This window comes from Streptomyces sp. P17, from assembly GCF_032436805.1.
Taxonomy (GTDB): Bacteria; Actinomycetota; Actinomycetes; order Streptomycetales; family Streptomycetaceae; genus Streptomyces.
In genome coordinates, this window is record NZ_JAVRBF010000042.1 from 1 (window position 1) to 57168 (window position 57168).

General features: G+C 71.5%; 43 protein-coding genes and 10 pseudogenes (1 of these 53 only partly in view). 24 read left to right on the forward strand and 29 right to left on the reverse strand.

What is annotated here, in order from left to right:
- On the forward strand, positions 1-438 hold a 438-nt coding region (locus tag RMT89_RS25675), incomplete at its 5' end, for an ABC transporter permease subunit (RefSeq protein ID WP_315886151.1).
- A gap of 61 nt (positions 439-499) precedes the next feature.
- Here the strand turns inward: RMT89_RS25675 and RMT89_RS25680 are convergent.
- Together RMT89_RS25680 and RMT89_RS25685 are read right to left on the reverse strand one after the other, a co-directional pair.
- Positions 500-799: a hypothetical protein gene (locus tag RMT89_RS25680; RefSeq protein ID WP_315886152.1), complete on the reverse strand. Its 300-nt coding sequence runs from the start codon at positions 797-799 to the stop codon at positions 500-502.
- A gap of 281 nt (positions 800-1080) precedes the next feature.
- Positions 1081-1571 (reverse strand): annotated as a pseudogene (locus RMT89_RS25685) (aldehyde dehydrogenase family protein); the annotation flags it as partial.
- Positions 1572-1685: 114 nt separating this feature from the next.
- Between RMT89_RS25685 and RMT89_RS25690 the strand changes: the two are divergent.
- A complete protein-coding gene (locus RMT89_RS25690) occupies positions 1686-2126 on the forward strand; it encodes an SPW repeat protein (protein ID WP_315886153.1) in 441 nt (146 codons plus the stop codon).
- A 477-nt stretch (positions 2127-2603) separates the two neighbouring features.
- On the opposite strand, the gene RMT89_RS25695 is transcribed toward RMT89_RS25690, so the two are convergent.
- Complete coding sequence (locus tag RMT89_RS25695; protein WP_315886154.1) at positions 2604-3320, reverse strand: phosphotransferase; 717 nt, start codon at positions 3318-3320, stop codon at positions 2604-2606.
- Positions 3321-3414: 94 nt separating this feature from the next.
- On the opposite strand from RMT89_RS25695, the gene RMT89_RS25700 reads away from it, so the two are divergent.
- Positions 3415-3678, forward strand: coding sequence for a GlsB/YeaQ/YmgE family stress response membrane protein (locus RMT89_RS25700; RefSeq protein ID WP_315886210.1), 264 nt, complete (start codon positions 3415-3417; stop codon positions 3676-3678).
- Here the strand turns inward: RMT89_RS25700 and RMT89_RS25705 are convergent.
- Positions 3679-4498, reverse strand: a pseudogene (locus RMT89_RS25705) (epimerase); the annotation flags it as partial. It abuts the gene before it with no gap.
- A 2-nt stretch (positions 4499-4500) separates the two neighbouring features.
- Between RMT89_RS25705 and RMT89_RS25710 the strand changes: the two are divergent.
- From RMT89_RS25710 to RMT89_RS25720, 3 genes and pseudogenes are all read left to right on the forward strand, one after another.
- Positions 4501-4830: pseudogene (locus RMT89_RS25710) on the forward strand (nucleoside deaminase); the annotation flags it as partial.
- A gap of 102 nt (positions 4831-4932) precedes the next feature.
- Entirely contained in the window at positions 4933-9255 is a 4323-nt protein-coding gene (locus tag RMT89_RS25715) for an aminotransferase class I/II-fold pyridoxal phosphate-dependent enzyme (protein ID WP_315886155.1), read from the forward strand.
- The gene (locus RMT89_RS25720) at positions 9252-9980 is read left to right on the forward strand and encodes a class I SAM-dependent methyltransferase (protein WP_315886156.1); all 729 of its coding nucleotides are present in this window, start codon (positions 9252-9254) and stop codon (positions 9978-9980) included. The genes RMT89_RS25715 and RMT89_RS25720 overlap by 4 nt, the downstream gene beginning before the upstream one ends.
- Before the next feature lie 39 nt (positions 9981-10019).
- On the opposite strand, the gene RMT89_RS25725 is transcribed toward RMT89_RS25720, so the two are convergent.
- On the reverse strand, positions 10020-10676 hold the full coding sequence (locus tag RMT89_RS25725; protein ID WP_315886157.1) for a chaplin: 657 nt from the start codon (positions 10674-10676) through the stop codon (positions 10020-10022).
- Between the two features lie 306 nt (positions 10677-10982).
- Here RMT89_RS25725 and RMT89_RS25730 point away from each other — a divergent pair, with 306 nt between their 5' ends.
- Entirely contained in the window at positions 10983-12557 is a 1575-nt protein-coding gene (locus tag RMT89_RS25730; protein ID WP_315886158.1) for an alpha/beta hydrolase, read from the forward strand.
- A gap of 44 nt (positions 12558-12601) precedes the next feature.
- Here RMT89_RS25730 and RMT89_RS25735 read toward each other — a convergent pair whose 3' ends face one another.
- Positions 12602-12802, reverse strand: coding sequence for a hypothetical protein (locus tag RMT89_RS25735; protein ID WP_315886159.1), 201 nt, complete (start codon positions 12800-12802; stop codon positions 12602-12604).
- Between the two features lie 53 nt (positions 12803-12855).
- Entirely contained in the window at positions 12856-13308 is a 453-nt protein-coding gene (locus tag RMT89_RS25740) for a MarR family winged helix-turn-helix transcriptional regulator (RefSeq protein WP_315886160.1), read from the reverse strand.
- A 64-nt stretch (positions 13309-13372) separates the two neighbouring features.
- On the opposite strand from RMT89_RS25740, the gene RMT89_RS25745 reads away from it, so the two are divergent.
- Complete coding sequence (locus RMT89_RS25745) at positions 13373-13786, forward strand: PaaI family thioesterase (protein WP_315886161.1); 414 nt, start codon at positions 13373-13375, stop codon at positions 13784-13786.
- A gap of 10 nt (positions 13787-13796) precedes the next feature.
- Here RMT89_RS25745 and RMT89_RS25750 read toward each other — a convergent pair.
- Both RMT89_RS25750 and RMT89_RS25755 read right to left on the reverse strand, forming a co-directional pair.
- A pseudogene (locus tag RMT89_RS25750) lies at positions 13797-14027 on the reverse strand (arginine deiminase family protein); the annotation flags it as partial.
- Positions 14026-14308, reverse strand: a pseudogene (locus RMT89_RS25755) (amino acid permease); the annotation flags it as partial. The pseudogenes RMT89_RS25750 and RMT89_RS25755, both read right to left, overlap by 2 nt.
- A 137-nt stretch (positions 14309-14445) precedes the next feature.
- Here RMT89_RS25755 and RMT89_RS25760 point away from each other — a divergent pair.
- Positions 14446-15543 carry a chemotaxis protein gene (locus RMT89_RS25760; RefSeq protein WP_315886162.1) on the forward strand — a complete coding sequence of 366 codons (1098 nt, stop codon included), beginning with the start codon at positions 14446-14448 and terminating at the stop codon, positions 15541-15543.
- A gap of 5 nt (positions 15544-15548) precedes the next feature.
- Here RMT89_RS25760 and RMT89_RS25765 read toward each other — a convergent pair whose 3' ends face one another.
- A complete protein-coding gene (locus tag RMT89_RS25765; RefSeq protein ID WP_315886211.1) occupies positions 15549-15962 on the reverse strand; it encodes an SsgA family sporulation/cell division regulator in 414 nt (137 codons plus the stop codon).
- A 453-nt stretch (positions 15963-16415) separates the two neighbouring features.
- Here RMT89_RS25765 and RMT89_RS25770 point away from each other — a divergent pair, with 453 nt between their 5' ends.
- Positions 16416-17849, forward strand: coding sequence for a SpoIIE family protein phosphatase (locus tag RMT89_RS25770; protein ID WP_315886163.1), 1434 nt, complete (start codon positions 16416-16418; stop codon positions 17847-17849).
- A 45-nt stretch (positions 17850-17894) separates the two neighbouring features.
- Here the strand turns inward: RMT89_RS25770 and RMT89_RS25775 are convergent, their stop codons facing one another.
- Positions 17895-19385: a hypothetical protein gene (locus RMT89_RS25775; protein WP_315886164.1), complete on the reverse strand. Its 1491-nt coding sequence runs from the start codon at positions 19383-19385 to the stop codon at positions 17895-17897.
- Between the two features lie 253 nt (positions 19386-19638).
- On the opposite strand from RMT89_RS25775, the gene RMT89_RS25780 reads away from it, so the two are divergent.
- Positions 19639-20781: an aminoglycoside phosphotransferase family protein gene (locus RMT89_RS25780; RefSeq protein WP_315886165.1), complete on the forward strand. Its 1143-nt coding sequence runs from the start codon at positions 19639-19641 to the stop codon at positions 20779-20781.
- Between the two features lie 294 nt (positions 20782-21075).
- A pseudogene (locus tag RMT89_RS25785) lies at positions 21076-22165 on the forward strand (N-acetylmuramoyl-L-alanine amidase); the annotation flags it as partial.
- Here the strand turns inward: RMT89_RS25785 and RMT89_RS25790 are convergent.
- From RMT89_RS25790 to RMT89_RS25820, 7 genes are all read right to left on the reverse strand, one after another.
- Positions 22117-22614 carry a hypothetical protein gene (locus tag RMT89_RS25790; RefSeq protein ID WP_315886166.1) on the reverse strand — a complete coding sequence of 166 codons (498 nt, stop codon included), beginning with the start codon at positions 22612-22614 and terminating at the stop codon, positions 22117-22119. The pseudogene RMT89_RS25785 and the gene RMT89_RS25790 overlap by 49 nt on opposite strands.
- A gap of 93 nt (positions 22615-22707) precedes the next feature.
- Complete coding sequence (locus RMT89_RS25795) at positions 22708-23613, reverse strand: universal stress protein (RefSeq protein WP_315886167.1); 906 nt, start codon at positions 23611-23613, stop codon at positions 22708-22710.
- Positions 23614-23778: 165 nt separating this feature from the next.
- Positions 23779-24024 (reverse strand): DUF397 domain-containing protein, encoded by a 246-nt coding sequence (locus RMT89_RS25800; RefSeq protein WP_315886168.1) that lies wholly within the window; start codon positions 24022-24024, stop codon positions 23779-23781.
- Positions 24025-24118: 94 nt separating this feature from the next.
- A complete protein-coding gene (locus tag RMT89_RS25805; RefSeq protein WP_315886169.1) occupies positions 24119-25285 on the reverse strand; it encodes a thiolase domain-containing protein in 1167 nt (388 codons plus the stop codon).
- Complete coding sequence (locus tag RMT89_RS25810; RefSeq protein WP_315886170.1) at positions 25282-26325, reverse strand: thiolase domain-containing protein; 1044 nt, start codon at positions 26323-26325, stop codon at positions 25282-25284. The genes RMT89_RS25805 and RMT89_RS25810 overlap by 4 nt, the downstream gene beginning before the upstream one ends.
- Positions 26322-27263, reverse strand: coding sequence for an OB-fold domain-containing protein (locus RMT89_RS25815; protein ID WP_315886171.1), 942 nt, complete (start codon positions 27261-27263; stop codon positions 26322-26324). The genes RMT89_RS25810 and RMT89_RS25815 overlap by 4 nt, the downstream gene beginning before the upstream one ends.
- 9 nt (positions 27264-27272) lie before the next feature.
- Positions 27273-28073: a crotonase/enoyl-CoA hydratase family protein gene (locus RMT89_RS25820; RefSeq protein WP_315886172.1), complete on the reverse strand. Its 801-nt coding sequence runs from the start codon at positions 28071-28073 to the stop codon at positions 27273-27275.
- A gap of 165 nt (positions 28074-28238) precedes the next feature.
- On the opposite strand from RMT89_RS25820, the gene RMT89_RS25825 reads away from it, so the two are divergent.
- The 5 genes from RMT89_RS25825 to RMT89_RS25845 all read left to right on the forward strand — a co-directional run bounded on the left by RMT89_RS25825 (position 28239) and on the right by RMT89_RS25845 (position 35213).
- On the forward strand, positions 28239-29840 hold the full coding sequence (locus tag RMT89_RS25825) for an acyl-CoA synthetase (protein ID WP_315886173.1): 1602 nt from the start codon (positions 28239-28241) through the stop codon (positions 29838-29840).
- 160 nt (positions 29841-30000) lie between these two features.
- Positions 30001-32646, forward strand: a complete 2646-nt coding sequence (locus tag RMT89_RS25830; RefSeq protein ID WP_315886174.1) for a LuxR C-terminal-related transcriptional regulator — start codon at positions 30001-30003, stop codon at positions 32644-32646.
- A 128-nt stretch (positions 32647-32774) separates the two neighbouring features.
- On the forward strand, positions 32775-34397 hold the full coding sequence (locus tag RMT89_RS25835) for an MFS transporter (RefSeq protein WP_315886175.1): 1623 nt from the start codon (positions 32775-32777) through the stop codon (positions 34395-34397).
- The gene (locus tag RMT89_RS25840; protein WP_315886212.1) at positions 34397-34897 is read left to right on the forward strand and encodes a hypothetical protein; all 501 of its coding nucleotides are present in this window, start codon (positions 34397-34399) and stop codon (positions 34895-34897) included. The genes RMT89_RS25835 and RMT89_RS25840 overlap by 1 nt, the downstream gene beginning before the upstream one ends.
- A 118-nt stretch (positions 34898-35015) precedes the next feature.
- Positions 35016-35213 (forward strand): hypothetical protein, encoded by a 198-nt coding sequence (locus tag RMT89_RS25845; protein ID WP_315886176.1) that lies wholly within the window; start codon positions 35016-35018, stop codon positions 35211-35213.
- Positions 35214-35228: 15 nt separating this feature from the next.
- Here the strand turns inward: RMT89_RS25845 and RMT89_RS25850 are convergent, their stop codons facing one another.
- Positions 35229-36635, reverse strand: coding sequence for a DUF2252 domain-containing protein (locus tag RMT89_RS25850; protein WP_315886177.1), 1407 nt, complete (start codon positions 36633-36635; stop codon positions 35229-35231).
- Between the two features lie 157 nt (positions 36636-36792).
- On the opposite strand from RMT89_RS25850, the gene RMT89_RS25855 reads away from it, so the two are divergent.
- The 3 genes from RMT89_RS25855 (at position 36793) to RMT89_RS25865 (ending at position 39833) form a co-directional block, all read left to right on the forward strand.
- Positions 36793-37383 carry a DUF308 domain-containing protein gene (locus RMT89_RS25855; RefSeq protein WP_315886178.1) on the forward strand — a complete coding sequence of 197 codons (591 nt, stop codon included), beginning with the start codon at positions 36793-36795 and terminating at the stop codon, positions 37381-37383.
- A 78-nt stretch (positions 37384-37461) separates the two neighbouring features.
- Positions 37462-37935: an SHOCT domain-containing protein gene (locus tag RMT89_RS25860; protein WP_315886179.1), complete on the forward strand. Its 474-nt coding sequence runs from the start codon at positions 37462-37464 to the stop codon at positions 37933-37935.
- Between the two features lie 164 nt (positions 37936-38099).
- Positions 38100-39833, forward strand: coding sequence for a sulfatase (locus tag RMT89_RS25865; RefSeq protein WP_315886180.1), 1734 nt, complete (start codon positions 38100-38102; stop codon positions 39831-39833).
- On the opposite strand, the gene RMT89_RS25870 is transcribed toward RMT89_RS25865, so the two are convergent.
- Both RMT89_RS25870 and RMT89_RS25875 read right to left on the reverse strand, forming a co-directional pair.
- A complete protein-coding gene (locus tag RMT89_RS25870; RefSeq protein WP_399498485.1) occupies positions 39793-40410 on the reverse strand; it encodes an alpha/beta fold hydrolase in 618 nt (205 codons plus the stop codon). The genes RMT89_RS25865 and RMT89_RS25870 overlap by 41 nt on opposite strands.
- Positions 40411-40458: 48 nt before the next feature.
- Positions 40459-41957 (reverse strand): annotated as a pseudogene (locus RMT89_RS25875) (acyl-CoA synthetase).
- Between the two features lie 122 nt (positions 41958-42079).
- Between RMT89_RS25875 and RMT89_RS25880 the strand changes: the two are divergent.
- Positions 42080-44533, forward strand: a complete 2454-nt coding sequence (locus RMT89_RS25880; protein WP_315886181.1) for a penicillin acylase family protein — start codon at positions 42080-42082, stop codon at positions 44531-44533.
- Between the two features lie 369 nt (positions 44534-44902).
- Here RMT89_RS25880 and RMT89_RS46060 read toward each other — a convergent pair.
- From RMT89_RS46060 to RMT89_RS25895, 3 genes and pseudogenes are all read right to left on the reverse strand, one after another.
- Positions 44903-45103 (reverse strand): annotated as a pseudogene (locus RMT89_RS46060) (protein kinase family protein); the annotation flags it as partial.
- A 324-nt stretch (positions 45104-45427) separates the two neighbouring features.
- Complete coding sequence (locus RMT89_RS25890; RefSeq protein ID WP_315886182.1) at positions 45428-46981, reverse strand: acyl-CoA synthetase; 1554 nt, start codon at positions 46979-46981, stop codon at positions 45428-45430.
- Positions 46978-48087: a nitronate monooxygenase gene (locus RMT89_RS25895; RefSeq protein WP_315886183.1), complete on the reverse strand. Its 1110-nt coding sequence runs from the start codon at positions 48085-48087 to the stop codon at positions 46978-46980. The genes RMT89_RS25890 and RMT89_RS25895 overlap by 4 nt, the downstream gene beginning before the upstream one ends.
- Before the next feature lie 192 nt (positions 48088-48279).
- Between RMT89_RS25895 and RMT89_RS25900 the strand changes: the two genes are divergently transcribed.
- Positions 48280-50040 carry a serine hydrolase gene (locus RMT89_RS25900; protein WP_315886184.1) on the forward strand — a complete coding sequence of 587 codons (1761 nt, stop codon included), beginning with the start codon at positions 48280-48282 and terminating at the stop codon, positions 50038-50040.
- A gap of 48 nt (positions 50041-50088) precedes the next feature.
- A pseudogene (locus RMT89_RS25905) lies at positions 50089-50370 on the forward strand (SDR family oxidoreductase); the annotation flags it as partial.
- Positions 50371-50418: 48 nt separating this feature from the next.
- Here the strand turns inward: RMT89_RS25905 and RMT89_RS25910 are convergent.
- On the reverse strand, positions 50419-51996 hold the full coding sequence (locus tag RMT89_RS25910) for an NAD(P)/FAD-dependent oxidoreductase (RefSeq protein WP_315886186.1): 1578 nt from the start codon (positions 51994-51996) through the stop codon (positions 50419-50421).
- A 209-nt stretch (positions 51997-52205) separates the two neighbouring features.
- Here RMT89_RS25910 and RMT89_RS25915 point away from each other — a divergent pair, with 209 nt between their 5' ends.
- On the forward strand, positions 52206-52844 hold the full coding sequence (locus RMT89_RS25915) for a hypothetical protein (RefSeq protein WP_315886187.1): 639 nt from the start codon (positions 52206-52208) through the stop codon (positions 52842-52844).
- A gap of 345 nt (positions 52845-53189) precedes the next feature.
- Here the strand turns inward: RMT89_RS25915 and RMT89_RS25920 are convergent.
- The 4 genes and pseudogenes from RMT89_RS25920 to RMT89_RS25935 all read right to left on the reverse strand — a co-directional run.
- A pseudogene (locus tag RMT89_RS25920) lies at positions 53190-54668 on the reverse strand (protein kinase); the annotation flags it as partial.
- A gap of 63 nt (positions 54669-54731) precedes the next feature.
- Positions 54732-55574: an oxygenase MpaB family protein gene (locus RMT89_RS25925; protein WP_315886188.1), complete on the reverse strand. Its 843-nt coding sequence runs from the start codon at positions 55572-55574 to the stop codon at positions 54732-54734.
- Positions 55575-55583: 9 nt separating this feature from the next.
- The gene (locus RMT89_RS25930) at positions 55584-56762 is read right to left on the reverse strand and encodes an acyl-CoA dehydrogenase family protein (protein WP_315886189.1); all 1179 of its coding nucleotides are present in this window, start codon (positions 56760-56762) and stop codon (positions 55584-55586) included.
- 121 nt (positions 56763-56883) lie between these two features.
- On the reverse strand, positions 56884-57168 hold the 3' portion of the coding sequence (locus tag RMT89_RS25935) for a ferredoxin (protein ID WP_315886190.1). The gene runs 90 nt beyond the window's last position; only the last 285 of its 375 coding nucleotides appear in the window; the start codon falls outside the window, past its right edge; it ends in the stop codon at positions 56884-56886.

Below are 57168 nucleotides of genomic sequence, written 5' to 3' on the forward strand. Positions count from 1 at the left end.
CTGGGTCTGAACAACTCGATGATGTACGCCGTGATCCTGCTCGGCGCGGTCCCCTCCATCGCCAACGGCCTGGTCGCCGGCATCGACCAGATCCCCCCGCTGTTCCTGCGCGCGGGGCGGACGATGGGTGCGACGGGACTGCGCGGGGCGTGGCACATCATGATGCCCGCGTCGCTGCCCGGCTATCTGGCAGGCCTGAAGCAGGGCTGGGCGTTCTCCTGGCGCTCCCTGATGGCCGCCGAGATCATCGCCTCGTCCCCCGACCTCGGCGTGGGTCTCGGCCAGTTGCTGGAGAACGGCCGCAACAACGCCAGCATGTCCCAGGTGTTCCTGGCCATCTTCCTGATCCTGCTCGTCGGCATCGCCATCGACCTCCTGATCTTCAGCCCCCTGGAGCGGCGGGTGCTGCGCAGCCGCGGACTGCTCGCGAGGAGCTGAGCCCCACCTCGGTCGACACAGGACGCCGTTCCCGCTCAGCGGGGACGGCGTCCTTCGTGTGTCACCCTCGGACGCCAAGGAGCGACGGATGATGACCCTGCCCGACGGACAGCGCGCGGAGACCGCACGGCTGCTGCGCGAGGGCGAGCGCCGAGCGAATCCGGTCGAGCCGCTGTCGACCCTGCTGCCGGGCCTCGAGCCGGCCGACGCCCATGCCGTGCAGCGGGACAACATCGACCGGCGACTGGCCGACGGGGCCACCGTCGTCGGCCACAAGGTCGGCCTCACCGCGACCGCGATGCAGCGGCTCCTCGGGGTCGACGAGCCGGACCTCGGCCATCTGCTGGACGACATGGTCCACCGCGACGGCGCCCCGGTGCTCGCGGCCCGCTACTGCCGGCCGCGCGTCGAACCGGAGATCTGCTTCCGGCTGGCCCGGCCCCTGCGCGGCCCCGGAACGACCGCCGAGGACGTCCTGGCGGCCACCGACGCGGTCGCGCCCGCACTGGAGATCGTCGACAGCCGTATCCGCGACTGGCGGATCACCCTCGTCGACACGATCACCGACAACGCCGGCTCGGCCGGTCGGGTCTGCGGTCCCTGGACTCCCCTGGCGCGGGTGCCGGAACTCAAGCCGGTGCCCGGGTCGCTGCCGTACAGCGACTCCACCGCGCGGACGAGCTCGGCCTCCAGGGCCGCGGCGGTCTCCGGGTCGGTGAGGACAGAGTCGGGGGCCACGCAGGTCTGGCCCGCGTTGAGGAACTTGCCGGCGGCGACGACCTTCAGGGGGCAGATGCTCGGCCGCGGCGCGCATCACGAGGCGGCCGACGGTGCCGTTACCGGTGTAGAAGATGTGATCGAAGCGCTCGGCCAGCACCGCCGAGGTCGCGGGGCCGGCCCGCTGGAGCTGGTCCGGGTGGTTCCAGGACGCGATGACGAGGACGACGCCGAGGGGGTCGTACCGCGTCCAGGCGCGTGCGTCGGCGCCGAGGTGGTCCTCGCGGACGGTGAAGCCGATCCCGGTGCGCTGGGCCTCCGTGGCGCCGCAGCTGCGTGACGCGCCACTCGACGGGCTCGGTGCGGCCGGTACGGAAGGCGGCGCGCGTTCGCGCCACGGTGTCGGCGTCCCACACCCCGCCCCCGACCTCTACACATAAAGGCCAAATAAGCGCAGAATGTAGGTAAGCGGCGCTTATCCGCATACCGCACCAGACGCGGTCAGGCCTGCGAGTCAAAGGAGACGAGTCATGGCCAACGTCTCGCCCACCAGAGGTGACATAACCAGCCACCCTGATGCATCCGAAATGCGGGATCGCTATGCCCGCATGCTCGGCGGTCGTGATGTGGCGCTCGTGGACGGACCGGTGTTCCTGCTCGGTCTGTACTGCGCCGTATCCCCGTGGGTCGTCCACTACACGACCAGCCAGCCGGACCTGGTAGTGCACAACTTGGTCATCGGGATCGCGATCGGCCTGCTGGCCCTCGGATTCACCCGCGCTCCGGAGCGTATGTACGGTCTGAGCTGGGCCATGTGCGCGATGGGTGTCTGGATGATCGTCTCGCCGTGGATCGTCGGCGACAGCCCGGACGCGGGCGTTGTGTGGAACAACATCATCATCGGCGCATTGGCCGTGATCCTCGGGCTGATGTGCGCCGGTACGGCGGCGAAGAGCGCCCCCAGGCCGTAGAGCCATGAAGTGAGGAACGAGAGGTAGAAGGAGGACGCGCCGGCCGGTCCGGGCAGCACCGGACCGGCCGGCGCTCTGTGTCCGCGCTCAGTGCCCGGGCACCAGCCACGGTTCCTGCGGGAGCGGCCTGCCGGTCTCCAGCAGCGACTTGAGGTTGGACAGCACGGCCGGCCGGCCCAGGGACACGTCCGCCATGCCGCGCTCGGTGCGCAGGTCCTCGTGGGTTACACGAACTACGGCGGTCTTGATGAACGCTCCGTAACGGTGTCTCAGCCACCACCGCGCACGTTGCCGACCACTGCAAGCAGCGCCACCAGGCGGACATCTGGGCCTCGCCTCATGGTTCGACGAGACCCCGACGCCGACCCCACGCCTCAGCCGGACGACTCCGAGCAGCCGGACCCGGACATCCCCCAGGCCGGCTGACACCCCCGTACGACCGTGCCGGGGAGCCCCCTCCAGGGCTCCCCGGCCCGCTCAGCCGAGCTCACTCCGATGGTCCGCCACCCACTCACGAGCGGCCCGCACCTCCTCCACGACCCCCCGCTCCCGCAGCCCGACCATGGCCGCCTCCCCCCGCTCGGCGCCGGCCGCGATTCCCCTCCAGCACCGGTCCTGCCACCACAGGACGGTGTCGACCAGGCCGTCGAGGTGGCCTTCGCCGTACGCCTCGCGGATGAGCCCGATCCGCCGGGCCGCCTCGGGCACGTCGGTCACACTCGGCCCGAGGTCCAGGTACTGCCAGCACACATGGGCCACGTCGTGAACCCGTTCTCCCGGAGCGGCGAGATCCCAGTCGATGAAGGCCCTCGGCCGCCAACCACCGTCGTACACGGTGTTCTTCGGCGCGAGGTCGTTGTGGCACACCACGTCCCGGTCGCCGGCCAGGGGCGTGCCGTGGGTCAGGTCGTGGAACTCGCGTACCAGCCGGGCGATCCGTACCAGTGCCGCGTCCGTGCGGGCCGCGCTCTGTTCCTCGCGGCTCACGGCCGCGCGGCCCTCGATGTAGCCGAGCATCTCCCGCCCCTGTTCGTCGGTCCCGAGGAAGCGTGGGGCGCCCGGCCACCGGTGGCGTTCGAAGAGGGCGAGCAGGGTGCGTACGTATGCCGATCCCGGTGACGGCGTGCGCCGTACCGTCGCGCCCACCCGTACGGCCTCGCTGACGGCGCCGCCGTCCAGAGCGTGCTCCTTCATCCGCCTGAGTATCGCCGTTGGTCGAAAGGGAACGGTTGTCCGGTCCGTCGGGGGGAACCCGCAGGGCAGGGGAGCCTGAGGAGAAGAGGTGGAGATGGAGATCTCCGGCATCATCAGCGCCATTGTTATCGGCATTGTCATCGGTGTGCTCGGCCGGCTGGTCGTGCCCGGCCGTCAGCGCATCGGGATTCTGCTCACGATTCTCGTGGGCATCGTGGCCGCACTGATCGGTTCGGCCATCGCAGCAGGGCTCGATGTGGGCGACACCGACGGTGTCGACTGGATCGAGTGGCTGATCCAGATCGGTCTCGCGGCGCTCGGCGTCGCCGCGCTGGACCGGACCAAGGCGCGTCGCTGATCAGTGCCGGCCGAGCCATGCGTCGTACCACGCCACCGTGGCGTCGATGGTCTCGGCCAGCGGGGTCGGAGCCGTGTCGAAGGCCCGCTCGAAAGCCGAGGAGTCCATGATCTGAGGCTCGGTGTGCTGGTAGCACATTTCCGCGTACCCGGCCATGAACTCCTCGTCGAACGGGCCGAAGGGGCGGGCCTCGGGCACCGGCACGACGGTCAGCGGCGTGCCCGTCCGCTTCTCGATCATGGTGAGCATCTCGCGGGTGCTGACGGCGGGCGCCGTCGGCAGATGCCAGACGCGGCCGTCGCCCTCCGGATGCTCGCCGAGCGTCGCGAGGCCGGCGGCCACGTCCTCGATGTCGGTGTAGCTGTGCGGCAGGCCGATGTCGCCGAGGCCCGGCACCTCCCCGCCGGTGAGCGCGGCCGGGAAGACGGCGCCGCCGAGGGTGGAGTTGAGGACTCCGGGGCCGACGAAATCGGCCGAGCGGCCGAGGACGACACGGGCGCGGCCCTCGCGGTGGGCGGCGAGGTACTTCTCGTCGAGTTCGGCGCGCATACGTCCCTTGCGGGTGGTCGCCCGCCACGGGGAGTCCTCGGTCATCACCGCTCCCCCGGTCTCGCCGTACGGGTACAGCGTGTCGAGGACGACCAGGCGGGCGCCGACGGCCTCGACGGCGGCCAGGACGGCCTCCTGGATGCACGGCATCGCCTCGACCTGGAGGGGATAGCCGAGGTTGACGCAGTGGTAGGCCAGGGCGGTGGGCGGCTCCGGCCACGGCCCGCGCGCCCTCGGCGGTGGCGACGTCGGCGGCGAACCGATCGACGCCGCCGAGCTCGGCATCCGGAGTTCGAGCTGGCCCGCTGGTCGGCGGCTCACCTCACCCCCGAGGAGCGGGCCGCGGCCACCGTCTGCACCTCCGGCGAGCACTGCCCCATGTACGCGGCCGCCCATGCCTGGGTGGGCCTCGGCCGCATCGTGTACGTGGCCTCCAGCGAGCAGCTCGCCAGCTGGCTGACGGAGCTGGACGTGCCCGCCCCGCCGGTGCGGACCCTGCCGGTCAGCGACATCGCGCCAGGCGTGGCTGTCGACGGCCCGGTGGCCGAGCTGGTGGACGAGGTGCGCGCGCTGCACGTCCGTTTTCACCGCCGACAGGGCTGACCAGGGGCGCGTTCCCGCCGAGATGCAGGGGCCGAGCCGCGCTGCCTAGGATCAAGAAAGGCCTCGCCGGGCAGTCGGCGGGCCCCTCCCGTGTGGAGGCGCATGCCCTTGCAGCCGGCTCAGCGGCTGACGGCCGCACTGGTGACGCTCGTCGCGGTCGCCACCGTCGTCTACCTGGCGGTCCCCGTGGCACGCACCCCGCTATGGGCCGTGATCGGTCTGCTGGGCGTCGCCGCCATCCTGACAGGGGCCGAGCTGCACCGTCCTGCCCATCGCTGGCCCTGGTGGGCGCTCGCGGCCGGTCTGCTCACCTTCGTCACCGGGGACACGTACTACAACGTGATGGAGGACTACTTCGACGCCTCCAATCCCTTCCCCTCCCCCGCCGACGCCTGCTACCTGGCCACCTACCCGCTCTTCGCGATCGGTCTGTCCGGGCTGGTCCACTACCGCTGGGCCGGTCGCGACCTGCCGAGCCTGCTGGACGCGATGATCTTCACCGCGGGACTCGCGCTGCCGGTGTGGGTGTACCTGGTGCAGCCGCTCACCGAGGTGGAGGGGCTGACCTGGCAGCAGCGGGCGATCAGCATCGCCTATCCGCTCGGTGACGTGCTCGTCCTCGCCCTGCTCGTCCGGCTGCTGGCCCCGACCCCGCTCAAGGGGCCCAACCCGTCGGTGCAGCTCCTGGTCGTCGGCACCCTGACCCTGCTCTGCTTCGACATCGCCTACGGCATCCTCCAGCTCAACGACAGCTGGGAGACGGGCACGCTGCTCGACGCCGGGTGGATCGTCTTCTACGCGGCCTGGGGCCTGGCCGCGCTGCACCCGGCCATGGTGGAACTGACCGCCCACGTGCCCACCCGCGAGTCCCTCCTGCCGCCGGCCCGCCGGCTGCTGCTGCTCGCCCTGGCGACGCTGATCGCCCCCGCCATCCTGCTCCACCAGGCGATGCGCCGCGCCCCCCAGGACGACGCCGCGATCGCCGCCTTCTCGGCCGTACTGTTCCTGCTGGTCATCCTGCGCCTCGCGGTGATGGTCGTGGCCCATCGCCGGGCGGTGGCCCGGGAGCTGGCGCTGCGCGGCGCGGCCGCCTCGCTGGTCTCGGCGTCGCACCGGCCCGACGTGGCCCGCTCCTGCCAGGCGGCCGTGGACACCCTGCTCGGGCCCGACGTACGTCATCGGACCCTGGTGCTGTCGGCCGAGGAGGCGATGGACCCGAACCTGCGCGAGACCCATCTGACGACCCCCGCCGCCCTCGGTCCTTCCCTGGCCGCCGAGTTGGGCGGTCAGCCGTCCGTGCTGGTCTGCCCCATGAACCCGCCCGACCGTCCCCCCGGCGGCGCGGCGGGCGTGCTGCTGGTGGCCGGGCCCGCCCGCCGGCTCGCCGAGACCCGGGGCTCCCTGGAGATCCTCGCCTCGCACGCCGGGCTGGCCGTGGCGCGGGTGATGCTGCGCCAGGAGGTCGTGCGCCGGGAGAGCGAGGCGTACTTCCGCACGCTGGTGCGCAACACCTCCGACGTCATCCTGATCGTGGAGGACGACGACACCATCCGGTACGCGAGTCCGTCCGCGACCTCCGTGTTCGGCACCTCCGACCTGGCCGGCAGCTCACTGCCGGACCTGGTGGAACCCCGGGACCGGTCCCGGGCGGCCCGGGCGCTGGCATCCGTACGGGAGGAGGAGTCCCGCGCCGGGCACGACCACTGGTGGGTGCGCCGCCCCGACGGACAAGCCGAGGTGGAGGTGCGGTGCACCAACTTCCGCGAGGAGCCCACCGTGGGCGGCCTGGTCGTCACGCTGCGGGACGTGACCGAGCAGCGGCGGCTCCAGCACGAGCTCACCCAGCGGGCCTTCCACGACCCGCTGACCGGGCTGCCGAACCGGACGCTGCTGCTGGAGCGGATCGAGCGCGCCCTGCTGCGCGGCCGCCGCGAGTCGGCGCTGACCTGTCTGCTCTTCATCGACCTGGACGACTTCAAGCAGGTCAACGACACCCTCGGGCACTCCACGGGCGACCATCTGCTGGTCGCCGTCGGGACCCGGCTCTCCCGCACCCTGCGCCGCAGCGACACCGCGGCCCGGCTCGGCGGCGACGAGTTCGCCGTACTCATGGAGGACGCGCGGGAGCCGCTGGACGCGGAACTGCTCGCGGCGCAGGTGATCCAGGCGCTGTCGCGGCCGTTCACGGTGGCCGGGGAGACGGTGACGGTCTCCGCCAGCGTCGGTGTGGCCACCGCGCGGGACAGCACCGACGCGGAGGATCTGCTGCGCCACGCCGACCTCGCGCTGTACGCGGCGAAGGCGGCCGGCAAGCGGCAGTGGCGGCGGTTCCAGCAGCTGCTGCACACGCGCATGGTCGAGCGGCACGATCTGCAGAGCCGGCTCGCCCGGGCGGTGGCCGCCGAGGAGTTCTCGCTGCGCTATCAGCCGGTCGTGGACATCAGCGTCGGCCAGGTCGTCGGCTTCGAGGCGCTGGTGCGCTGGCCGGGGGCGCCGCGCCCGCCGATCCTGCCGGAGCAGTTCATCACCCTGGCCGAGGAGACCGGGCACATCGCCGCGCTCGGGGCGTGGGTGCTGGAGAACGCCGTCCGCGATGCCGCGGGCCTGCAGAATGTGTCGCCGGTGCGCGAGGGGCCGCCGTTCATCAGCGTCAATGTCTCGGCCCGCCAGTTCCGCGACCGGGGGTTCCTCGACCAGGTCGGCCGGGCCCTGCGCACGCCCGGGCTCGCGCCGGGCTCGCTCCAGCTGGAGCTCACCGAGACGGTGCTGCTGCGGCGGGACACCGAGATCCAGGCGGTCCTGCACGCGCTCAAGGAGCTCGGGGTGCGCATCGCGGTCGACGACTTCGGCACCGGGTTCTCCTCGCTGCGCTATCTGCGGGACTTCCCCATCGACGTACTGAAGATCGACAAGTCCTTCATCGACGACATCACCCGCGACGCCCAGCAGGTCGCGCTGGTCGAGGGCATCGTCCGGCTGGCCGACACCCTGGGCCTCCAGGTGATCGCCGAGGGCATCGAGGACACGGCGCAGCGGGATCTGCTGGCGGGCATGGGGTGCCGGCTCGGGCAGGGATATCTGTTCGCCCGGCCGATGTCGGTCGAACAGACCGAGCGGGTCCTGCGGCGGCGCGGCAGCGGCGATGGCACCGCCAAGGCCCGCCCCGCCCCGGCCGCGCGGCCCAGCCGCTGGGCCGACCTCGACCGGCTGCGCCGTACCAGCCCGATGAGCGACGCGGTCCTGGACGAGGTGCGCGGCCGCCATATCCGCTGCCGAGACCACTGGCTGATCGACTTCGCGTCCTGCAACTACCTCGGCTTCGACTGGGACCCGGAGATCGTCGCCGGCGTCGAACCGGCCGTACGCCGCTGGGGCACCCATCCGAGCTGGTCCCGGCTGCTGGGCAGCCCCCGGCTGTACCCCGAGATCGAGGAGCGGCTCACCGGGCTGCTCGGCGCACCGGACACGCTGCTGCTGCCGACGCTCACCCTCATCCACGCCTCGGTCATCCCCGTCCTCGCCGAGCGCGGCCATGTCTTCGTCGAGGCCACCGCCCACCGCACGGTCTACGACGGCTGTCTGGTGGCCCGCGGGCAGGGCGCCACGCTGCGCCGCTTCCACGCCGAACGGCCCGACGAACTCGACAGCTTGCTGTCCTCGGCGCCGGCGGGCGCACCCCGGCTCGTCTGCCTGGACGGCGTCAACAGCATGACCGGAAACATCTGCGACCTGCCCACGCTCGCCGCGGTGTGCCGCAAGCACGGAGCCACGTTGTACGTCGACGACGCGCACGGCTTCGGGGTGATCGGGGAACGCGGCCCGGACGAGCCGTGTTCCTACGGCTCGCGCGGCAACAGCGTGGTCCGGCACACCGGTGAGACGTACGACGGGATCGTGCTGGTCGGCGGGTTCTCCAAGGCGTACTCGTCGCTGCTGGCCTTCGTCGCGCTGCCGACCGAGCTGAAGAACCGGCTGAAGACGGCCGCGGCGCCCTATCTGTACTCGGGTCCTTCCCCTACGGCGTCGCTGGCGACCGCGCTGGCGGGTCTCGACGCCAACGACCGGCGCGGCGACACCCTGCGCGCCGATCTGCACCGCAAGACGGCCCGGGTCCTGGACCACCTGGCCACGCTGGATGTGCAGTGCCTCAACCGCGACGGGCTGCCCATTCTGGAGGTCCCGCTGGCCGATCCGGACGATCTGGACGCGGTCGCGCGGTACCTGTGGGACGAGGGCATCTATGTGACGCTCGCCGCCTATCCGCTCGTCCCGCGCGACCGGGTGGGGTTCCGCGTCCAGATCACGGCGCTGAACTCCGACGAGGACATCAGCCGGCTGAACGGCACACTGACCCGGCTGGCCGCGCGGTACGCGCTGCGGCCGCGCGGACAGGGGGTCGAGACGCAGGGACCGGTGCGGCCATGACGACGCACAACGACGACGTGGACTGGGACCGCTGGCCGCTCGCGGACTATCTCGCCGAGAACTACCGGGAGGTGCACCCCTCGGACGCTGCGGTCATCGCCCACCACTCGGCGTTCTACCGGCGCCTCACCCCCGGTTCGGTGGCCCGCTCGGTGGAGTTCGGGGCGGGCCCGAACCTGTATCCGCTGATGCTCGCCGCCGCCGTGAGCCGCCGGATCGAAGCCGTCGAGGCGGGGGCCGGGAACGTCGCCTATCTGGAACGGCAGATCCTGTGCGGGCCGGAGGCGAGCTGGCTGCCGTTCCACGCCCTGTGCCGGCAGCTCAACCCCGCGGTACCGGCCACCCCGGCACGGTCGCTGGCGCAGGTGTACGTGGTGCACGCCGACGTCCGTGATCTGCCGCCGGACTCCTACGGTCTGGCCTCCATGCACTTCGTCGCCGAGGGCGCCACCGAGGACTTCGCGGAGTTCACCGCCTTCTGCCGGGCCTTCGTGCGCTGCGTCGAGCCGGGCGGGTATCTGGTGGCGGCGTTCATGGAGAACATGCCGACGTACCGGATCGGACCGGCCTCGCGCTGGCCGGGCTGTCCGATCGGCCCGGACCGGGTCACCGAGGTGTTCTCGCCGCTGACCCGGGAGTTGTCCGTCACCCACATCGACTCGGACCCGACGCTTCCGGACTACGGCGACTCGGGGATGGTGCTGCTGTCGGGCGTCGCGCGCTGAGAAACGGCGGAGGCCCCACCGGTGGTGTTGTCCTTGGTGTCAGCGCGTCGCCCGGACGCGGAAGCGCCGGTAGAGGGCGGCGCCGCCGAGGACGAGGGCGGCGCTGCCCGCCACCGCGGGGAGGGTGAGGTCCGCTCCGGTTTGGGCGAGCGAGGCCACGGGGCGGTCCGGGACGTGTCCCGCGGGCTTCGGGCCGGGATGGGCCCGGGGCGGCGCGGGCGGCTCGGGAGCCGGTTCCGCGGGGCGTACGGGGCGTACGGGGCGGTCGCCGGAGGTGTTCTCGGACTTGTTGCCGACGGCGGCGTTGCCGATGCCGACCACGTTCACGCTGTTGCCGCTGACGTTCACCGGGAGGTGGACCGGCAGCTGCACGCCATTGCCGGAGACCACACCCGGCGAATCCTTTCCGCCGCCCTCGGCGGCCGCCCCGCCCGGAGCGCCGCGCTCGTCGCCCGCGCTCTTGTCGGCGCAGCTGTTGCCCGCGGCCGGGTTGAGCAGCCCCACCACGTTCACGGTGTTCCCGCACACGTTCACCGGGACGTGCACCGGGAGCTGGATGGTGTTGCCGGAGATCACCCCGGGCGAGCCGACCGCGGCGCCGTCCGCCCCGGAGTCGGCCTGCGCGGGCATCGTCACAGCCATCGCGCCGGACGCGGCGGCGACGGCGATCACACCGTTTCGGGTAACCCGTCTCATAGGTTCCCTGCCTTCCAGACATGGACGCGGGCACTCGCCCGCACCGGATAAAACGCAGGCGAACCATGCGAGTTACGGCTAATCGGCCTTTCACCCCATCGAGCGGCACGGTTATCGAACCAGCGGCAAAACTGCTGTATGCGGATGCAGGAGTACATATGCGCATGCAGCGGGCGCCCAGGAGAGTGCGGAGAGTAACGCACCATCTGCGGTCCCGCCCGCCCGGAGGCGAGGCCTTCTGAGGCCGCTTATCGTGATCGAGGGCGCCGGATCCCGGTCCGCCGACGGGCGCCCCTGGAGGCATCGATGCTGGGCAAGCTGGCGAAGCGGCCCGCCCTGCGGTCCCTCGCCGTCATCTCGGCCACAGGGCTGACACTGCTGGGCCTGGGACTGCCGGCGGCGGACGACGACGAGCCCGACCTGACGCGGTTCTACCGCCAGAAGGTGTCCTGGGGCCGGTGCGAGGGCATGGACGCGCCCAAGGACCTCCAGTGCGGCAAGGTGACGGTCCCCCTCGACTACGCCGACCCGGCGGCCGGGACGCTCGACCTGGCGCTGGCCCGCTATCGGGCCACGGGTGACTCCAGGGGCTCGGTACTGCTGAACTTCGGCGGCCCCGGCGGCGCGGGCATCGATCAACTCGCCTACGGCGGCAAGGACTTCATGAGCCTGACCGACGGTTACGACGTGGTCACCTTCGACCCGCGCGGCGTCGGCAGATCCTCGCCGGTCAGCTGCGGCGACGGCGCCGAGGAGACCGCCGATTCGACGGACGACAGCACCGAACTCGACGCCGATCCGCAGGCGGTGCTGGCGGAGATACGCGCCACGGCCGCCGCGTGCGCGAAGCACTCCGGGCCCGTGCTGCCCCACATCGGCACGGTCAACGCCTCCCGGGACCTCGACGTGATACGCCAGGCCGTCGGCGACAAGAAGCTCAACTACCTCGGTTTCTCCTACGGGACGCGGCTCGGCGCGGTGTACGCGACGCAGTTCCCCGACAAGGTGGGCCGCATGGTGCTCGACGGCGTGGACACCCTCACCGAACCGCTGACCGAGCAGGGCGTGGCGGGCGCCAAGGGGCAGCAGACCGCGCTGGAGGGCTTCATCGACTGGTGCGCCGAGGACATCGGCTGTCCCTTCGGACAGGATCCGCGCATCGCGCGCGAGGAGGTCGTACGGCTGGTGGAGTCGATGGACGAGGATCCCGTGCCGACGGACTTCGGGGACGTGTTCACCGGGCAGGACCTGGTGGGCGCCATCGGACAGGCCCTGTACAGCGAGGACCTGTGGCCGTCGCTGCAACGCGCCTTGGCCTCCCTGGTCGAGGACGGCGACACCCGGGGCGTGATGGGCTTCGCCTCCGGCGGCGTGACCGTGCCCGGCCGGAACGGGGACGACGACGGCGGTCTCGTCGACGCGGAGGACGTCCCCCTGGACAACCTCCCCGCGGCCCTCATGGCGATCAACTGCGCGGACGATCCCGACCGGCCGACCGCCAAGGACATCACCCGCAACCTCGACCGACTGCGCGCCGAGTACGAGCGGGCGTCCCCGGTGTTCGGCCGCTACCGGCTCACCGAGGTCCTGATGTGCTACGGCCGCCCCAAGGGCACCGACTTCATCCGCGAGAAGGTCAAGGACCTGGACGGCCCGAAGATGCTCCTGGTCGGCACCCGCGGCGACCCGGCGACGCCGTACCGCTGGACCATGCAGACCGCACGCCGCCTCGGCCCCTCGGCCGTGGTCCTCGACAACCGCGACGAGGGCCACACCGGGTACGCCTCCTCCACGTGCGTGCACGGCAAGGTCGACGCGTTCCTGCTGTACGGCTCCCTGCCGGCGAACGGCAGTTCGTGCGCGTCGGGCGAGGACGATTGAGGCGTCAGAAACTCGGTCACCTGCTCCTGGCCCGCAGTATGGAACTACTGGAGCAGGGCGCTTACGAACTGCACGGCGGACAGCTCTACTTGGACGAACCCGGATTCGAGCCCGAGACCCAGCAGATCATCGGCCTCGACCTGTCCGACGAGGTCCCGCCGACTCTCCAGGCCTTGCACGTCAACAACATCACCGAACTCGTCGGCCTCGCCCCGCTGAGCGCCGCCCGCGCCTGCCGACTGCATCTCAACCGCTCCACCGCCGCCGACCTCACGCCGGCCTGGACACCAAGGGGGCCCTACGGCTTGAGGGCTCCGTCAGAGGGTGAGTCCTCCCCGTACGCGATCCGCTGCAGAGCGGCCGCGGTCCGGCCGAAGCCGTCGTCACCGAGCAGGGCGCGCAGTTCGGCGTTGAAGCGGTCGATCTCCGGGCGGGCGGCGTCCAGCGCCCTGGCCCCGGCGTCGGTCAACTCCAGGACCACGGCCCGGTGTTCGCTCGGGTGCGCCCGCTTGGCGAGGAGGCCGGCCGCGGTCAGCCGGGTCACGAGTCCGGTGACGGCCGACTCTCGCAGGCCGAGTGTGCGCGCGAGATGCTGCTGGGTGACGCCGGGCCGGTCCTCCACCGCGAACAGTGCGCCGAGCTGGGCGGTGGTGACCCCGGCGGCCGCCACACAGCGCCGGTCGGCGGTGGTGCGCAGCCGGTGCGCGGCTCGCTGCAACAGAAAGTAGAGGCGCTGGTCAGGCTGGGACATGGGCCGATCCTGACAGAGGGGGACTGCCCGCGCCACCCTCAGTTCACTACTGAAGTGAGGTTTCATGACCGAGTCTCTGGACCTGGCGTCGGCCAGGAAGGTACTGGCCGCACAGCCCTTCAGCGCCCTGCTCGGGGCCCGGCTGACCGCGTTCGGCGAGGGCGCGGCGACACTGGAGCTGGACATCCGGGACGAGCTGCTCCAGCAGTACGGCTACGTCCACGGCGGGGTGCTCGGCTACGCGGCCGACAACGCGTCGGCCTTCGCCGCGGGCACCGTGGCCGGCCCCCGGCTGACCACCTCCGGGCTGACGCTCGACTTCCTCCGCCCCGCCAAGGGCGGACTCCTGCGCGCCCGCGCGGAGGTCGTCCGGGCGGGCCGCACCCGGGTCGTCTGCCGCTGCGATCTGATCACCATCGACAGCGAGGGCACGGAGACTCTGTGCGCGGTCTCGCAGGGCGCCATCGCGGTGACCTGAACCCGGGCCGTCAGAAGTCGACCGGATCCCGCACGATCGGGCAGGTCATGCAGTGGCCGCCGCCCCGGCCGCGCCCCAGCTCGGCGCCGACGATGGTGATGACCTCGACCCCCGCCTTGCGCAGCAGGGTGTTGGTCTGGGTGTTGCGGTCGTAGGTGAACACCACGCCCGGCTCCAGGGCCACCGCGTTGCTGCCGCTGTCCCACTGCTGTCGCTCGGAGGCGTAGACGTCCCCGCCGGTCGAAGCAGAAGAGCGCGAGCACGCCGAAGACGAGGATCGGCACCACCTTGGCGATGGTGACGATCCGGGTGATGGCCGCCGCTTCCTTTCACACCACGGCTGATCAGCCAGAAGAACAGCCACAGGCCGACGGAGGAGAGCACCACGGCCAGCACGGTGTCGCCGTCGCCGAGCGGGCGTGCGATCGCTCCGATGGTCGACATGATCAGCACCCAGTACGTCACCTTGCCGACACAGGCGCTGGCCCAGTAGCCGAAGGCGGAGAAGAACCCGAGGTACTCGCGGTCGGGCACCACCGCAGATGGGCGGTGCGGAGACGTCATCCGGTGACCCGGGCGAGATTATCAGCGAAATCTCCTGAATGCCCGGCCAGTTTGCCCCCGATGCCCGATCGGCGAATCAGTCCTATCGTGCTGTCATGGAGCATGCACTGAGTCCCGCCACACTCGCCGAGCTGCGCCGCCCGCGCCCCTACCCCGCGGTGTCCGTACTGACCCCGACGCACCGCAGGGAGCCCGAGAACACCCAGGACCCCGTCCGGCTGCGCAATGTCGTGGCCGACGCGAAGAAGCAGCTGGAGGCGGATCCCGCGGTCAGCCGGGAGCGGCGGATCGACGTCGTCCGGCAGCTGGAGGAAGCGCTCGCCGAGGTCGATCTGACGCACGCCGAGGACGGGCTGGTGATCTTCGCCGCCCCGGGTGAGCACCAGGTGTGGTCACTGGCGCGCCCGGTGCCCGAACGCGTGGTCCTCTCGGACACCTTCCTCACCCGCAACCTCGTCTCGGCGCAGGCCGCCGAACGGCCGTACTGGGTGCTCTCGGTCTCCGCGGACCGGGTCACGCTGTGGAACGGCGGCGCCGAACACGTCGTCGAGGCGCACGCCGGAGGCTTCCCGCTCACCCGGAGCGTGGACAACTTCGACGCCGAGCGCCAGGAGCGGATCGGCGATCTGCCGAGCACCTTCCGCGACGAGGGCACCCGGCACTTCCTGCGGGAGGCCGACACCGCGATCGGCAAGCTGCTGCGCGAGGATCCGCGCCCGCTGTACGTCACGGGCGAGACCGCCGCGCTGTCCCTGCTCGACGAGGTCGGCAGCGTCACCAAGGACGCCGTCCACGTCCGGCACGGCGGCCTCTCGCACGCCACCCCGGACGCGGTCTGGCAGGCGGTACGGCCCATGGTCGCCGCCGACGGGCGCAGGACCACCGACGAGGTGGCCCGGGAGCTGGAGACGGCCCGGGGCCGCAAGGCGTACGCGGCCGGCCTCGACGAGGTCTGGCAGAGCGCCCGCGAGGGCCGGGTCCGGCTGCTGGCGGTCGAGGAGAACTACCGCGCGACCGTCCGCGACGACTCCGGCGACCATCTGATCCCGGCCGAGAGCGGCGACCTCGACGCCCGCGAGGACATCGTGGACGAGATCGTCGAGCAGTGCCTGGAGACCGGCGCCGACGTCCGCTTCGTACCGGACGGCACGCTGGGCGATGCCACCGGCATCGCGGGAATCCTGCGCTACTGAGGCCGTCACACGCTCCCGAACAGCGCGCTCAGGCCCTCGTCGACGGCCGACTCGACATCCTCCTGCCCGGCCGCGACGACGGCGTAGCTCCGCAGCAGGAAGCTGCGCAGCGCCGCGCTGTCGAACTGGAGCAGGGCAAGCCCGTGCGGCGAATGGAACTCCAGCACCGTACGGGCCGGGCCGCACGGCCAGATGTGCACGTCACCGCTCCCGGCCGGACCGCGCAGCCCCTCCGCCAGCAGCGTCCGCGCGAAGGTCCAGGTGACACCGTCGCCGTCGAGTGAGATCTCGGACGGAAAGTCGATGTGCACGGCCAGCGGGTCCGCCGAGCGGTAACGGAGCGTGGCGGGAGCGGGCAGCTCCTGCTCGTCGGCGGTGATGAGGCGCGCGCGAACCGGTTGTTCAAGGGTGATGTCCATCATGATCTCCCCCGTGGTCTGAGAAGTCGGACCGGCCGAAGCCGATGTGTCTTTACGACCCCGCAGACGCCGCTTGCATTACGCCCGAGCCGGATTCTCCGACGTGACCTGCGTCACGATCAAAGGGGGTATTTCACCCTTACGGCTGCGCACTTACCCAAAGCCACCACGGGAGGCCGGGAGTTCCCGAACACGTTGCCGTCGAACACGCGGGTGAGCATCCGCCCGTCGCCCCCGACGCCCCGTCAAACCGCGTAGCCTGTCTACGACTTGACCCCCCGACGGAGTACTTCATTCGCATGGCGAGATCGCCCCGTGAAGACTGTGGCATATGCCAGATGCACCACCGTATCGTGTGTTGCCAAATCCCTTACAGCGCGTCGCGGGCTGTGCAACAGTCGTAACGGTCCCTCCGTCAATCTGGTCGTACCGTCCCCTTCACCGGAGTGCGTCATGCCGTCCCATCTTTCTGCGGACCGCCCAGCCGCCCAGCCGCCCGGACGCGGCTCGGTCGACGCGCTGATATCGCAGGCACGGCGTCTCAAGGGCGACGTGGACGCCGTACGGCGGGACACGCCAAGTGACGCCTCGGACCCGCAGGAACGCTGGCAGCGCGCGCTGTACGACCTCGCGCTCACCCACCTCGACGACCTCGACGCCCACTTGGCCCAGCTGCGGGAGGGACCGCCGCCGGTGCCCGCCGCACCGGCGACGCCCGCCGCCCCCGAGCCCGTGCCGCCCGCCCCGCGCAGCGGCTCGCTGCTCAGCCGGGTCGGCAGCGCGGAGTGGAACCTGCTGACGGACGAGGCCAGTTGGTCCGGCGAGCTGTACCAGATCCTCGGCCGGGACGCCTCCGCTCCCCCGCTCACCCTCGACGAGCTGCCGTCCGTCGTGCTCGACGAGGACCGGCCGAAGCTGACCGCGATGGTCACCGACTGCCTCGTCGACGCCAAGCCCATCGACGGGGAGTTCCGCGTCGTCCGCCCGGGCGGCGAGGAACGGACCGTCCACATGATGGGCGAGCCCGTGCTCGGCGCCGACGGCAGCACCGCCGCGATGTGGGCCGTGCTGCGTGACGTCAGCGAACTGCGCCGCAGCCAGCGCGCGGTGAGCGAGACCCGTGACTCGCTCCAGCGCCAGCAGCACCGCGCGCAGACCGAGCACCGGCTGGCGGTCGAGCTGCAGGAGGCCGTGCTGCCGCCGTGGCGCGGCTCCCTGCGGCTCCCGCACCAGGGTCCGGAGACCCTGGACCTCGCGGCCCGCCATCTGCCGTCGGCGACCAGCTCGCTGATCGGCGGCGACTGGTACGACGCACTCGAACTCCCGGGTGGGGAGACGCTGTTGAGCGTCGGAGACCTCACCGGACAGGGCGTCGCCGTGGCCTCGGGCATGGCGACCCTGCTGGGCGCCGTGCGCGGCATGGCGATGGCCGGCACCGAGCCGGGCCAGCTGATGTCCTGGCTCAACCAGTTGCTCGACGCCACCGTGCAGCCGGCCCTCGGCAGCGCGGTCTGCTGCCGCTACCGGCCCGCAACCCGCACCCTGGTCTGGGCGCAGGCAGGACACCCCGCCCCGCTGCTGTTCCGCGGCGGGACGGGGCGCAGGCTGGCAGCACCGGACGGCGTCCTGCTGGGCGCAACGACCGGTGCCGCGTACGACCAGGCCGAAGTGACCCTGGAGACCGGCGACCTGCTGCTGCTGCACACGGATGGACTGGTGTCCGGGCACAGCGGCGGCACGGATGCCGTGGACCGCCTCCTCGACCTGGCTCCGCGCTTCGGCGCGGCGCGCACCGCACAGGACTGCGTGCGGATGGTCGTGGAGGAGTTCGGCGAGACCCAGCGCGAGGCAGACGCCTGTGTACTGGTCGCCAGGGTGACGTCCTGATCCTCGGACGGACTCGATCCTGAGGTGGTGCCGAGCGCAGGGCCCCTATGCCCGTGCGCTGTTCCCGCCCTTCGCCGTCCTGGGCAGGGCCAGCTTGATCTCCTCCCGCAGCTCGTGGATCCTCGGGTAGCTGGAGTACTCGGCGGTCAGCCGGTACATCTGGCGCAGCCGGTCCCAGGTGCGGTGGGAGGAGTTCGATCCCATCGACACCAGCGCGAGGCGCGCGTAGCGGTCGGCCTGTTCGGGGTCGTCGGCGATGAAGCAGGCGGAGGCCATGGACAGGAAGTCGAAGATCTTCGACCGCTGCCGTCCGTCGATCCGCAGGGCCAGGGCCTTCTCCGCGTAGTGCTGGGCGTGCGCGGCCGCTTGGGGCTCGAACTCCGCCAGCGTGCGGTAGGCCAGGGCCTGCATGCCGTACAGGTCCTCCTCCTTGAAGGTCTGCATCCAGCTCGGGGGCGGCACATCGCCCTTGTCGGAGACGAACAGGTCCTCCGCCTGTCCGAGGGTGCGGCGCATCGCCTGGCCCTTGCCCATGGATGCCTGTGCCCAGGCCTCGATGGTGTAGAGCATCGCCCGGGTCCGCGGCAGCACCTCGGCGCCGGAGCCGGACTGGGCGAGCTTCATCAGGTCCAGTGCGTCGTCGGGCCGGCCCAGGTGCACCATCTGGCGAGCCGCTCGGGAGAGCGCCTCCCCGGCGCGGGGCCGGTCGCCGCCCTCACGGGCCGCGTGGGCGGCGATGACGAAGTACTTCTGGGCCGTGGGCTCCAGGCCGACGTCATGTGACATCCAGCCCGCGAGGACGGCGAGATTGGCGGCGACGCCCCACAGGCGCCGCTGAAGGTGTTCCGGGTGCCGGTAGGCGAGCATGCCGCCCACTTCGTTGAGCTGTCCCACGACCGCCTTGCGTTGCAGCCCGCCACCGCGGGCGGCGTCCCAGGCCCGGAACACCTCTACGGAACGCTCCAGTTCCTCGATCTCCTGCGACCCGATGGGGGCGGCCTCGTAGCGGTCGAACCCAGCGGGGTCGGCGTGCAGGGGATCGTCGAATCGGGGAGCGTCGGCCTTGAGAGTCGGATCGGTGTGCAGCCAGTCCTGCATGGCGCTGCTGAGTGCGGATCCCGCGGCGAGCGCGGCACCCGCGCCCACCAAGCCGCGTCGGTTGAGCATGAGGTCCATTCCCGTGAATTCGGTGAGGACCGCAGCTGTCCGTTCGGGCGCCCACGGCACGCCGTCGGGATGTTCCACACTCCCGCCGCCCTGCCGTTTCCCTGTACGCCCGTGCCGGACCAGACCGAGGTCCTCAATGGTCACGACACGGCCGAGTCGCTCGGTGAACAGAGCCGCCAGCACCCGCGGCACCGGATCGCGCGGGATCTCTCCCATGTCGATCCAACGCCGCACCCGCGAAGTGTCGGTCGACAGCTGAGGGTGGCCCATGGCCGCCGCCTGCCGGTTGACCAGCCTCGCGAGTTCGCCCTTGGACCAGCCGGCCAGGCCGAACAGGTCCGCGAGGCGGGTGTTGGGTTGTCCGTTCACATCAAGCCCCCAGGTTCTCGGCTGAGTTGACAGTAGCCCGGTGAGAGTTGCCGGGCGACTATTCGCCAGGGTTCGCCAGGGTGCGCCAGATGGTGTGCCACTGGGCATCGGGTGTCAGGTAGGAACGCGCCACCCCGACCCGGTCGCCGCTCTGCAAAGGGCGCATTCCCCAGGGTGCACCCGTGCGGCCGGGCCGGGTAGCGCGTTTGCGCAGAGCAGGCACTGCAGGCACACGAAGGGATCTGTTTCGCCCATGTACGCAGCATCGTCCTCCGTGTCCGCCCCGCCCCGGACGCTGCACTCCCGCCCGGCGGGCAGCGGCCCCTACCTCGACCCCGCCCGCTCGGCGGCGGCCCCCGTCATCGGAGCGGGCCGTCCGCGGCGCGCGGCGGGGCTCGGCAACCAACCGCTCAGCGGGAGACTCGACTTGTCCGGCCCTCAGGGCGCCCAGCTGCGTACGGCCATCGCGTCGGTGCACCGGATCTGCCCGGAGTTCGCTCCGGTGCAGGTGCTGCGCCGGAGCGGGCGGTCCGTACTCCTCGTGGGGACGACAGGACGCAGCACGGCCGTCGCCAAGTGTTTACTCGACCACTCCCCGGTGTGGGCCGAGCGGATCAGGCACGAAATAGCTGCCTACCGCTCGTTCGTCCGGCATCGCCCGCCCGTGCGGGTGCCCCGGCTGATCGCGGCGGATCCGGACAACTGCACCCTGGTCATCGAGCGGATGCCGGGGCGCGTGGCGGCCCTTCAGCGGCACCCGTCCGAGGCCCCGCCCCGCTCGGATGTCAGGGCGGCCCTGGCGGCGATCTGCCGGCTGAACGCCTGGCGGCCGCCGGCGGGCACCTTCGACGCCCCGCTGGACTACGCCTCGCGCATCTCCCGCTATCACGAGCTGGGGCTGCTCACCGACCGGGACATGGGCGATCTGCAGAAGCTGCTGCACGGCATCGCGCACTCGGCGGGCCGGCAGGGCATGGGCCAGTTCTGCCACGGCGAGGCACTCCTGTCGAACGTCCTGCTCTCACCAGCCGGTCCAGTGCTGGTGGACTGGGAGCACGCGGGCTGGTACCTGCCGGGGTACGACCTGGCCACCCTGTGGTCGGTCCTCGGGGACGCGCCGGTCGCGCGTCGGCAGATCAGTCAGATCGCCCAGTCGGCGGGTCCGGCCTCACGGGACGCGTTCCTGGTGAACCTGATGCTCGTGCTGACCCGTGAGATCCGTACCTACGAGACGGCGGTGCAGCGTTCGATGCGCGAAACGACCCCGGCGGCACCGGGCTCGGCCCACCCGGGTGCTGCGCCGTCCGGCGAGGAACAGCGCCTGCTGCTCAGGCGGCTGCACGACGACTGCCAGCTGGCCCGACGGGCCGTCCGAGCTGCGGTCGGCACTCGCTGACGGGGACGGCGGTCCGCGGTGCGCCCTGAAGGACGGCGCACCGCGGCCCTTCGTATGCACGCCTCTTCCCCTGCCCCTGGGCATGACTGACGGATCGTCGGCAGGCCGGCACCACGGACGCGATGCCCGGCCCGGCACGGCTCATCGCGCCCGACCGTCCCAGGAGGCTGCATTGCGACGATCCGTCACCGCCCTGAGGGGAGCCGCCGGTCCGGTGGCCTGTGCCTCGCTGATGCTCCCCCTGCTCGGCGCGGCCCCCTCCCCGTCCCAGTCGTCCGCACTGCTCCTGCAGTCGGCGTTCTCCTCGTCCAGGACCCGACCTATGTGTCCTGGAACTACTCCTTGCGCTCCACCGATGGTTACATCGCCCAGCACCTGAAGGCGAAGGACGTCGGCTGGCAGGCGGGCAACTGGTACGTCAACGCCAAGTCGATCGGCCTGGAGCACGAGGGTTTCCTGGCCAACCCGGACGCCTGGTACACGGAGGCGATGTACCGCTCCTCGGCCCGGCTGGTGAAGTACCTCGCCAAGAAGTACGGCATCCCGCTGGACCGGCAGCACATCCTCGGCCATGACACGGTGCCGGGGCCGACCAGCGGGACGATCAGGGCCATGCACACCGACCCCGGCCCGTACTGGGACTGGCAGCACTACTTCGAGCTGCTCGACCGCCCGTTCGAGCCGACCGCCGGGAAGAACAGCGGTGCGGTGACGATCCGCCCGGACTACGCCACGCACCGGCCCGAGTACCCGGGCTGCACGGCAGCGGGCGAACCGTGCGCGCCCCACGGGTCGAGCGCGGTAGGGCTGTACTCCGGCCCCGGCACGTCGTACCCCCTGATCAAGGACGTCGGCCTGGGGACGACCCCGGGCACCGGGGTGAACGATCTGTCGTCCCGGGTCTCCACCGGCCAGCAGTACGCGGTCGCCGGGCGGGACGGGGACTGGACGGCGATCTGGTACCTGGGCCAGAAGGCCTGGTTCCACAACCCGGCGAAGGAGCCGACGGCCGTGAACGCGACGGGGCTGGTGGTGACGCCGAAGCAGGGCCTGGACGAGATCCCGGTACGGGCGGGCCTCTCCGGAGGCGTCCGCCTATCCGGAGGGGGTGCCCGCGCAGCCGGTGTCGCCGCTGCCGTACCGGCTGGCCAAGGGGCAGAAGTACGTGGCCGGGGACAAGGTGCCCGGCCAGTACTACTACGCGGTGACGTTCGACGAGGCCTCGCACCGGCTGGTGACCGGCAAGGATCTGTACTACGAGATCCAGTTCGGCCACCGGGTGGCGTTCGTGAGGGCCGCGGACGTGACGGTCGTGCCCGCGGCCGGCCAGCCGCCTCAGACCTGCTGGAACAGCTCCGCCGGAAGCGGCTTCAGCAGGGCGTAGAGGTCGTCGGTGATGGGGCGGTCCCAGGCGGCGATGGTCACCAGGACATTGTCGCTGCGGTCGAACTGCACGCAGGAGATCCGGCTCTCGGAGAGCTTGAGACGGCGCACGATCAGGAGGTTGTCGCCCTGCATCACCGGCACGTCCTCGGTGCCGACGACGGTGACCTCCTCGTCGTTCTCCAGCGCCAGCAGCAGCTGGGCGACCTCGAAGGGGATCTCGCCCTCGGCGACCTCCCGGGCCGGGGAGCCTTCGGGCAGATTGCCGATGATCATCGCGGGGCCTCGGCCGCCGAACAGGTCGTAGCGCAGGAAAACGCCCTGGCAACTGCCGTCGGGGGCGGGCAGCAGTCCGGCGCCCAGATTGCCGGGCCAGTCGCCCGGATCCATGGCCAGTACGTCGAAGTCGGGCCCGGCGGGCGTGGCGCTGCGGCGGCGGAGGAACGACATATCGCCATGCTACTTGGCCGTGCGCGCAACTGGGGTGCCGCCCTGTGCCGTCGAGCGGGTGCGGCACCTTGTCCGGCGTTGTTGTGTCGTTTCTCAGTCCTCTGGCGGCGACGGCGGTACCACCGCGATCGGGCTTGCCGCGTGCAGCAGGACCGCCTGTGTGACCGAGCCCAGCATGCGGGCCGGGGCCAGAAGGCGGCGGCGGTGGCGGCCCACCACGGTCAGTTCCGCGTCCTTGGAGGCTGCGACCAGGTGGCCGGCCGCGTCGCCGGGGGCCACGTACGGGTCGGTGTGGATGTCCGGATGGCGGGCCTGGTGCGGGGCCAGGAAGCCGTCCACGAGAGCGCGTGTCTCGTTCTCGACGGACTGGTCGTCGACGGTCGGGGGCAGGATCTGGCCGGGTGCGGCTGTCCAGATCTGCACGGGCGACGGGTAGGCGGCCACCACCTGGAGGCGGGCGCCGCGCCGGGCGGCCTCGGCGAAGGCGAGATCGAGGACGGCCTCGTCGGGGCTGTCGACCTGGAGACCGACGACGACTCTGGGGCCGGGTCCGGTCGGTACGCCCTCGTGGACCTCGCGGCCCGGTCGGGGGACCACGACGACGGGGCATTCGGCGTCCCGTGCGGCGGCCATGCCGTTGGAGCCCAGGATCAGGCTGGCGAAGCCGCCCCGGCCACGGGAGCCGAGGACCAACAGCTGGGCCGTGGCACCCAGTTCCGGCAGCACGGCGCTCGGGGCGCCCTCCAGAGCGACGTACTCCGTGTCCGGCCGGTCCGGCACCTCGGCCAGATGGCTGCGCACCTGTCCGAGCACCGGATCCTCCTCCGCGTCCGGCGGTCCCGACACCAGCACATCGGCCTGCAGCCAGGCCGCGTACTGCCGTACGTGGACCACGCGCAGCGGCGCCTCGCGGCCGCGGGCGGCGTCCAGGGCCCAGTCCAGGGCCCGCAGGCTGTCGTCCGAACCGTCGACCGCCGCGATGACCGGCAGGGTGCTCATGGGTTCCTCGCTTCCCGAGTACGACCGTCCCCTTCCGGGGGCCAGCCTGGCTCAGGCCCCGGTCCCGGGAGGGTGCTGGAGGTCGCGTGTCCGGAAAAACGGGCGGAACACCGCCGGATCGGCCCGCCGGACCGGCCCGCCGGACCGGCTTCCGGCGGGCGCGGCTCAGGTGAGGTCGAACTCGCCCTCCCGTGCGCCCGACACGAAGGCGCCCCATTCGGCGGGTGTGAAGATCAGCGAGGGGCTTTGTGGGCGGCCGCTGTTGCGCATCGCGATGAAACCCTCGACAAAGGCGATCTGGACGTCCCCCAGACCGCGGCTGGTCGAGTGCCACTCGGCGTTGCTGAGGTCCAGCTCCGGCTTGTCCCAGCCCGTGAGCGGGTGCTGCTGGATGGTGGTGCTCTCGGCCACGTCCGTGCTCCTCCCGGTTCGTCGTCCGCGGCCAGCCTAGCGATCGGTCCGGGGTGCCAACAGGCCACGTGAGGGGGACCTTTGCGGAGTGCTCTCACGAGTCGGGGGGCTCGGCTCCCACGAGCCACATGGAGAAGAACTGCGAGCCCCCGCCGTAGGCGTGCCCCAGGGCCCTGCGGGCGTCCGCGACCTGGTGTTCCCCGGCCTGTCCGCGCACCTGGAGGGCGGCCTCCGCGAACCGGATCATGCCGGATGCGCCGATCGGATTGGAGGACAGGACACCGCCCGACATGTTGACGGGCAGGTCGCCGTCGAGTTCGGTCACCCCTGCCTCGGTGAGCTTCCAGCCCTCGCCCTCGGCGGCGAAGCCGAGGTTCTCCAGCCACATCGGCTCGTACCAGGAGAACGGCACGTACATCTCGACGGCGTCGATGTCCCGGCGCGGGTCGGCGATGCCGGCCTGCCGGTAGACGTCGGCGGCGCAGTCCTTGCCGGCCTGCGGTGACACCGCGTCCTTGCCCGCGAAGAGGGTGGGCTCGCTGCGCATCGCGCCGCCGTGCATCCAGGCGGGCGGCCGGGGTGCGCGGGCGGCTCCGGCGCGGTCGCTGAGGATCATGGCGCAGGCGCCGTCGGAGGAGGGGCAGGTCTCCGAGTAGCGGATGGGATCCCACAGCATGGGCGAGGCCTGGACCTTCTCCAGGGTGATGTCGTGCTCGTGGAGGTGGGCGTAGGGGTTCTTCAGGGCGTTGCGCCGGTCCTTGTAGGCGACGAGGGAGCCGATGGTGTCGGGGGCGCCGCTGCGGCGCATGTACGCGCGCACGTGCGGGGCGAAGAAGCCGCCGGCGCCGGCGAGCAGCGGCTGCTGGAAGGGGATCGGCAGGGACAGGCCCCACATCGCGTTGGACTCGGACTGTTTCTCGAAGGCGCAGGTCAGTACCGTGCCGTGGACGCGGGAGGCGACGAGGTTCGCCGCGACCAGCGCGGTGGAGCCGCCGACCGAGCCGGCGGTGTGCACCCGCAGCATGGGTTTGCCCACCGCGCCGAGCGCGTCGGCGAGATACAGCTCGGGCATCATGACGCCCTCGAAGAAGTCGGGCGCCTTGCCGATCACGACGGCATCGACGTCGGCCCAGGTCAACTCGGCGTCGTCCAGGGCCCTTTGGGACGCCTCGCGCACCAGTCCGGCGATGGACATGTCCCGGCGCGCCGCCACATGTTTGGTCTGGCCGATCCCGACGACGGCCACGGGTTCCTTGCTCATCGCGGATCCCCTTCCAGTACGGCGACCAGGTTCTGTTGCAGACAGGGGCCGGAGGTGGCGTGGCCGAGGGCCCGGTCGGACTCGCCGCGGTGGATACGGGCGGCGGCCTCACCGATGCGGATCAGCCCGGCGGCCATCACCGGGTTGGCGGCGAGGGCGCCGCCGGAGGGGTTGACACGCACGGTGTCGTCGAGGCGGAGCGCCTTGCGCAGGACGACCTCCTGGGCGGTGAACGGCGCGTGCAGCTCGGCGGTGTCGACGGGCCGTTCGAAGGCGCCTGCCTTCTCGGCGGCGAGGCGGGTCGAGGGTGAGTCGGTCAGGTCGCGGACGCCGAGCGAGTGGGCCTCGATGCGGTGGTCGATGCCCCGGATCCAGGCGGGGCGGGCGCACAGGTCCCGGGCGCGGTCACCGGCGGCGAGGATGACGGCGGCGGCGCCGTCGCCGATGGGCGGGCAGTCGCCGGTGCGCAAGGGCCGTACGCGATAGTCCCCTTGGGGCACCGGGCCTCGTAGCTGTGCGTGCGGGTTGTCGGTCGCGCGGCTGCGGGCGGCGATCGTCGCGAGCTGGGGTTCGTCGGTCTCGCCCGCGTCGATGAGGGCCTGGGCCTGGAGGGCGGCGAGGGCTATCGAGTCCGGCCACAGGGGGGCGACGTAGTACGGGTCGAGCTGGCGGGTGAGGACGTCGCGCAGGGAACCCGGGGAGGACTTGCCGTAGGAGTAGACGAGGGCGGTGTCGGCGTCGCCGGTGAGGAGTTTGGTCCAGGCCTCGTACAGGGCCCAGGCGCCGTCCATCTCGACGTGCGACTCGGAGATCGGGGGCCAGGCGCCCACGCCGTCGAGGGCGAGGGTGAAGGAGAAGGCGCGCCCTGCGAGGTAGTCGCTGGAGCCCGAGCAGGTGAAGCCGATGTCGGCGGTCTTCAGCCCGGTCCGGTCGAGGACCTCGTGCAGGACCGGCATCAGCATCTCGACCTCGGAGCGGTCGTCGCTGGTGCGGCGGTGGTCGGTCTGGGCGAAGGCGACGACGGCGATCTCGCGGGTCACAGCAGCTCCCTGTAGGTGTCGTAGTCCGCGTCGGGCTCGCCGGTCGGCCGGTAGTGGTCGGGGAAGCGGGAACCCTCGGTCCACACCGGTTCCACCCGCAGCCCCATACGGACCTGGTCGTAGGGGATGCCGGCGATCCGGCCGTGCAGGGCGAGGCCGGCGCCGTCGAGGGCGATGTGGGCGTAGACGTACGGGACTTCGATGTCGAGGTTCTTCGCCTTGATGTTGACGATGCAGAAGGTCGTGACCGTGCCGTGCGGGCCGACTTCGACCTGTTCCGAGGTGGCGACCCCGCAGGTGGGGCAGGCGCCTCGGGGCGGGACGTACACCTTGCGGCAGGACGGGCAGCGTTCGCCGACGTTGCGGCGCTCTGCGAGGGCGTTGATGTAGGCGCTCTGGGCGCGTCCTGGCGTGTAGGTGTAGTCGAGCCGGGCGTGGGCGACGATGCCGGTGACCATGTTCTCGAACTGACCGGAGTGGCCGCCGGGTTGGGCGGGATCGCCGTCGTACGGCTCGAAGCAGGCGATGTCGGTGATGGCGCCGGTGCGTTCCTCGGCCCAGCGGACGCGGACGCGCAGACCGGTGCGGACGGCGTCCGGGCCGGGGGCGTCGAGGGCGTGCAGAAGGGCGGTGTCGGCGCCGTCGAGGCGGACCAGGGCCCAGGCGAAGGGGGTGTCCAGGGGCTGGCCGCGGCGGGGTTCGTGGTTCCAGGCCCAGGTGGTGACGGTGCCGGTGGGGGCGACCTCGGCCAGGTCGCGGAGCTCCTCGGCGGTGACCGGGTCGTACTCGACGGGTGGGACGAGGGTGCGGCCGTCGGTGGTGCGCACCCCGAGGACGACACGTTCGCGCAGTCCGGTGAGGAAGGCGCTCTGGACGGGGCCGAGGGAGCGGGTGAAGGGGAACTCGACGACGAGGGGGGCTTTGAGGACTTCGGGCATGGGGGCTCCTCAGGCGCGCTTGTAGTGGGGCGGTCGCTTCTCCGCGAAGGCGCGGGCGCCCTCCTTGGCGTCGGCGGTGTCGAAGACCGGCCAGCCGCGCTTGAGTTCGGCGGCGAGGCCCTCGGTCTCGGTCAGCTCGGCGGTCTCGTACACCGACGCCTTGACGGCCTCGACGGCGAGCGGGCCGCAGGCGTTGATCTGTTCGGCGATCTCCAGTGCCTTGGTGAGAGCGGTGCCGTCGGGGACGACATGGCCGATCAGGCCGATACCGGCGGCCTCTTGAGCGCTGTAGGGCCGGCCGGTGAGCAGCATTTCCAGGGCGTGGGTGCGCGGGATCTGGCGTTGCAGCCGGACCGTGGAGCCGCCGATCGGGAACAGGCCCCGTTTGACCTCGAAGAGGCCGAAGGTCGCGGATGCCCCGGCGACCCGGATGTCGGTGCCCTGGAGGATCTCGGTGCCGCCGGCCACGCAGTACCCCTCGACGGCGGCGATCACCGGTTTGCGCGGGCGGTGGTGGCGCAGCATGGCCTTCCAGTGCAGGTCGGGGTCGGCGGTGAGCCGGTCGCGGTAGCGCTCGCCCGCCATGCCCTTCCCCGCGAGGGCCTTGAGGTCCATGCCCGCACAGAACGCGCCGCCCGCGCCGGTCAGCACGATCGAGCGGACGGAGTCGTCCTCGTCGGCCTCGATCCAGCCGTCGAACAGGCCGACGAGCATGGGCAGCGACAGCGCGTTCTTGGCCTCGGGCCGATTCAGTGTGAGCACGAGTGTGGCGCCCTCGCGGCGCACGGTGAGGTGTTCGGTTCCACCCATCGCCCGTCTCCCCTCTTGAGAACGAGAACAGGTTGCAGGAGGCGACGGAGCACTTCAAGAGTTTTCTGACAGACAGTCAGATTTGTTGTGCGCGGAGTCTTCACAGTCGAGCCGCCCTTTGCTCTGATGACCGGCAACCGAGGGGCAGCGAGGTCAGGAGGAGCGGTGGAGTACAACCTTGCCGACCTGTTCGAGTCGGTCGTGGACGTGGTGCCGGACCGCGAGGCGCTGGTGTACCTCGACCACCCGGGCACGGGCGCGGAGCGCCGGCTGACGTACGCCGAGCTGGACGCGGCGGCCAACCGGATCGGGCACCATCTGCTGGACAGCGGGATCCGCCCCGGTGAGCACCTCGGGCTGCACCTCTACAACGGCGTCGAGTACCTCCAGACCGTGCTCGGCTGCCTCAAGGCGCGGATCGTGCCGGTCAACGTCAACTACCGGTATGTGGAAGAGGAGTTGGTCTACCTCTACCGGGACGCCGATCTGGTGGCGGTCGTCTTCGACGCCGAGTTCGAGGGCCGGGTGGCGGTGGCTCGGCCGCGGGCTCCGATGCTCCGGCATCTGGTGCGGGTGGGGGGCGGTTCGCTCGGCGTGCCATTCGCCGAGGCCGAGGCGGCGGGCTCACCTGAGCGGGGGTTCCCGGCGCGGTCGGGCGACGACCAGTTCATCATCTACACCGGCGGCACCACGGGGATGCCCAAGGGAGTCATGTGGCGCCAGGAGGACCTGTTCTTCGCGGGGCTCGGCGGCGGGGCGCCGACCGGCGAGCCGGTCAAGAAGCCCGAGGAGCTCGCCGAGCGGGTCGCGGCCGGCGGGTCCGGGATCACCTTCTTCCCCGCTCCCCCGCTGATGCACGGCACCTCCACCCTCACCGCGTTCATCGGCTTCAATTTCGGTCAACGGGTCGTGCTGCACCGCAAGTTCGTGCCCGAGGAGGTGCTGCGCACGATCGAGAAGGAGAAGGTCACCAGCATGTCGCTGGTCGGCGACGCGATGCTGCGGCCGCTCATCGACGCGCTCAGTGGGCCGCTGAAGGGCACGGACTGCTCGTCGATGTTCAGCGTCTCCTCGTCCGGGGCGATCATGTCGGAGACCGTGCGCCGGCAGTTCCTGGAGCTCGTGCCGAACGTGATGCTGCTGAACAACTTCGGCTCCTCCGAGTCCGGCTTCAACGGTACGGCCACCGAGGACGCGGGCCCCGAGCGCGGCTTCCGGATCCGCGTCAACTCCCGTACACAGGTCGTCGATCCGGCCACACGGAAGCCGATCGGTGTCGGCGAGGTGGGCCGGGTCGCCCAGTGCGGGCACGTGCCGCTCGGCTACTACAACGACCCCGCCAAGACCGCCGAGACCTTCTTCGAGAAGGACGGGCAGCGGTGGGTGCTGCTCGGGGACATGGCGACCGTTGACGAGGAGGGCGTCGTGACCGTCCTCGGCCGCGGTTCGCAGTGCATCAACACCGGTGGCGAGAAGGTGTACCCGGAGGAGGTGGAGCAGGCACTGAAGTCCCATCCGGACGTGTACGACGCGCTGGTCGCCGGGGTGCCGGACACGAAGTGGGGCCACCATGTGGCGGCCGTCGTCCAGCTCCGCGAGGGCGCGGACCGGCCCTCCCTTGAGGACATCCAGACGCACTGCCGCTCCCATCTCGCCGGGTACAAGATCCCCCGCCAGCTGGTCGTCACGGACGCCATCCGCCGCTCGCCGAGCGGGAAGGCGGACTACCGGTGGGCTCGGGAGGTGGCAGGAGCGGCGCAGGGTTGACGACGGGCGGCTGTGAGGCCCGTTCCGGCGCTGGTCACTGGCCTGAACGGGCCTGTGGTGAGGCCGTGCGGCCGTCGCACCGCGTGCCAAGGCATGGCGGACCTGGGATTCTGATGAAGGAGCACTGACCATGGCCTGACGGATGGTGGTGGTGGTCGGCATGGTTGCGGTTGAACCGGGCGAGCCAGTCACACCAGCCTCCGGGGTCGATCCCGTGGGCGCGCCCTATCTGCCCGGGCGGTTCGCCATCCCGGCCAGGCCCCCCACCTTCCTGCGCCGCGGGCGTCTGCAGCGCCACCTCGACCTGGGCCGGACGACGCCGTTGACCATGGTCAACGGGGCCGCCGGGGCGGGCAAGACCCTGCTGGTCGCCGACTGGGCCGCGAGTCTGGACGGGCCGGTCGTCTGGCTCACCGCCGACGCCGGCCAGACACCCGGCCTGTTCTGGGCCTATCTGCTGGAGGCCCTGCACCACCGGGACGTGCTCGCTCCCGCCGAGGTCGGCTTCCCGGCGGACGCGCACCGGGTGGACCGCAAGCTGCTGGCCCGCCTCGCCGTCGGCCTCGCGGCCCGGGAGCGGCCCGTGGTCGTCGTACTCGACGAGTTCGAGCGGGTGACCGGCCCCGCCGTCAGCGAGCAGGTGGAGTTCGTCCTGCGGCACGCCTGGCCCGGCCTGCGCCTGGTGCTCGTCACCCGCACCGAGCCCCTGCTGCCGCTGCACCGGTACCGCGCGGCAGGCACCCTCACCGAGGTCCGCAACGCCGACCTGGCCTTCACGCCGGGGGAGGCGGTCGGTCTGCTCGGGCTGCACGGTCTGGATCTGTCCGTGGACGCGGCGGGTGCGCTGGTGGAGCGGACCGGGGGCTGGGCGGCGGGCCTGCGGCTGTGCGCCCTGGCCGCGCAGAAGGCCGATGACGCCGAGACCTGTCTCAAGGAGTTCGAGGCCGGGCACAGTACGGTCGCCGACTATCTGCTCGACGAGGTGCTCAAGCGGCAGCCTGCCGAGACGCAGGACCTGCTGCTGCGCGTCAGCGTTCTGGAACGGTTCTCCGCCGCTCTCGCGAACACCCTCACGGGCCGGTCGGACGCCGGGCCGATCCTGAACGAACTGCGCCGCCAGAACGCCTTCGTGGAGTCGCTGGGGCACTCGTGGTACCGGCTGCACCCCCTGTTCGGCGAGATCCTGCGCTCCTACCTGGAAGTGACCCGGCCCGGTCTGCGTCCCCGGCTCCATCGCCGGGCGGCACGGTGGCTGCGCGCCTCCGGGTACCTCCCGGAGGCGCTGGCCCATGGCGCCGCCGCGGGCGACTGGGAGTTCACCGCCGGCGCACTGGTCGACGACCTGGCCATCGGGCAGCTCTTCACCGGCCTGCGCGCCGAGGGCCTGGCCGACCTGTTCTCCCGTATGGCCCCCGAGAACACGAGCCCCGCCGCCGAACTCGTCCGGGCGGCCCGCGCGCTGACCCACCACGACGTCGACCGAGCTCTGACCCACCTGCATCACGCCGAGCAGACCCTGGCCGACGAGGCGTCCGACCCGGCCGCGGCCCAGCTCAGCTGCGCCCTCCTGGAGGCCCACGCGGCCCGGCTGACCGGCGCCCCGGGCCGGGCGGAGAAGGCGGCCAGGTCGGCCCGGCACCTCCAGGGCGACGTGCCTGCCCGGCTCCTCGAACAGCATCCCGAGCTCAACGCCCTGCTGTTGACCCACCTGGGCACGACTCAGCTGTGGGCCGGGCGGTTCCAGGACGCGCGCGACGCCCTGGACGCCGTCGTCACCTGCCCCACCGGTGCCGCGACGGCACTGCCCCGCCAGGAGAGCCTGAGCCACCTCGCGCTGATCGACTATCTCGACGGCTGGCTCGACCGGGCCGAATCCAAGGCGCTCGCCGCGCATACCGAGACCGAGCGGTACGGGCTGCCCCCGTCGGCGGGGTCGGGCGTGGGCCACCTGGTCCGGGCCGCCGTAGCCGTCGAGCGCGATGAACTGGAGGAGGCCCAGTACCTCCTCGACGAGGCGGCTGGATGCGTTACGGCGGCACAGGGCGACCCGGTGACAGCGGCGGGCCGGGCCCTCACTACGGCACGGCTGCGCCTGGCGCAGGGGGACGCACCCGCTGCTCTCGCCGCGGCCGAGCCCGCCATCGCCGCGGACGTGGTCTCCCCCTGGGTGCGTAGCGGGGTGGCCGCCATCGTCTGCGCCGCCCATCTCGCCGAAGGCCACCCCGAGACGGCCGTGCGGGCGATGCTCGAAGCTCCGGACGACCACGCTTCCTGCACGGTCGAGACGGCACGGGCCCTGCTCGCCGCGGGACGTCCCGGCCCGGCGCTCGACCTGCTCGACGCCCTGCCACCCGAGGACGGTGCCGGTCCCGCCGTCACCGTGCCGGCCCTGCTGGTCCGCGCGCAGGCCTGCGACCAGGCCGGGGACCCGGAGACCGCCCGGCGGATCCTCACCCGGGCGCTCCTGGACGCCCGCCGGGAACGGCTGCGCAGGCCGTTCCTGGACGCCGGGTCCTGGCTGCTGCGGCTGCTGGGTGCGGGGCCGGAGGGACTCGCCGAGGGCTGGCCGCTGCGGGGCCGCGACCTGCCCGGCGCGACCGGGCCCCTCGTCGTGGAGGAGCTCAGCGCCCGCGAGCACGACGTCCTGGTACGGCTCGCGCAGCTGATGTCCACCGAGGAGATCGCGGCCGACCTCTTTGTCTCCGTCAACACGGTCAAGACCCACCTCAAGGGCGTCTTCCGCAAGCTGGCCGTGAACCGGCGCAGCGCGGCGGTGCGGCGGGCACGGGAGCTGGGCCTGCTGTGACCGGCGTCCCGGGCCTCCCCCAGGGCGGGTGAGGCGTCCCCCTGGTCGCGTCGGGTGCCATGGGAGTGGTGGCCGGACAGTCGAGGCCGCCGCCCGGCCGACCGGCCCGAATTTCTGCGAGGTGGCACGTGGCGCACTGGCGGGCTCTGATCGTGCTCGGCGCGGCCCAGTTCCTGATGGTCCTGGACACCGCCGTCATGAACGTCTCGATCAGCCAGCTGGTCGAGGACTTCGACACCGAGGTCACCGCCATCCAGGGCGTCATCACGCTCTACGCGCTGATGATGGCCGCGTTCATGGCCGTCGGCGCCAAGCTGGGCGACATCCTGGGCCGCCGTCGGCTGTTCCTGCTGGGACTGGTCGTCTACGGCGTCGGATCGGGGATCACGGCGGCGGCACCGAGCGTGTGGGTGCTGGCGATCGGCTGGTCGGTCATCGAGGGACTCGGCGCGGCCCTGGTGCTGCCGGCCATGGCGGCGCTGGTCGCGGAGTCCTACCGGGACCGGGAGCGCGCCGTCGCCTACGGCGTCATCGGCGGCCTCGCCGGTGCGGGCATCGCGGTGGGGCCGCTGCTCGGCGGCTGGGTGACGACGTATCTCACCTGGCGGCTGGTCTTCGCCGGCGAGGTCGTGCTCGTGGTGGCCATGCTGTTGTGCCGCCGGATGATCACGGAGGCTCCCCGGAGGGGTCCCCGCCCCGGCATGGACGCCGTCGGCGCGACGTTGTCCGCGAGCGGCCTCGCACTCGGCGTCCTCGGCGTGCTGCAGAGCGGCACCTGGGGCTGGGTCCAGCCCAGGAACCCGCCGTTCACCCTCTTCGGCTTCGCCCCGACGATGTTCGTCATCGGTGCCTCGGCGCTCGTCCTGGGCGCCTTCGTCCGATGGGAGCACCGGCGTACCGCCCGGCGCCGGGATCCGCTGGTGCACCTGGCGTTGCTGGAGCGGCCCGTCCTGCGCGCCGGGCTGCTGACGATGCTCAGCCAGAACCTCATCCTCCTGGGACTGTTCTTCGCCATCCCGCTCTACTTGCAGGTCGTTCAGGGCTTCGACGCCTTCGAGACCGGGCTGCGGCTCATGCCGGTCTCGGTCACCATGCTCGTCGCCTCCCTGGGCGCCTCCCGCTTCGCGCGCCGGGTCGCGCCACGCACCCTGGTCAGGGCGGCCCTGCTGACCCTGGCGGCGGCCATCGTCTGGCTGCTGGCCACCATCGATCCGAAGATCGACGACGCCCAGTTCGCCGGGGCCATGGCCCTGCTGGGCCTCGGGATGGGCCTGCTGGTCTCGCAGTTGGGCAATGTCGTCCAGTCCAGCGCCGCCGAGGAGGAGCGCAGCGAGGTCGGCGGGTTGCAGTACACCGCCCAGAACCTGGGTTCGGCGCTGGGGACGGCGCTGATCGGGTCGCTGCTCATCGGCGCGCTGGCCCACGCCTTCACGGCACACGTCGAGGAGGACACGCGGTTGTCGGAGCAGGCACGGCAGCAGACGAGCGTCGCCCTGGAGGCCGGGGTCTCCTTCGTGCCCACCGACCAGGTGCGGTCGGCGGCCGAGCGGGCCGGGCTGCCGCCCGCCGAGGTGGACGCCGTGGCCGACTCCTATGCCTCGGCGCAGTTGCAGGGCCTGAAGGCGGCCATCCTCGCGGCCGGCGGGGTCACCCTGGCGAGCTTCCTGATCACCTCTCGGCTGCCGGGGCGCGCCGACGCCGTGCAGCCGCCGGGTGCCGACGCCCCCACCGGTGAGGAGCACGTCCGGTGATGCGCCCGGCGGCCGACAGGGCGGAGCGACAAGGGCACGCCGATTTCACCGGAGGCGTCTACGGATCGCTGCTCGCCGCCTCCGTGGTGCTCGGCGCCGGTTCGCTCGGGCAATTCCCCCGGGTGGAGCTGGTCGTGCTGCTGCTCCTGACCGGGACGGTGTTCTGGCTCGCGCACGTGCACGCCAAGCTCTTCGGGGAGCGGCTGGCGCGCCAGGCCCTGGACCGCCGGGAAGTGCTGAACGTGTGCCGCGAGGAATGGCCGATCCTGCGGGCCACCCTCCCGCCCGCCCTCGCCGTCACCGTCAGCCCGCTGCTGGGCCTGGACGTGAAAGGCGCCGTCTGGCTGGCGCTCGGTCTCGCCGTCGCGGGTCAGGTGGGCTGGTCGGTGCGAGGGGCCCGGCGGGCGGGGGCCTCCTTGCGGCTGGTGATCGTCACCGCGTCGGTCAATCTGTTGCTCGGCCTGCTGATCGTCGCCGTCAAGCTCGTGCTGAAGCACTGAGTGAGGCATACGCGCGCGGTATCACCTTTGCCGGGTGAGGACGGGTCGCACCGTGGGCCGGAGTATCGGAGTGCGGGGTGCAGTCCGCCCGCCCCACGCCTTTCGCGGGAGAACGGCCATGCGCTATGAGATCCGCGTCGACGGGCAGATGTCGGAGACGCTCGCCAAGTCCTTTCCGGAGCTGAACCATGTGGTGATGGCCGGTCAGACGATCCTGTTCGGCTCGGTGATCGACGAGGCGCATCTCTACGGTCTGGTGGCCCGCTGCCAGTCACTGGGCCTGCGGATCGTGGAGATGCGCCCACAGCCGCAGTAGGACGGCCCCCGCCTCTCACAGGGTCCGGGCGGTCACCCGGCCGGAGCGGACGGCCGTGGCCAGTGTCTCGAAGTCCCGCTCGTTCTGGTCCGCGTAGCTCTGGGCGAACCGGGTGAGGGCGCGCTCGAAGCGGTCACTGCCGCCGAGGTAGGCGGTGACGGCGAGGGGGTCGCCGGATCGGGCGTGCGCGCGGGCCAGGGAGGCCCCGCACACCTGGGCGAAGAGCTCAAGCAGCCGCGGCCCCATGGTGTCGGGGCGGGCGATGCCCTTCCAGTCCCGCAGTTGCCGTACATAGAAGTCCCGGCCGCGGCCGTCGAGGCCGACGACGTGCGTCCAGCCCAGGAAGATGTCGCTGGTGGTCTGGATGAGCCGCTGCCCGCTGACCACGCGTTGGCCCTGGTTGTCGTAGTCGTCGCCGCCCGTGTGCGGGGCGAGCACCGAGCGCTGGGCCTCCTTGGCCTGGAGCAGGAGAGGATCGTCGTCGTCCCTGCCGAGCAGGAGCAGGATCCAGCAGCGGGTGCCGACGCTGCCGACGCCCACGACCTTGCGGGCCATGTCGACCAGCCGGAAGTGGCGCAGCAGATGGCGCCGCTCGGAGGACAGGCTGCCGGCGTACTGCTCGACCAGCGCCGCCAGTTCCTTCTCGTCATCGGCCTCGCCGGGGTCGGCGAGCTCGGCGAGAGGGGTGATCAGCGGTGGATCCGCCGCGATCCGGCGCCCCTCGGGCGTATTCCTGGTCAGCTGCGCGAAGGCCTGCAGATGCGTGCGGGTTCGGGCCTTCGCCGTGGCCTGTGCGGTGCGCCGTCTGGCCTTCTTGTCCATGGACGAGGCCAGCAGTTCCCTCATCCGGTCGGCGTCGTCCTGGGCGTACCAGATGTCCAGGGTGCGCATTCCGGCGAGCTCACGCATCCGCAGCCGGTAGGCCCGTACACATTCGAGGACCGCGCTGTCCTGCTCGGCGGTCGTGAAGCCGTTGGCGCGGGCGGCGATGGCGAAGCTGGCGGCCAGCCGCTTGACGTCCCATTCGAAGGGTCCGGCCAGCGTCTCGTCGAAGTCGTTGATGTCGAAGACGAGATGCCGCTCCGGCGAGGCCAGCAGCCGGAAGTTCAGCAGATGGGCGTCTCCGCAGAGCTGGACCGTGAGCCCGGTGTCCGGGGCGGCGCCCAGGTCCGCCGCCATGATCGCCGCCGCGCCGCGGTAGAAGCGGAACGGCGACTCCAGCATGCGACCGTAGCGGATGGGCACCAGGTCGGGCAGCCGAGTGGCCGACTGGGCCTCGATCACGTCGACCGGATCGGGGCGCCGGGGGCCGGGGTCGAACCGGGCCTGGGCCATGCGGGGCACGCGGGAGCGGGCCTTCCTGCCGTAGGCCGCCCGTTCCTCCGGCGCCAGCGAGAAGGAGAACGCGCTCCGTGGGGTCATGGCCGCCTCCTCGTCCGAGCCGTGTGCCGGGGTCCACTCTTGCCGCCGCCCTGTGCACGGGGATCACCCTTGACGGGTGATCCGGTCCCGGGCGGGGTGCGCGACGCTGGCCCGGTGGGAACTCCCCACACCCGTCCCGTCGGGGCGAGGAGGAGCCATGACCGAAACGCGCGCCTCGGCGCGGCCCGGCGACCCCGAGGAGGTACTCGGCCGACTCGGCAGCTCATGGACCTGGATGCTGGGCGCGGCCCTCGCCAGTTTGGTGCCGGGCATCCTGCTCCTGGTCTGGCCGGACGCCACCTTGCAGGTCGTCGCCGTCCTCTTCGGGCTGTATCTGCTGGTGACGGGCGCCTTCCGGTTCGTCGCGGTGTTCGGCCAAGAGCGCGGCGAGCGCGTGCCGGGGCTGCTGACCGCGGTGCTGTACGTACTGGCCGGGGTGCTGTGCATGCGCAACCCGCTGCAGACCATCGCCGCCCTGTCGGTGATCGTCGGCATCGTGTGGCTGGTGTCGGGGCTGCTGACCGCCTACGCGGCCCTCGCCACCCCAGGTCTGCCGCACCGGGGCGTCCTCCTCGGCACGGCCCTCCTCGGCATCGTCGCGGGCATCGTCGTGCTGGCGCTGCCGAGCGAGTCGGCGGTGGCTCTGACCAGGCTGCTGGGCCTGTGGCTGGTGCTGCTCGGCATGATGGAGCTCGCGGTCGCCTTCGCCTGGCGCTCGGCCCAACGCCGCCTCACCCCCGGGGGGTGAGGCCATCCCCCTCGTGCCGTGGGCACGCTGACGACGGACATCGACTTTCGGGCATGGGGCCCGGACGGAGGCGACAACATGAACACAGCGATGTACCTCGCGTACGACTTCCCCCTCCTGAGCACCTTCTGGGCGATGCTGTGGTTCTTCCTGTGGATCCTGTGGTTCATCCTGCTGTTCAGGATCATCGTGGACATCTTCCGCGACGACGCGCTCAGCGGCTGGGCCAAGGCGGGCTGGCTCGTCTTCGTCATCGTGCTGCCCTTCCTCGGCGTGCTCGTCTATGTGATCGCCCGGGGCAAGAACATGGGACACAGGGAGGTCGCGCAGGCGCGCGCCCAGCAGGAGGCCTTCGACTCCTACGTCCGTGAGACGGCCGGCGGCGGTCACCCCAGCAGCGCCGACGAGCTGACCAAACTGTCGCGGCTGAAGGAGAGCGGCCACATCACGGAGGAGGAGTTCCAAAGGGCCAAGCAACTGATCTTCACCGACTACGGCCCCGCCGGCGCCCGCAAGCGGCCGGAATCCGCCACTCCGGCGGCCGGCGGCTGAGGCCGGCGCAGGACGCGGCTTCCCTTCCCTGCCGTGACACGGCAGCGAAGGCCGCCGACCTCCCCTCCTCGCGCGTACCGTGTGCGTTCGACCGACGCGTCATGTGAACGGAAGACGACAGCCGACCGTACGCATGATGACGGGACGCAGGGAAGGGAACACGGGTGTCGCAAGTCACGGGCCAACTGCCGGACGCCGAGACGGAGGAGGACCAGGCCAAGGGGACGGCACAGCGCCCCGGACCACGTGGCTGGCGGCAACGGCATCCACGCGCGGCCCGGGGCGTCACCGTGACGACGACCGTGCTGGCCGGCGCCCTCGTCCTGGGCGCGCTTCTGCTGCCCAACCGCATCGAACGGCTGTCGTTCGGCGCGTTCCTGCGCATCCCCGCCGAGGGCGTCCTCCTCGCCGGTCTGCTGCTCTCGCTGCCGCCGCGGCCACGGCGAATCGCGGCGATCGTGACGGGCGCGCTCCTCGGTGTGCTCACCGTCCTCAAGTTCCTGGACATGGGCTTCTACCAGGTACTGGCCCGCCCCTTCGACCCGGTCCTGGACTGGATCCTGCTCGACGACGCGACGGACTTCCTCCGCGAGTCCTTCGGCCGCACGGGCCAAGTGCTCGCCGTGACAGGGGTATTGGCCCTCCTCGTGATCGTCCTCGTCGCGACGACGCTGGCGGCCGTGCGCCTGACCGACCTGATGGTCCGCCACCGCCCGGTCGCCGCCCGTACGACGCTCATCCTCGGCACCGCGTGGATCACCTGCGTCACGCTGGGCGTGCAGTTCACCGAGGTGCCGGTCGCCTCGAAGATCAACGCCGACTACGTCGACAACCGCGTCGAGCAGGTCCGGGCGGGACTGCGGGACGCGGAGGTCTTCGAGAAGCAGGCGGCCGTCGACGCCTTCGCCGCCACGCCGCCCGACCAGTTGCTGACCGGACTGCGCGGCAAGGACGTGCTGTTCGCGTTCATCGAAAGCTACGGACGGGTCGCGATCGACGATCCGGCGATGGCGAAGCAGATCGACTCGGTGCTCGAAGAGGGCACCGGCAGGCTGGAGTCGGCCGGATTCTCCTCGCGCAGCGCCTGGCTCAGGTCCCCGGTGACGGGGGCGGGCAGCTGGCTCGCCCACTCCACGTTCCTCTCCGGACTGTGGATCAAGAACCAGCAGCGGTACCGGACTCTGACCACCAGCGACCGCCAGACACTCGGCAGCTACTTCCGCAAGACCGGCGCATGGCGCACGGTCGGCATCGTGCCCGGGGTGCGCAGGGCCTGGCCCGAGGGGAAGTTCTTCGCCCTCGACCACATCTACGACTCCGAGCGTCTCGGCTACAACGGCCCGTACTTCAGCTGGACGCCCGTGCCCGACCAGTTCAGCCTGGAGGCCTTCGAGCGCCTGGAGCGCGGCAAGAAGGACCGCAAGCCGATCATGGCCGAGATCATCCTGGCCTCCAGCCACAACCCCTGGGCACCGGTCGCACGCATGATCGACTGGGAGGACCTCGGCGACGGCTCGGTCTTCCGCCGGATCAAGGAGGAGGGCAAGGACCCCAAGGAGGTCTGGAAGAACCCCGACAGCGTCCGCGCCGAGTACACGAACGCCATCGAGTACTCGCTGCGCAGTCTCGTCGAGTACGTCGAGCGCTACGGCGACGACGACACGGTCCTGGTCTTCCTCGGCGACCACCAGCCCGTGCCGACCGTCACCGCGGGCAGCAGGAGCAAGGACGTCCCCGTCACGATCGTCGCCCGCGACAAGAAGGTCCTGGACCGCATCTCCGACTGGGGCTGGACGGACGGCCTCAAGCCCGCCGAGGATGCCCCGCAGTGGGGCATGGACAAGTTCCGGGACCGGTTCATGACGGCGTACGGGCCAGGAACGGCACCACGACGCTGAGGAACTCGTCGGGACACGTCTCGTGCACGAGATGCCCGGCGTCGACGGTCACCAGCCCCGCGCCGCGAATGGCGGCGGCGACCGCGGCGACCTGGTCCTGCGGGATCGTCCTGCTGGGCCCGCCCCCGATCACCAGCGTCGGAACGGCGATGCGCCCCATGTGCTCCCACCACAGGGGATCGGGCGCGTTGCGCTGCCGGTCGGTCGCCAGCACCATGGCCCAGTCGAACGGCAGGTCACCATCGGGCCGTTCGGCCTCAGGTCGTGGCGGGTCGGGGGGAAGGGGCGACGGTACGTCCTCCAGGACGAGGCGTCGTACGAGTCCGGGCGCCCGCTGGGCGAGAAGAAGGACGACGGTGCCGCCCAGCGAGTGCCCGATGACGTCGGCGCGCTCGATGCCGAGCACCGTGAGGAAGTCCCGGATGTCGTCGCGCATCGCCTCGCACGCGTACGTGCCGGCCCACTCGCTGCGGCCGTGCCCGCGCAGATCAGGGGCGTACATGCGACGCGGCCCCCGTGCGAGCCGCTCGGCGACCGGCGTCCAGTCCGAGCCGTCGGCGCCGCGGCAGTGCAACAGGACGACGGGCGGAGCCTCTTCGGGCCCCCGGTCGGCATGGCGCCGATCCTAGGAGTCGGCGAACCGGTCGCGCAGTTCCCTTTTCAGGATCTTTCCGCTGGCGTTGCGGGGCAGCGCGTCGACGAAGACGACCCGCTTCGGCGCCTTGAAGTGGGCGATCTTCTCGCGGGCGTGGTCGATCAGTTCGGCCTCGGTGACCTCGCCGCGCGGGACGACGACGGCGGTGACCGCCTCGATCCAGCGCTCGTCGGGCAGCCCGACCACCGCGACCTCGGCCACGGCCTCATGCGTGTAGAGCGCGTCCTCGACCTGGCGCGAAGCGACCAGCACACCACCGGAGTTGATGACGTCCTTCACCCGGTCGACGATCGTGAAGTAGCCGTGGGCGTCCTTGACGGCCAGGTCACCGGAGTGGAACCAGCCGTCGCGGAAGGCCTCGGCGGTCTCCTCGGGCTTGTCCCAGTAGCCCTCGCACAACTGCGGGGAGCGGTAGACGATTTCGCCTGGGGTGCCGTCGGGCACGTCCTTGCCGTCCTCGTCGACCACGCGCGCGTCGACGAAGAGCACGGGCCGGCCGCAGGAGTCCATCCGCCCCTTGTGCTCGTCGGGCGCGAGCACGGTCGCCAGAGGACCGATCTCGCTCTGTCCGAAGCAGTTGTAGAAGCCCAGTTCAGGCAGCCGTTCACGCAGCCGCTCCAGCACGGGCACCGGCATGATCGAGGCGCCGTAGTACGCCTTGCGCAGTCCGCCCAGGTCGCGCGTGGCGAAGTCGGGCCGGTTGGCGAGGCCGATCCAGACCGTGGGCGGCGCGAACAGGCTGTCCACGCGGCCGGCTTCGATCAGGTCGAAGAGCCGGTCGCCGTCGGGGCGTCGAGGATGATGTTGGTCGCGCCCACCGCGAGGTAGGGCAGCAGGAAGACATGCATCTGCGCCGAGTGGTACAGCGGCAGTGAGTGTGCGGGCCGGTCCCCTGGACTCAGGTCGAGCGCGGTGATGGCACTCAAGTACTCGTGCAACAGGGCGCGGTGCGTCATCATGGCGCCCTTCGGCAGGGCCGTCGTGCCCGAGGTGTACAGCAGTTGCACCAGGTCCTCGCTGCGCGGCTCGGGCCCGTCGTACGCCGGGGCCGAGGCCAGCAGCTCCAGCAGCGACCCGTCGGCATCGCGCAGGGGCAACGCCCGTACGCCCTCGGGCAGTCTGCCCGCCAGGTCCGGGTCGGCGAGGACCAGCGAGCTGCCGGACTGACCGACGAGATAGGCGAGATCGTCGCCGGTGAGGCTCTGGTTGACCGGTACGTGCACCAGACCGGCCCGGGCGCAGGCGAGGAAGCCGATCAGGTAGGCGTCCGAGTTGTGGCCGTAGGCGCCGACGCGGTCGCCGGGTTCGAGGCCCTGGTCGAGCAGGACGCTCGCCGCACGGGAGACGGCCTCGTCGAACTCCTCGTACGTCCATGTCCGGTCGCGGTACTCCACCGCGACGCGTGCCGGGGTGCGGCGGGCGCTGCGCCGCAGTACTCCGTCAACCGTGCTGCCGTGTCCGGGCGTCATGACAGTTGATCCTCGGCCCCTGCCGAAAGGAGGTCAAGAGACCTGACGATCGACACGTTCCGCGGACACATACCGATTGGTACGCTCAACCGCCCCTTCCCCCAAGGACGTTGGGAGGCTCGATGCGCACCCGCCTGAGACGGCTCGTCGTCATGGCCGCAGCCCTGCTCACCGCCACGGCCACACTGCCGGCGGCCGCGGCCGACCGCGAGGACCGTCGTGAACATCCTTCGCACGGCGGCCTTTCCGCCGTGATCCGCTATACCGAGTACGGCATCCCGCACATCGTCGCGAAGGATTACGCGAACCTCGGCTTCGGCACCGGCTGGGCGCAGGCCGCCGACCAGGTGTGCACGCTCGCCGACGGCTTCGTGACGGTGCGCGGCGAGCGCTCCCGCTTCTTCGGACCCGACGCGGCAACCGACTTCTCGCTCTCCTCGGCCACCAAGAACCTCTCCAGCGACCTGTACTTCCGCGGTGTCCGGGAGGCGGGCACGGTCGAGAAGCTGCTCGCCGAACCGGCGCCGCGCGGTCCGAGCCGCCAGGTCGAGGAACTGATGCGCGGCTTCGCGGCCGGCTACAACGCCTGGCTGCGCCAGAACCGGATCACCGACCCGGCGTGCAAGGGCGCCGCCTGGGTGCGCCCGGTGACGACGCTGGACGTGGCCACCCGCGGTTTCGCGCTCGCGGTGCTGGGGGGTCAGGGCCGGGCGGTGGACGGCATTACGGCTGCGCAGCCGCCGGGGGCGGGAGCGACTGCGTCGGCGGGTACTGCAGCGACGGCGCCGACGGATATTGCAGCGACGGCGCCCGACGCCCAGGACGCTGCCCGCGCCGCGCGTGAGCTTTTCGCCGCCGACACGGCCGACATGGGCTCCAACGCCGTCGCCTTCAACGGCTCCACCACGGCGAACGGCCGCGGGCTACTGCTGGGCAACCCGCACTACCCCTGGCAGGGCGGCCGCCGCTTCTGGCAGTCGCAGCAGACGATCCCTGGCGAGCTCAACGTCGCGGGCGGTTCCCTGCTGGGCAGCGCCACGATCTCAATAGGCCACAACGCCCAGGTGGCGTGGAGCCACACGGTCGCAACGGGCGTCACGCTCAACCTCCACCAGCTGACGCTGGATCCGGCGGATCCGACGGTGTACCTCGTCGACGGTGAGCCGGAGCGCATGACGAAACGCACGGTCACCGTGGCCGTGAAGGACGGCGCCCCGGTGACGCGGACGCAGTGGTGGACGCGGTACGGGCCGCTGGTCACCTCGCTCGGCGCCACACTGCCCCTGCCCTGGACGACCACGACGGCGTACGCGGTGAACGACCCCAACGCCGTCAACCTGCGCGCCTCCGACACCGCGCTCGGTTTCAGCAAGGCCCGCAGCACGGCGGACGTGCTGGGTTCGCTGCAGCGCACCCAGGGCCTGCCCTGGGTGAACACCATCGCCGCGGACTCGGGTGGCCACACCCTGTTCACGCAGTCGCAGGTGCTCCCCCGCATCACCGACGAGCTGGCCCAGACATGCTCCACCCCGCTCGGCAAGGTCACCTACCCCTCCGCGGGCCTGGCGATCCTGGACGGCTCCCGCAGCGCCTGCGCACTCGGCGCCGACCCCGACGCCGTACAGCCGGGAATCTTCGGCCCCTCGAAGCTGCCGACGCTCAAGGACGCCCCGTACGCGGAGAACTCCAACGACAGCGCCTGGCTGTCCAACGCGGACCGCCCCCTGACCGGCTACGAACGCGTCTTCGGCACGATCGGCACGCAGCGCTCGATGCGCACACGCGGCGCCATCGAGGACGTGGCGGCGCTGGCGAAGCGCGGCGAGCTGACCGTACGGGAGCTTCAGGCACAGCAGTTCGCCAACCGGGTCCCTGCGGGTGACCTGGCAGCGAAGGACGCGGCGGAGGCCTGTGCCGCCTTGCCGGGTGGCATGGCAACGGGCAGCGACGGCAAGGCGGTTGACGTCTCGGATGCCTGCACGGTTCTCGCGTCCTGGGACCGCACAACAGACACGAGTAGCAGGGGCGCGCTGCTCTTCGACCGCTTCTGGCGCAAGCTGACGGCCACGGTTCCGGGGGCCCAGCTGTGGAAGGTGCCGTTCTCGGCGACGGACCCGACAGGCACGCCGAACACCCTGAACACAGCAACTCCGGGCTTCACCACGGCCCTGGCGGACGCGGTCGCCGAGCTGCGGGCGGCGGGCATCGTACTCAACGCCCCTCTGGGGGAGAACCAGTTCGTCGTACGCAACGGCCAGCGCATCCCCGTTCCGGGCGGCACCGAGTCCCTGGGAGTCTGGAACAAGATCGAGTCGGTATGGGATGCGCCGAAGGGCGGCTACGCGGAGGTGACGACGGGCTCCAGCTACATCCAGGCGGTTGGCTGGAACGGCAGCCGCTGTCCGGCAGCGCGCACGCTGCTGTCGTACTCCCAGTCGTCGAACCCGAACTCGGCCCACTACAGCGACCAGACCCGGCTGTTCTCGGGCGAGAAGTGGGTGACGTCCAGGTTCTGCGAGAAGGACATCCTGTCGTCGCCGGGGCTGCGGGTGGTGGTGGTTCGCGAGCGGCGTTGACGGTGGTCATCGCGCGCGGCCGTATATGAGCCGTCGCGGCACTGCTTCGGCGGGGCTGCGGCGGTTCGTGCGTTCCTTTGGCCGTGCGAGTGGCGGCGCCGGGCGAACCGGGCCTCAGAGGCAGTTCAGGGCTTTTCCCGCCTCGTAGATGGTTTGCCGGTCCTCGGGGACGTGGCTGAGCATCGCGTCGATCAACTCACCTAGTGCCGCGGCAGGCGACGTTTGCCCGTCAAGGAGCGGCGTCCGGTGCGTGCTCTCGGCGTGTCGGCCGGAAGCCCTCGTACTGGATGTACTTGGGCTTTCGGCCGGTGCGGCGAGAGTGCGTGCCGGGCGTCGCGACGGGGCGAACGTTGCCTGTCGCGGCACTAGCTCGCCGGGTGCCTTCACAGGGCGGCGCTTGCCGTTCGCCACCGCCTCTCTCTGGACGGGGCGTGGAGCGTCGTCCGGGTACTCGACCGCCCGCCATCCGGTGGCGGAGATGAGCAGGGAGGCGCCGAGGGCGTAGATATCGGCTTCCTGCGTGGGCTCGGCTTCTCCTGTGGCGAGCACACTGCGCGCGATCTCGGGTGCCTACGGTCGGCAGTTCAGGGGTTGAGCCGGGCAACGTCCCTTCTCCTTCCGGGCGCACGCGGCCGACCACGGGTCGAGGCCGGCCGCGCCGCCGATGTGGTGGGTGCTGCGCCTGACCGTACGGTCGGCCGCGGTCCGAGTCGCACTGCGCGAGGTTCGTACCATTCACGCCCACAGGTCGTCGAACACCAGGAACCCGGCCGCCTTCATGGCGCGCACCGAGGTGGCAACCATCTCAGGGTCACGGCCTCCACCGCCCGGCTGGGGATTGTGGTGCAGGAAGTCGACACCTGCCGGTCATTCGCCACCCGCGCGAACGCCTGGTCACACCGCCCGCGTCCGCCCCTCCCAATACGGATCCCGCAGCCGCCGCTTGTACAGCTTGCCGTTGGGGTCCCGGGGCATCTCCGTGATGAAGTCGACGGACTTGGGCCGCTTGTAGCCGGCCAGGCGGTCGGCGCAGTGGTCCAAGAGCGCGGCGGCGAGAGCCGGGCCCGGCTCGTGGCCCGGCGCCGGTTCGACCACCGCCTTCACCTCCTCGCCCCAGTCGTCGTGCGGTACGCCGAAGACGGCGGCGTCCGCGACGGCCGGGTGGGCCAGCAGGGCCGACTCGATCTCGGCCGGGTAGATGTTGACGCCACCCGAGATGATCATGTCGATCTTGCGGTCGCGGAGGAAGAGGTAGCCGTCCTCGTCCAGATAGCCGAGGTCACCGACCGTGAAGAAGTCGCCGATGCGGTTCTTCTTCGTCTTCTGTTCGTCCTTGTGGTAGGCGAAGCCGCCGGTGTTCATCTTCAGGTAGACCGTGCCGAGTTCACCCGGGGGCAGCCGGTTGCCGCCGTCGTCGAAGACCGCCAACTCGCTGATGGGCCACGCCTTGCCGACCGTCCCGGGCTTCTTCAGCCAGTCCTCCGCCGTGGCGAACGCGCCGCCGCCCTCGCTGGCCGCGTAGTACTCCTCCACGCAGCTCCCCCACCAGTCGATCATCGCCCGCTTCACATGGTCGGGGCAGGGCGCGGCGCCATGGATGGCGTGCCGCATCGCGGAGACGTCGTAGCGGGCTCGCACCTCCTGAGGAAGTGCCAGCAGGCGGTGGAACTGGGTGGGGACCATGTGCGTGTGCGTGCACCTGTGGGTGTCCATCAGGCGGAGCATGTCCTCCGGGGTCCACTTGTCCATCAGCACCAAGCGGTGGCCGATGTGCAACGACGCGCCCGCGAACTGGAGCACCGCCGTGTGGTACAGCGGCGAGCAGACCAGGTGCACATTGCCGTCGTACGGCTTGATCCCGAAGATGCCGAGGAAGCCGCCGAGGTAGGCCTCCTCGGGGAGCTTGCCGGGAAGGGGGCGGCGGATGCCGCGCGGGCGGCCCGTCGTACCCGAGGTGTAGTTCATGACCCAGCCGAGCGTGCGGTCGGCGGGCGGTGACTCCGGTTGGCCGTCGAGGAGTTCGGGGTACGGCCGGAAGCCCTCGACCGCGCCGACGGCGTACCGGTGGGTGGCCGGGAGGCCGGCCTCGTCGGCTGCCTGGCGGGCGGGGTCGGCGAACCGTTCGTGCGCGATGAGCACCTTCGCGCCGGAGTCCGCGACTATCCAGGCGATCTCCGGGCCTACGAAGTGGTGGTTGACCGGCACCAGGTAGAACCCGGCCTGGCTGGCGGCGAGATACGCGGTAAGGAACTCGATGCCATTGGGGAGTACGACTGCGAAAGCGTCCCCGCGCTCAAGTCCTGCTGCGCGCAGGCCATGGACCAGGCGGTTGGCGGCGGAGTGCAGACGTCCGGCCGTCCACTCCTCGCCGTCGGGGGCGATGAGGACCGTGCGGTCGGGGTCCTGGGTTGCCTGGGCCCAGAAGCCCACGGGCGGTGCGCTCGTCACTGGCCGCTCCTTCCGGCGATGCGGTTGATGCGGTCCACTGCCTGCTCGAAACCCCGGGTGAGGTCGTCGAAGACGGCCTGGACACTGCGTTCGCTGTTCATCCGGCCGACGATCTGGCCGACGGGTGTGCCGAGGAGGGGCTCGACCTCGTGCCGCTGGATGCGGGAGACCGCGTCGGCCACGAGGAGCCCCTGGAGGGGCATCGGGAGGGTGCCGGGGCCAGTCGGGTCGTCCCAGGCGTCGGTCCACTCGGTGCGCAACTGGCGGGCGGGCTTTCCGGTGAGGGCGCGGGAGCGCACGGTGTCTCCGGAACCCGCGGCGAGGAGCTTGCGGGTCAGCGCCCGTGAGTGCAGGTCGGCTTCTGTGGTGGTCAGCCATATGGAGCCCAGCCACACACCCTGGGCGCCGAGGGTGAGTGCGGCGGCCACTTGTTGTCCGCTGCCGATACCTCCGGCGGCCAGTACGGGCAGTGGGGCGACGGCGTCGACGACCTCGGGGGTGAGCACCATGGAGGCGATCTCGCCGGTGTGGCCGCCGGCCTCGTAGCCCTGGGCGACGACGATGTCGATGCCCGCCTCCTGGTGCTTACGGGCATGGCGGGCGCTGCCCGCGAGGGCTGCGACGAGGATGTCCTGGTCGTGGGCGCGGTCCACGATGTCCGCGGGCGGTGAGCCGAGGGCGTTGGCGAGCAGTCTGATCGGGTAGTCGAAGGCGACGTCGAGCTGGGTGCGGGCGACCTGCTCCATCCAGCCGGTGATCCGCCAGCCGGACGCCTCGCCCTCGGCGAGCTCGGGCACGCCGTACTTGGCGAGGGTGCCCTGGACGAACGCGCGATGCTCCTCGGGGATCATCGCCTCGACGTCCGCCTCCGTGACGCCCTCCACCTTCTTGGCCGGCATGACGACGTCCAGCCCGTAGGGCTTGCCGTCGACGTGCGCCTCGACCCAGTCGAGGTCGCGTTTGAGGTCGTCGGGGGCGGTGTAGCGGACCGCGCCGAGCACCCCGAAGCCGCCGGCCCGGCTGATGGCCGCGGCGACGGCGGGGAACGGCGTGAAGCCGAAGACGGCGTGCTCGACTCCCAGTTGCTTGCTCAGCTCCGTCTGCATGGGCGCAGGATGCCGGAGTCCCGCCGAGGACGGAAGGGGCTTCCTGATGGTCCGTCAGATTTATTCCTGACCGCCCTTCAGATCCATTGCGGCGAACGCCTGGTTGACACGACCCCCGTATGACACGAAAGTTTCAGCGCGCACGGTGATCCCGGAAAGATACTTTCAGGCGGACCCGCGGGAGGAATCTCGATGACCGACGACAGACACGGCCTGACCCGGCGTCAACTGACCCGAAGGGCCCTCGCCCTCGGCGGCGCCCTGGCCATCACCCCCTTCCCGGCGGGACCGGCGGCCGCCGCATCCTCCGGCCACAGCACTCTGCGGTACGGCTCCCCGGAGCGGGCCGGTCTCCTGCCCGCCCACCTCCGCCAACTCGGCACCGACGCCCGGGCGTTCCTCGGCCCCTCCCCCAAGCGCCCCTGGTACGCGGGCGCCGTGCTGCTCGCCGGCCGGGGCGGCACCGTGGCGCTGCACGAGCCGATCGGTATGGCGGTGCGGTATGCGGCGTACGACGAGAAGACCGATACCGGCGTCGAGTTCCCGGCCGACCAGCAGATCCCGATGGCCGAGGACACCGTCTTCGACCTCGCCTCGGTGTCCAAGCTGTTCACCTCGATGCTCGCCGTTCAGCAGATCGAGCGGGGCGCGCTGGAGCTGGAGGCAAAGGTCGCCTCCTATCTGCCGGAGTTCGGGGCGGCGGGCAAGCAGGACATGACCATCCGTCAACTGCTCACCCACACCTCGGGGTTCCGCGCCTGGATCCCGTTGTACAACGCGCCCACCTACGAGGAGAAGCTCAAGCTCATCTGGAACGAGGCCCCGCTCGATCCACCGGGCACCCGCTATCTCTACTCCGACCTGAACCTGATCTCGCTCCAGCTCGTGCTGGAGAAGATCACCGGCTGCCCGCTGGACACGCTCCTGCGCGAGGACATCACCGGCCCGCTCGGCATGGACCGCACCCGCTACAACCCGCCCGCCTCCTGGAAGCCCCGGATCGCCGCCACGGAGGACGCCCGCAAGCCCTGGTCAGGACTGGACCGTGGGCTGGTGTGGGGCGAAGTGCACGACGAGAACGCCTTCAGCCTCGGCGGCGTCGCCGGGCACGCGGGGGTGTTCTCCTGCGCCTGGGACCTGGCGGTGCTCGGCCGGACGCTGCTCAACGGCGGCGCGTACGGCAGGACGCGCATCCTTGAACCGGAGTCGGTGGAGCTGATGTTCACCGACTTCAACACCGCCTTCCCCGGCGACGAGCACGGTCTCGGCTTCGAGCTCTACCAGCACTGGTACATGGGCGCCATGGCCACTCCGCGCACCGCGGGCCACACGGGGTTCACCGGCACCTCGCTGGTCCTCGACCCGACGACCGGCTCGTTCCTGGTGATGCTCGGCAACTCGGTGCACCCGGTGCGCAGTTGGCGGTCCGGTTCGGCGCCTCGGGTGGCTGCCGCGAACAATCTCGCGCGAGCCGTCCCGGTCCGCCCACGCCATGGCCGTACCGCCTGGTTCTCCGGCATGGCCGGCTCCACGACCGCAACGCTCGCGCTGCCCGCGCTGGACACCTCGGCGGGCGGGGCGCGGCTGCGCTGTGCCCTGTGGTGGGACACCGAGCCGCAGGCCGACGTCCTCGTGCTGGAGGCCGCAGCGGACGGTGGTGCGACCTGGCTGCCGGTGCCGTTCACCACGGCGCGCCACAGCGAGCAGGACCATCCGTCGGGCACGGTCACCGGCTGGTCGGGGCGCGTCTGGCACCGGCTGACGGCGGACCTCCCGGCCGCCGGGCGGCTCTCGCTGCGCTGGCGGTACGCCACGGACCGGCTCTATGTGGGCCGGGGTGCCTATGTGGACGGGCTGCGCGTCGAGGGCCTGGACGGAGTCCTGTTCGACGAGGCGCGACCGGCCGACGCGGCCCGGATCACGGCGGTGGGCTGGACCGCGGCACGGGACTGAGGGTCAGCCGGGCACGTCCATGCGCTGGGTGCCGTCGTGCGGCGCCTGAAGCGCGCGGTGAACAGCCTCACCGCGTCCGCCGCCGCCACGTACGGCCCCGAGGGCATCCGGGTCAACGCCGGCTCGCCGGGCACCACGCTCACCGAGATGCGTCACGAGTGGGACGCGCGGACGCCCGGCATCATCGACCAGTTCAACGCCCGGACGCCGCTGGGCCGCGCCGCCGCCCCGGAGGAGGTCGCCGAGGCGGCCGCCTGGCTGCTGAGCGACCGTGCCTCCTACGTCACGGGCACGGTGCTGCGGGTCGACGGCGGCATGGCGGCCGCCTGACGACTCAGGCCTCGCCCCGTCAGGCCACGCCCCTCAGGCCCTGCCCCCTCAGGCCTCGCCCTGCTCCAGCAGCGCCATCGCCGCGTTGTGTCCCGGCACCCCGCTCACGCCGCCGCCGCGCACCGCGCCCGCCCCGCACAGCAGGACGTTCGGGTGCTCCGTCTCCACGCCCCAGCGGCCGGTGCCGTCCTGGGCGTGGGGCCAGGACAGGTCGCGGTGGAAGATGTTGCCGCCCGGCAGGCGCAGGTCGCGCTCCAGGTCGAGCGGGGTCTTCGCCTCGATGCAGGGCCGTCCCTCCGCGTCCGTCGCCAGCAGGTCGGCGAGCGGCTCGGCCAGCTGGGCGTCGAGCTGCGCCAGCGTCGACTTGAGGAGTTCCTCCCGTACGGCGTCGTTGTCCCGCTCGAAGAGCCGGGCGGGCGTGTGCAGGCCGAAGAGGGTGAGGGTCTGGTAGCCGCGCTCGACGAGGTCCGGTCCGAGGATCGTCGGGTCGGTGAGCGAGTGGCAGTAGATCTCCGAGGGCGGGGCGGCGGGCAGTTCACCGGCGGCGGCCTGGGCGTGGGCGGTGGCCAACTGCTCGTAGCCCTCGGCGATGTGGAAGGTCCCGGAGAACGCCTCGCGGGGGTCGACGGCACTGTCCCGGAGCCTGGGCAGCCGCTTGAGCAGCATGTTCACCTTGAGCTGCGCGCCCTCGGCGGGCTCCGGCGAGGTGCCGCCGGTCAGCGCGGCCAGTTCCTGCGGGGAGGCGTTGACCAGGACGTGCCGCGCGGCGGCCACGCCCTCGCCGTCGGCGGTGCGATATGTGACCTCGGCGGTTGCGCCGTCCGTGTCGATACGTACGGCCTCGTGGCCGGTGGCGACGACGGCGCCGGCCGCTCGGGCCGCCTTCGCGAGGGCGTCGGTGAGGGCGCCCATGCCGCCGACGGGTACGTCCCAGGCGCCGGTGCCGCCTCCGATGACGTGGTAGAGGAAGCAGCGGTTCTGCTTCAGGGACGGGTCGTGGGCGTCGGCGAAGGTGCCGATGAGGGCGTCGGTGAGGACGACGCCCCGCACCAGGTCGTCCGAGAAGCGGTCCTCGATCGCGGCGCCGATCGGCTCCTCGAACAGGATCCGCCAGGCCTCCTCGTCGTCGACGCGGCGGCGCAGCTCCTCGCGCGTGGGCAGCGGGTCGGTGAGCGTGGGGAAGACCCGCTCGGCGACCTCGCCGGTCAGGCCGTAGAAGCGCCGCCAGGCCGCGTACTCGCGCTCGTCTCCGGTGAGCTTGGCGAACGCTTCCCGGGTGCACCGCTCGCCGCCTCCGACCAGCAGTCCGGTGGCCTCTCCGGCGCGTTCGACGGGGGTGTACGAGGAGATGGTGCGGGCGCGGATCCGGAAGTCCAGGCCGAGGTCCCGCACGATCTTCTTGGGCAGCAGGCTGACCAGGTAGGAGTAGCGGGACAGCCGTGCGTCGACGCCCGCGAAGGGACGGGTGGAGATGGCGGCGCCGCCGGTGTGGTCCAGGCGCTCCAGCACCAGCACGGACCGGCCGGCCCGGGCCAGATAGGCGGCGGCGACCAAGCCGTTGTGGCCTCCTCCGACGATGACGGCGTCGTACGCGCGATGTCCCGGGTGTCCCTCGTGTGCAGGCATGGTTCTTGGTAACACGAGGTGATCTAGGTCGGCCAGGGCTGCGGAGCGATCAGGTCCGGTCACATCCGATCAGTTGCCGGACTGGGGAACCGGCCGGACCTGCGGCGCCGTTCTACTGGCTGAGATCACTTGCTGAGATCACTTGCTGAGATCACTTGCTGAGATCACTTGCTGAGATCACTTGGCTCACTCGGCGCCAGGGGGCGCGCATGCGGGATCCGTCGGCGGCGTGGCGCGTGCCGTTCTCGGCGCGGGCCTTTCCGGAGAGCGCGGCCGTGGCCCAGCGGGTCAGCCGGGACCGGCACGAGGCGTGGCGTGTGGTGACGGCGCTTGAGCGGCATGCCGAGGCGGGTCCGGAGCACCGCCATGCGTACGGGGTGGCGCTGCTCTTCGCGGGTCTGCCGTTCACGGCGTGGACGGTGATGAGGGAGGCCGAGTACGAGGCGTCCCGGGCGGCGGGCGGCAAGAGCGAAGGCCCGCTGCCCGAGGGTGCCGACGACGACCCCATGGTGCGGGCGCTGCGGGCGGACTTCGCCACCGCTTCGGCGCGCTGCGGGCTGGGCGGCATGGCCGTGAACCAGCTGCTGGAGGCGGCGAAGTGCCCGCGGGGCCCGGACGAGGAGTCGCTGGATCTGTTCCGGCGCGGCGGGGCGTTGACCGCTGCCCTCGACAAGCGGAAACCTGAGCGGTCCCTGCACCGGTTACGGGCCGCCTATTTCACGGAGCTGGCCGAGCGCGGCGAGGCCAACCCCCTGCAACGCCTGGAGCACCCCGACGGTGCTCAGTGCCCCGCATCGTGCGCACGCCCTGGCCGGTCCTGCGCGCCGAGGCCGGTGGGCGGGCGCTGAACGAGTACGAGCGTCTGCTGGACCTCCTCCACGACCACGGCGACCAACTGCCGCCCCCCGACGACCGATCCGCCGTGCCCGAGTGGGGCTTCGACCTCCATGACGAGGTGAAGGCCCGGGATCCGCTGGCCGACCTGGCCCTCGGGCCGCTGCCCGAACCGTGCCCAGAGCCCGCCCAACGCCCCAACCCCCGGGCACCGCCCAGCCGTACCGCCCGACCGGCCCACCCCGCCTGCCCAGAGCCCGCCCAACGCCCCAACCCCCGGGCACCGCCCAGCCGTACCGCCCGGCGCTACCTGCTCAGTGCCCCCACGACGGCCCGCCCCGCCCGGCGGCACCCGCTCAGTGCCCGCCCGACGCCCCCCGCTGCCGCAGCGCCGCGACCCTTCGGTACAGCTCCACCGCCTCGGCGGCGCGGCCGAGTTGTTCCAGGCAGTGGGCCTCGTCGTTGCGGCTGGCGAGGGTGTCGGGGTGGGCCGGGCCCAGGACGCGTTCGCGGGCCGCGGCCACCCTGCGGTACTCGGTGAGCGCGTCGGGCCAGCGGCCCAGCCAGCCGAGGCCGACGGCGACCTCGCGGCGGCTGGCGAGGGTGTCGGGGTGGTCGGGGCCGAGCAGGTGCTCGCGCTCGGCGGCGACCGCCCGGTGCACCTCCCCCGCCTCCGCCCAGCGCCCGAGCCGGCCGAGGCTGAGCCCGGCGTTGTGCCGGCCGGCCAGCGCGGTGAGCGCAGCCGGGTCGGGGGCGGGCGGGTTCTGGACGTCGGGTTCCTCGGGCCGGCCGGCGGCGGGGCGCGGGATCCACTCGCCGGTCAGACCGGCCCCGGCGTCCGGGGGTGCGGCGCACAGTCCGGCGCCGGTGGCCTTGTGGCCGGTGGTCATGCCCTGGGTCCAGGACGGCAGCCGCGCCTCGCGGCCGACGGGCTCGGGCGGCCGTAGCGCGGGACGCGGGGTGAGGACGGTCGGCACGTACGTCGGTGTGCCGCGGCCGACGCCGATGCGGCGGCCCACCTCGCGCGCGTCGTGCGGCCGGTCCTCGGGGCTCTTGGCCAGCAGGGCCAGGATGATCTCCTGCAGGAACTCGGGGAGTTCGGACCGGTGTTCGCGCGGAGGCCGCGGCGGGGTGTCGCGGTGGCCGACGAGGACCGCCCAGGCGTCGTCGAGGTCGAAGGGCGGTACGCCGGTGGCGATCTCGTAGAGCACACAGCCCAGCGAGTACAGGTCACTGCGCTGGTCGACCTCCGAACCGCCGATCTGTTCCGGGGACATGTAGTGGGGGGTGCCCATGGCGATGCCGGTGCCCGTCAGCCGGGAAGTGAAGCCGATGTCCGCGCCGAGGCGGGCGATGCCGAAGTCGCAGATCTTCACGGTGCCGTCGGTGAGGCGCACGATGTTCGCGGGCTTCAGGTCGCGGTGCACGATGCCCTGTTGGTGGGTGTAGGCCAGGGCCGCGGTGACCTGGTCGGCGATGTCGAGGACTGCGAGCACGGGCAGCGGATGGTGCTTGTTGTCCTCCAGGAGCTGGCTGAGGTTACGCCCCTCCAGCAGCTCCATGACGAGGTACAGAATGCCGTCGGACTCCCCGAAGTCATGGACGACGGTGACCCCGCGGTGCTGGAGGGCCGCGGCCACCCGGGCCTCCCGGCGGAACCGCTCCCTGAGCACCCGCGTGAACGACTGGTCGTGGTGCGGGCCCAGCGGTTTGAGGCACTTCACGGCGACATGCCGGCCGAGCGACTCGTCGCGCGCCCGCCACACCTCGCCCATGCCGCCGCGGCCGATCAGATCCAGCAGCCGGTACCGGCCCTGGATCAGCCTGCTGTCCCCCATCTCCCGCGCTCGCCCCCGTCGCTGTGGTCCCCCGCCCGCCCCTGGCTCGTCCAGTATGGCGAGCTATCGTCCGAGTTTGTACGGTGCCGGGCGCGCACCCGGTCCGAGCCTCGCCATGGCGCGCAGGATGTGTTTGGGCGGGAGTTGCCAGCGCAGCTGGGCGGGAATACCGCGCAGCAGGATGCCTGTGGCACGCAACTGACGGGTGACGGTGGCGGGTTGAGGTGCCGCTCTGCCGTACAGCTCGTGGGCGTACGGCGGCAGAGCGGCGTACGCCAGTTGCGCCACGCGCCGCCACACCAGCTCCCGCGCCGGAACGAGCAGGAGGTGCGTCGGCGGGCGGAGCAGGAAGTCGTCCACCGCGCGCGCCTCGGCCCCGGCGGCGAGTTCGGGACGCACCTTCTCGAAGTAGGCCGCCAGCTCGGCCCGGTCGGCCGGTACGGCGTCGGGGTCGAGTCCCACCAGCCGTGCGCTGACCCGCTGTTCACGGATGTACCGGTCGGCCTGTGCGTCGGTGAGCCGCCGTCCGGAACGGCGCATGACGCTCAGATAGGAGTCGATCTCGGCGCAGTGGACCCACAGCAGCAACTCGGGTTCGTCGACCCGGTACTCCTCGCCGGTGTCGGGATCGACGGCCCGCAGCTTGTTGTGGATCCTGCGCACCCGGGCGCCGGCCTTCTCGGCGGCCGCGGTGGTGCCGTAGGTGATGGTGCCGACGAAGTTGGCGGTACGCAGCAGACGCCCCCACGCGTCGCGCCGGAAGTCGGAGTTCTGCATGACGCCCCGCACCGCGCGCGGATGCAGGGCCTGAAGATAGAGCGCACTGACACCGGCCACCCACATCATGGGGTCGCCGTGCATCTGCCAGGTGACGGAGTCCGGCGTGAACAGTCCGGGATCGCCCATGTCCGCAGGCTAACGCCGAACGCGCGGCATCCCCAGACCGATCCAGGAGATGATCTCCCGCTGGATCTCGTTGTTGCCGCCGCCGAAGGTGAAGATGACGGCGGAGCGGTAGCCGCGCTCCAGTTCGCCGTGGAGGACCGCGCCCGCGGAGCCCTCCTTCAGGGCGCCGGGTGCGGCGACGATCTCCATGAGCCAGGCGTAGGCGTCGCGGCGGGCCTCGGAGCCGTAGACCTTGACGGCGGAGGCGTCCTGGGGGGTGAGGGTGCCGTCCTGGACGGCTTGGACCATCTGCCAGTTGAGGAGTTTCAGGGCGTCGAGGCGGACGTGGGTCCGGGCGAGGCGGCGGCGGACCCAGGGCAGGTCGACGACGCGGCGGCCGTCGGCGAGCTTGGTCTCGGTCGCCCAGCGCTGGACGTCGTGAAAGGCGCGGATCGCCATGGTGCCGTGGGCGGCGAGGGTGACGCGCTCGTGGTTGAGCTGGTTGGTGATCAGCCGCCAGCCCTGGTTCTCGGCGCCGACGCGGCGGGAGACGGGGACGCGGACGTTCTCGTAGTAGCTGGCGGTGGTGTCATGGCCGGCGAGGGTGTTGATCAGGGTGCAGGAGTAGCCGGGGTCGCTGGTGGGGACGAGGAGCATGGTGATGCCTTTGTGCGGCGGGGCGCCCGGGTCGGTGCGCACCGCCAGCCAGACCCAGTCCGCGGTGTCGCCGTTGGTCGTCCAGATCTTCTGCCCGTTGACGACGTACTCCTCGCCGTCGCGCACCGCGCGCGTGCGCAGGGACGCGAGGTCGGTGCCGGCGTCGGGCTCGCTGTAGCCGATCGCGAAGTCGAGTTCGCCGGAGAGGATGCGCGGCAGGAAGTACGTCTTCTGCTCGTCGGTGCCGAACTGCATGATCGTGGGGCCGACGGTGTTCAGTGCCATCAGCGGCAGCGGTACGCCCGCCTGAGCGGCCTCGTCGAAGAAGATGAACTGTTCCATGGCGCTCAGGCCGCGTCCGCCGTACTCCTTGGGCCAGCCCACGCCGAGCCAGCCGTCTCCGCCGAGGCGCCGGATGGTTTCGCGGTAGAAGCGTTTCTGGGCTGCGGGGTCGGTGTGGCGGCCGTGGGCCGTGTCCGGCACCAGCTCGGCGAAGTAGGCGCGCAGTTCGGTGCGCAGCCGCTGCTGCTCGGGCGTGTGGTCGAGATGCACGGCGCCTCCAGGGTTCCCCTCGGCCGGTCCTGACGGCGCACACCGTAGAACGTGTTACAGAAATTGGGAATGCCGGTGACGCCTCACATCGAAGGCACCGAGCCAGGAGACACCGCGCGCCTCACGTCAGCGTCTCCAGGAAGTCCGTGCACGCCTGGGCGCACTCACGGCACGCCTTCGCGCCGTCCTCGGCCCCGGGCCACCCGTCGAAGACATGCGCGCACTCCAGGCACACCGTGCGGCACCACTCCAGCTGGACGCGGACGCCGTCCTCGTCCGTGAGGCCCTGCTCGGACAGCACACGGCAGGTCGCGTCGCACACCTCGGCGCACATGATGCCCTTACGCCGTACGAGTTCCTCTTCCGCCGTCCCGTCCGGTTCCGCCAGGCTGGCGCGCAGCGCGCA

Excerpts from the sequence above, each read along its gene's own strand:
- RMT89_RS25690 (WP_315886153.1), top strand. The coding sequence starts at position 1,686 with ATGGCCAACGTCTCGCCCACCAGAGGTGACATAACCAGCCACCCTGAT.
- RMT89_RS25695 (WP_315886154.1), bottom strand. The coding sequence starts at position 3,320 with ATGAAGGAGCACGCTCTGGACGGCGGCGCCGTCAGCGAGGCCGTACGG.
- RMT89_RS25700 (WP_315886210.1), top strand. The coding sequence starts at position 3,415 with ATGGAGATCTCCGGCATCATCAGCGCCATTGTTATCGGCATTGTCATC.
- RMT89_RS25715 (WP_315886155.1), top strand. The coding sequence starts at position 4,933 with ATGCCCTTGCAGCCGGCTCAGCGGCTGACGGCCGCACTGGTGACGCTC.
- RMT89_RS25720 (WP_315886156.1), top strand. The coding sequence starts at position 9,252 with ATGACGACGCACAACGACGACGTGGACTGGGACCGCTGGCCGCTCGCG.
- RMT89_RS25725 (WP_315886157.1), bottom strand. The coding sequence starts at position 10,676 with ATGAGACGGGTTACCCGAAACGGTGTGATCGCCGTCGCCGCCGCGTCC.
- RMT89_RS25730 (WP_315886158.1), top strand. The coding sequence starts at position 10,983 with ATGCTGGGCAAGCTGGCGAAGCGGCCCGCCCTGCGGTCCCTCGCCGTC.
- RMT89_RS25735 (WP_315886159.1), bottom strand. The coding sequence starts at position 12,802 with ATGCAGTCGGCAGGCGCGGGCGGCGCTCAGCGGGGCGAGGCCGACGAG.
- RMT89_RS25740 (WP_315886160.1), bottom strand. The coding sequence starts at position 13,308 with ATGTCCCAGCCTGACCAGCGCCTCTACTTTCTGTTGCAGCGAGCCGCG.
- RMT89_RS25745 (WP_315886161.1), top strand. The coding sequence starts at position 13,373 with ATGACCGAGTCTCTGGACCTGGCGTCGGCCAGGAAGGTACTGGCCGCA.
- RMT89_RS25760 (WP_315886162.1), top strand. The coding sequence starts at position 14,446 with ATGGAGCATGCACTGAGTCCCGCCACACTCGCCGAGCTGCGCCGCCCG.
- RMT89_RS25765 (WP_315886211.1), bottom strand. The coding sequence starts at position 15,962 with ATGGACATCACCCTTGAACAACCGGTTCGCGCGCGCCTCATCACCGCC.
- RMT89_RS25770 (WP_315886163.1), top strand. The coding sequence starts at position 16,416 with ATGCCGTCCCATCTTTCTGCGGACCGCCCAGCCGCCCAGCCGCCCGGA.
- RMT89_RS25780 (WP_315886165.1), top strand. The coding sequence starts at position 19,639 with ATGTACGCAGCATCGTCCTCCGTGTCCGCCCCGCCCCGGACGCTGCAC.
- RMT89_RS25790 (WP_315886166.1), bottom strand. The coding sequence starts at position 22,614 with ATGTCGTTCCTCCGCCGCCGCAGCGCCACGCCCGCCGGGCCCGACTTC.
- RMT89_RS25795 (WP_315886167.1), bottom strand. The coding sequence starts at position 23,613 with ATGAGCACCCTGCCGGTCATCGCGGCGGTCGACGGTTCGGACGACAGC.
- RMT89_RS25805 (WP_315886169.1), bottom strand. The coding sequence starts at position 25,285 with ATGAGCAAGGAACCCGTGGCCGTCGTCGGGATCGGCCAGACCAAACAT.
- RMT89_RS25815 (WP_315886171.1), bottom strand. The coding sequence starts at position 27,263 with ATGCCCGAAGTCCTCAAAGCCCCCCTCGTCGTCGAGTTCCCCTTCACC.
- RMT89_RS25820 (WP_315886172.1), bottom strand. The coding sequence starts at position 28,073 with ATGGGTGGAACCGAACACCTCACCGTGCGCCGCGAGGGCGCCACACTC.
- RMT89_RS25830 (WP_315886174.1), top strand. The coding sequence starts at position 30,001 with ATGGTTGCGGTTGAACCGGGCGAGCCAGTCACACCAGCCTCCGGGGTC.
- RMT89_RS25840 (WP_315886212.1), top strand. The coding sequence starts at position 34,397 with ATGCGCCCGGCGGCCGACAGGGCGGAGCGACAAGGGCACGCCGATTTC.
- RMT89_RS25845 (WP_315886176.1), top strand. The coding sequence starts at position 35,016 with ATGCGCTATGAGATCCGCGTCGACGGGCAGATGTCGGAGACGCTCGCC.
- RMT89_RS25850 (WP_315886177.1), bottom strand. The coding sequence starts at position 36,635 with ATGACCCCACGGAGCGCGTTCTCCTTCTCGCTGGCGCCGGAGGAACGG.
- RMT89_RS25855 (WP_315886178.1), top strand. The coding sequence starts at position 36,793 with ATGACCGAAACGCGCGCCTCGGCGCGGCCCGGCGACCCCGAGGAGGTA.
- RMT89_RS25860 (WP_315886179.1), top strand. The coding sequence starts at position 37,462 with ATGAACACAGCGATGTACCTCGCGTACGACTTCCCCCTCCTGAGCACC.
- RMT89_RS25880 (WP_315886181.1), top strand. The coding sequence starts at position 42,080 with ATGCGCACCCGCCTGAGACGGCTCGTCGTCATGGCCGCAGCCCTGCTC.
- RMT89_RS25895 (WP_315886183.1), bottom strand. The coding sequence starts at position 48,087 with ATGCAGACGGAGCTGAGCAAGCAACTGGGAGTCGAGCACGCCGTCTTC.
- RMT89_RS25900 (WP_315886184.1), top strand. The coding sequence starts at position 48,280 with ATGACCGACGACAGACACGGCCTGACCCGGCGTCAACTGACCCGAAGG.
- RMT89_RS25910 (WP_315886186.1), bottom strand. The coding sequence starts at position 51,996 with ATGCCTGCACACGAGGGACACCCGGGACATCGCGCGTACGACGCCGTC.
- RMT89_RS25915 (WP_315886187.1), top strand. The coding sequence starts at position 52,206 with ATGCGGGATCCGTCGGCGGCGTGGCGCGTGCCGTTCTCGGCGCGGGCC.
- RMT89_RS25925 (WP_315886188.1), bottom strand. The coding sequence starts at position 55,574 with ATGGGCGATCCCGGACTGTTCACGCCGGACTCCGTCACCTGGCAGATG.